45 protein-coding genes and 1 pseudogene (1 of these 46 cut by a window edge) are annotated in these 57,671 nt (G+C 56.2%); 3 read left to right on the forward strand and 43 right to left on the reverse strand.

The genetic code is table 11. The features are described 5' to 3' along the window. Positions 1-117 precede the first annotated feature (117 nt). The 21 genes from ACFSKT_RS14615 to ACFSKT_RS14715 all read right to left on the reverse strand — a co-directional run bounded on the left by ACFSKT_RS14615 (position 118) and on the right by ACFSKT_RS14715 (position 28,802). On the reverse strand, positions 118-267 hold the full coding sequence (locus ACFSKT_RS14615; protein ID WP_377721717.1) for a hypothetical protein: 150 nt from the start codon (positions 265-267) through the stop codon (positions 118-120). 102 nt (positions 268-369) lie between these two features. Further along, positions 370-1,797 (reverse strand): cardiolipin synthase, encoded by a 1,428-nt coding sequence (gene cls, locus ACFSKT_RS14620; RefSeq protein ID WP_377721718.1) that lies wholly within the window; start codon positions 1,795-1,797, stop codon positions 370-372. Between the two features lie 300 nt (positions 1,798-2,097). After that, positions 2,098-2,904, reverse strand: coding sequence for an ABC transporter permease (locus tag ACFSKT_RS14625; RefSeq protein WP_377721719.1), 807 nt, complete (start codon positions 2,902-2,904; stop codon positions 2,098-2,100). Next, entirely contained in the window at positions 2,897-3,832 is a 936-nt protein-coding gene (locus ACFSKT_RS14630) for an ABC transporter ATP-binding protein (RefSeq protein WP_377721720.1), read from the reverse strand. Before ACFSKT_RS14630 ends, ACFSKT_RS14625 begins: the two co-directional genes overlap by 8 nt. A gap of 189 nt (positions 3,833-4,021) precedes the next feature. Further along, complete coding sequence (locus ACFSKT_RS14635; RefSeq protein ID WP_377721721.1) at positions 4,022-4,300, reverse strand: hypothetical protein; 279 nt, start codon at positions 4,298-4,300, stop codon at positions 4,022-4,024. A gap of 328 nt (positions 4,301-4,628) precedes the next feature. Then, positions 4,629-5,612, reverse strand: a complete 984-nt coding sequence (rfbB, locus tag ACFSKT_RS14640; RefSeq protein WP_377721986.1) for a dTDP-glucose 4,6-dehydratase — start codon at positions 5,610-5,612, stop codon at positions 4,629-4,631. 110 nt (positions 5,613-5,722) lie between these two features. Next, positions 5,723-6,175, reverse strand: a complete 453-nt coding sequence (locus ACFSKT_RS14645; RefSeq protein ID WP_377721722.1) for a PilZ domain-containing protein — start codon at positions 6,173-6,175, stop codon at positions 5,723-5,725. Between the two features lie 186 nt (positions 6,176-6,361). Continuing rightward, on the reverse strand, positions 6,362-8,161 hold the full coding sequence (locus ACFSKT_RS14650) for an ABC transporter ATP-binding protein (protein WP_377721723.1): 1,800 nt from the start codon (positions 8,159-8,161) through the stop codon (positions 6,362-6,364). Between the two features lie 80 nt (positions 8,162-8,241). Further along, complete coding sequence (locus tag ACFSKT_RS14655) at positions 8,242-8,727, reverse strand: lasso peptide biosynthesis B2 protein (RefSeq protein ID WP_377721724.1); 486 nt, start codon at positions 8,725-8,727, stop codon at positions 8,242-8,244. Positions 8,728-8,758: 31 nt separating this feature from the next. Then, a complete protein-coding gene (locus ACFSKT_RS14660; protein ID WP_377721725.1) occupies positions 8,759-9,043 on the reverse strand; it encodes a lasso peptide biosynthesis PqqD family chaperone in 285 nt (94 codons plus the stop codon). Next, positions 9,040-9,969 carry a phosphoenolpyruvate carboxykinase (ATP) gene (locus tag ACFSKT_RS14665; RefSeq protein WP_377721726.1) on the reverse strand — a complete coding sequence of 310 codons (930 nt, stop codon included), beginning with the start codon at positions 9,967-9,969 and terminating at the stop codon, positions 9,040-9,042. Before ACFSKT_RS14665 ends, ACFSKT_RS14660 begins: the two co-directional genes overlap by 4 nt. 102 nt (positions 9,970-10,071) lie before the next feature. Further along, a complete protein-coding gene (locus ACFSKT_RS14670; protein WP_377721727.1) occupies positions 10,072-10,203 on the reverse strand; it encodes a paeninodin family lasso peptide in 132 nt (43 codons plus the stop codon). Positions 10,204-10,233: 30 nt separating this feature from the next. Further along, the gene (locus tag ACFSKT_RS14675; protein ID WP_377721728.1) at positions 10,234-12,159 is read right to left on the reverse strand and encodes an asparagine synthase-related protein; all 1,926 of its coding nucleotides are present in this window, start codon (positions 12,157-12,159) and stop codon (positions 10,234-10,236) included. Between the two features lie 91 nt (positions 12,160-12,250). Then, positions 12,251-13,198, reverse strand: a complete 948-nt coding sequence (locus tag ACFSKT_RS14680; RefSeq protein ID WP_377721729.1) for an LCP family glycopolymer transferase — start codon at positions 13,196-13,198, stop codon at positions 12,251-12,253. Positions 13,199-13,380: 182 nt separating this feature from the next. After that, on the reverse strand, positions 13,381-19,857 hold the full coding sequence (locus ACFSKT_RS14685; RefSeq protein WP_377721730.1) for a beta-galactosidase: 6,477 nt from the start codon (positions 19,855-19,857) through the stop codon (positions 13,381-13,383). Between the two features lie 24 nt (positions 19,858-19,881). Continuing rightward, entirely contained in the window at positions 19,882-20,922 is a 1,041-nt protein-coding gene (locus ACFSKT_RS14690; protein ID WP_377721731.1) for a glycoside hydrolase family 88/105 protein, read from the reverse strand. 9 nt (positions 20,923-20,931) lie between these two features. Then, the gene (locus ACFSKT_RS14695) at positions 20,932-22,614 is read right to left on the reverse strand and encodes a hypothetical protein (RefSeq protein WP_377721732.1); all 1,683 of its coding nucleotides are present in this window, start codon (positions 22,612-22,614) and stop codon (positions 20,932-20,934) included. Positions 22,615-22,647: 33 nt separating this feature from the next. After that, entirely contained in the window at positions 22,648-24,282 is a 1,635-nt protein-coding gene (locus ACFSKT_RS14700) for an extracellular solute-binding protein (RefSeq protein ID WP_377721733.1), read from the reverse strand. Positions 24,283-24,340: 58 nt separating this feature from the next. Continuing rightward, a complete protein-coding gene (locus tag ACFSKT_RS14705; RefSeq protein WP_377721734.1) occupies positions 24,341-25,198 on the reverse strand; it encodes a carbohydrate ABC transporter permease in 858 nt (285 codons plus the stop codon). Continuing rightward, positions 25,192-26,088, reverse strand: a complete 897-nt coding sequence (locus tag ACFSKT_RS14710; RefSeq protein ID WP_377721987.1) for an ABC transporter permease — start codon at positions 26,086-26,088, stop codon at positions 25,192-25,194. The genes ACFSKT_RS14705 and ACFSKT_RS14710 overlap by 7 nt, the downstream gene beginning before the upstream one ends. Positions 26,089-26,504: 416 nt before the next feature. After that, on the reverse strand, positions 26,505-28,802 hold the full coding sequence (locus tag ACFSKT_RS14715) for a helix-turn-helix domain-containing protein (protein ID WP_377721735.1): 2,298 nt from the start codon (positions 28,800-28,802) through the stop codon (positions 26,505-26,507). A 363-nt stretch (positions 28,803-29,165) separates the two neighbouring features. Between ACFSKT_RS14715 and ACFSKT_RS14720 the strand changes: the two are divergent. After that, positions 29,166-29,243: pseudogene (locus ACFSKT_RS14720) on the forward strand (twin-arginine translocation signal domain-containing protein); the annotation flags it as partial. An 88-nt stretch (positions 29,244-29,331) separates the two neighbouring features. Further along, a complete protein-coding gene (locus tag ACFSKT_RS14725; protein ID WP_377776322.1) occupies positions 29,332-30,459 on the forward strand; it encodes a right-handed parallel beta-helix repeat-containing protein in 1,128 nt (375 codons plus the stop codon). 54 nt (positions 30,460-30,513) lie between these two features. On the opposite strand, the gene ACFSKT_RS14730 is transcribed toward ACFSKT_RS14725, so the two are convergent. The 19 genes from ACFSKT_RS14730 to ACFSKT_RS14820 all read right to left on the reverse strand — a co-directional run bounded on the left by ACFSKT_RS14730 (position 30,514) and on the right by ACFSKT_RS14820 (position 54,224). After that, positions 30,514-33,282 (reverse strand): fibronectin type III domain-containing protein, encoded by a 2,769-nt coding sequence (locus tag ACFSKT_RS14730; protein WP_377721736.1) that lies wholly within the window; start codon positions 33,280-33,282, stop codon positions 30,514-30,516. 227 nt (positions 33,283-33,509) lie between these two features. Beyond that, positions 33,510-35,759 carry a fibronectin type III domain-containing protein gene (locus ACFSKT_RS14735; protein ID WP_377721737.1) on the reverse strand — a complete coding sequence of 750 codons (2,250 nt, stop codon included), beginning with the start codon at positions 35,757-35,759 and terminating at the stop codon, positions 33,510-33,512. Between the two features lie 158 nt (positions 35,760-35,917). Then, entirely contained in the window at positions 35,918-37,210 is a 1,293-nt protein-coding gene (locus tag ACFSKT_RS14740) for a right-handed parallel beta-helix repeat-containing protein (RefSeq protein ID WP_377721738.1), read from the reverse strand. A gap of 219 nt (positions 37,211-37,429) precedes the next feature. Then, the gene (locus ACFSKT_RS14745; RefSeq protein WP_377721739.1) at positions 37,430-38,626 is read right to left on the reverse strand and encodes a nucleotidyltransferase domain-containing protein; all 1,197 of its coding nucleotides are present in this window, start codon (positions 38,624-38,626) and stop codon (positions 37,430-37,432) included. Between the two features lie 114 nt (positions 38,627-38,740). Continuing rightward, entirely contained in the window at positions 38,741-40,072 is a 1,332-nt protein-coding gene (locus ACFSKT_RS14750) for a UDP-glucose dehydrogenase family protein (RefSeq protein ID WP_377721740.1), read from the reverse strand. Between the two features lie 16 nt (positions 40,073-40,088). Beyond that, positions 40,089-41,459, reverse strand: a complete 1,371-nt coding sequence (locus ACFSKT_RS14755; RefSeq protein WP_377721741.1) for a sugar phosphate nucleotidyltransferase — start codon at positions 41,457-41,459, stop codon at positions 40,089-40,091. Positions 41,460-41,492: 33 nt separating this feature from the next. Beyond that, positions 41,493-42,344, reverse strand: a complete 852-nt coding sequence (gene rfbD, locus ACFSKT_RS14760; protein WP_377721742.1) for a dTDP-4-dehydrorhamnose reductase — start codon at positions 42,342-42,344, stop codon at positions 41,493-41,495. Next, complete coding sequence (gene rfbB, locus ACFSKT_RS14765; protein WP_377721743.1) at positions 42,337-43,356, reverse strand: dTDP-glucose 4,6-dehydratase; 1,020 nt, start codon at positions 43,354-43,356, stop codon at positions 42,337-42,339. Before rfbB (ACFSKT_RS14765) ends, rfbD begins: the two co-directional genes overlap by 8 nt. Positions 43,357-43,368: 12 nt before the next feature. Further along, on the reverse strand, positions 43,369-43,920 hold the full coding sequence (rfbC, locus tag ACFSKT_RS14770) for a dTDP-4-dehydrorhamnose 3,5-epimerase (protein ID WP_377721744.1): 552 nt from the start codon (positions 43,918-43,920) through the stop codon (positions 43,369-43,371). Positions 43,921-43,943: 23 nt separating this feature from the next. Then, the gene (locus tag ACFSKT_RS14775; RefSeq protein ID WP_377721745.1) at positions 43,944-44,696 is read right to left on the reverse strand and encodes a sugar phosphate nucleotidyltransferase; all 753 of its coding nucleotides are present in this window, start codon (positions 44,694-44,696) and stop codon (positions 43,944-43,946) included. Next, the gene (locus ACFSKT_RS14780; RefSeq protein ID WP_377721746.1) at positions 44,693-46,237 is read right to left on the reverse strand and encodes a lipopolysaccharide biosynthesis protein; all 1,545 of its coding nucleotides are present in this window, start codon (positions 46,235-46,237) and stop codon (positions 44,693-44,695) included. The genes ACFSKT_RS14775 and ACFSKT_RS14780 overlap by 4 nt, the downstream gene beginning before the upstream one ends. Next, positions 46,234-47,238, reverse strand: a complete 1,005-nt coding sequence (locus tag ACFSKT_RS14785; RefSeq protein WP_377721747.1) for a glycosyltransferase — start codon at positions 47,236-47,238, stop codon at positions 46,234-46,236. The genes ACFSKT_RS14780 and ACFSKT_RS14785 overlap by 4 nt, the downstream gene beginning before the upstream one ends. A gap of 74 nt (positions 47,239-47,312) precedes the next feature. Then, entirely contained in the window at positions 47,313-48,692 is a 1,380-nt protein-coding gene (locus ACFSKT_RS14790; RefSeq protein WP_377721748.1) for an O-antigen ligase family protein, read from the reverse strand. Beyond that, positions 48,682-49,845 carry a glycosyltransferase family 4 protein gene (locus ACFSKT_RS14795; protein WP_377721749.1) on the reverse strand — a complete coding sequence of 388 codons (1,164 nt, stop codon included), beginning with the start codon at positions 49,843-49,845 and terminating at the stop codon, positions 48,682-48,684. The genes ACFSKT_RS14790 and ACFSKT_RS14795 overlap by 11 nt, the downstream gene beginning before the upstream one ends. Then, positions 49,842-50,993: a glycosyltransferase family 4 protein gene (locus tag ACFSKT_RS14800; protein WP_377721750.1), complete on the reverse strand. Its 1,152-nt coding sequence runs from the start codon at positions 50,991-50,993 to the stop codon at positions 49,842-49,844. Before ACFSKT_RS14800 ends, ACFSKT_RS14795 begins: the two co-directional genes overlap by 4 nt. 22 nt (positions 50,994-51,015) lie before the next feature. After that, the gene (locus ACFSKT_RS14805; RefSeq protein WP_377721751.1) at positions 51,016-51,684 is read right to left on the reverse strand and encodes a sugar transferase; all 669 of its coding nucleotides are present in this window, start codon (positions 51,682-51,684) and stop codon (positions 51,016-51,018) included. Next, entirely contained in the window at positions 51,681-52,589 is a 909-nt protein-coding gene (galU, locus tag ACFSKT_RS14810; RefSeq protein WP_377721752.1) for a UTP--glucose-1-phosphate uridylyltransferase GalU, read from the reverse strand. Before galU ends, ACFSKT_RS14805 begins: the two co-directional genes overlap by 4 nt. A 233-nt stretch (positions 52,590-52,822) precedes the next feature. After that, the gene (locus ACFSKT_RS14815; RefSeq protein ID WP_377721753.1) at positions 52,823-53,494 is read right to left on the reverse strand and encodes a CpsD/CapB family tyrosine-protein kinase; all 672 of its coding nucleotides are present in this window, start codon (positions 53,492-53,494) and stop codon (positions 52,823-52,825) included. Next, the gene (locus tag ACFSKT_RS14820) at positions 53,475-54,224 is read right to left on the reverse strand and encodes a YveK family protein (protein WP_377721754.1); all 750 of its coding nucleotides are present in this window, start codon (positions 54,222-54,224) and stop codon (positions 53,475-53,477) included. The genes ACFSKT_RS14815 and ACFSKT_RS14820 overlap by 20 nt, the downstream gene beginning before the upstream one ends. 297 nt (positions 54,225-54,521) lie before the next feature. On the opposite strand from ACFSKT_RS14820, the gene ACFSKT_RS14825 reads away from it, so the two are divergent. After that, positions 54,522-54,893 (forward strand): helix-turn-helix domain-containing protein, encoded by a 372-nt coding sequence (locus tag ACFSKT_RS14825; protein ID WP_377721755.1) that lies wholly within the window; start codon positions 54,522-54,524, stop codon positions 54,891-54,893. 54 nt (positions 54,894-54,947) lie between these two features. Here the strand turns inward: ACFSKT_RS14825 and ACFSKT_RS14830 are convergent, their stop codons facing one another. From ACFSKT_RS14830 to gltB, 3 genes are all read right to left on the reverse strand, one after another. Next, positions 54,948-55,109 carry a hypothetical protein gene (locus ACFSKT_RS14830; RefSeq protein WP_377721756.1) on the reverse strand — a complete coding sequence of 54 codons (162 nt, stop codon included), beginning with the start codon at positions 55,107-55,109 and terminating at the stop codon, positions 54,948-54,950. Between the two features lie 205 nt (positions 55,110-55,314). Then, positions 55,315-55,455, reverse strand: coding sequence for a hypothetical protein (locus ACFSKT_RS14835; RefSeq protein WP_377721757.1), 141 nt, complete (start codon positions 55,453-55,455; stop codon positions 55,315-55,317). A gap of 198 nt (positions 55,456-55,653) precedes the next feature. Next, on the reverse strand, positions 55,654-57,671 hold the 3' portion of the coding sequence (gene gltB, locus ACFSKT_RS14840; RefSeq protein ID WP_377721758.1) for a glutamate synthase large subunit. It continues 2,587 nt past the right edge of the window; only the last 2,018 of its 4,605 coding nucleotides appear in the window; its start codon lies beyond the right edge, outside the window; its stop codon occupies positions 55,654-55,656.

Raw genomic sequence — 57,671 nt, forward strand, 5'->3', positions numbered from 1 at the left:
CAGCTTTGCTCTAGCTGGATGCTGCATTCCCAATCTCCCGATTGGGAACGCAAACCAATCAGCTTTGCTCTAGCTGAATGCTGCATTCCCAATCTCCCGATTGGGAACGCAAACCAATCAGCTTAGTTCTTCGGTTTCCGCAACCGAGTGCCCCTCGGGTCCATTATCCTGCAGAATGCGTTCGATGCGTTCGATCTGCTCCTCCACGCTTACGCTCATCGTAAGCAAATCGGCCTGTATTTGCTGCAGAGCTTCTTTTGTCGTCATGGGCTGCACTCCATTGATAAGTTTATTGCTTTTATCCTACCACAATATAGATACATTTTGTATCATGAATTTACGTTATGTACGCTGCTCTCACACAGGATGCTACAACAGCGGAGACAACATGCGCGCCAATACCTCGCCCGCCTTCGCCCTGCGCGGTCTTCGCTCGAATACGGACAAGCTTAGTTCTTCGCACACGCTTAGATCGTCCTGAAAGTCTTCCTCCAGCCGCTTGATCGCCTTCTGGCTAAACAGCAGCGCGTTCAACTCGAAGTTGCTGAAGAAGCTGCGCATGTCCATATTGGCCGTGCCGACGGAAGCCATGATGTCGTCGATGATGATCACTTTCGCGTGCACGAATCCCTTGCGATACCGGTAGATTCGAACCCCGACTGCAAGCAAGTCCTCGACATACGACAGCGATGCCCGCAGCACCAGCTTCGAATCCGCCACATAAGGGATGATCAAGCGCACGTCGACCCCGCTGAGCGCCGCCGTCCGCAGCGCCATGAGGATACTCCCGTCCGGGATGAAGTACGGCGTCGTGATCCAGATTCGGCGCTTCGCCACTGACACGGCCGCGAATACGCATTCGAGAATGGCATCCGCCAGCGAGTCCGGGCCGCTCGAAATAATCTGCACCTGCTCATCCCCCGCGCAATTGTGCTCGGGCAAATAAGCCGGATCGCTCAATCGTTCCTTGGCGGTAAACCACCAATCTTTCAGAAAGACGTCCTGCAAGAAATAGACCGCATCCCCTTCGATTCGCAAATGCGTATCGCGCCAGAACCCGAGCTTCGGATTGCCGCCCAAATATTCGTCGCCGATATTAATCCCCCCGACGAACCCGATGCGGCCGTCGACGACGACGATTTTGCGGTGATCCCGGTAATTGATCCGTTTGTCGAACAGCGCTAATCTCGGCGCCAGGAAACACTGCGTCTGGATGCCGGCTTCCCGAAGCTCACGCACGTAGCTGCCATGCAGCTCATACGAGCCGACTCCGTCGTAAATGACGCGCACCTCCACCCCCTGCTTCGCCTTCCGGATGAGCGCGTCCTTCAGCTTGTTGCCGATTCGATCGTTGCGGATCGTGTAATATTCGACGTGAACATGGTGCTTGGCCCCTTCGATCGCCTCCAGGATGGACGCGTAGGTCGCTTCCCCGTTCGTGAGCACCTCCGTTTGGTTGCAGGCGGTGATCGGCGAGGTCGACATGCCGGAGAGCAGCCGGAACAGCCGTTCCTGGTGGCTGAATTCGCCGGTGCCAAGCTCTGCCGGACGGTGCACCATTTTGCATCTGCGCAGCGCCTGCAGCCGCATTTCTTCGGCGACGACGTTGCGTCTTCGGACGGTTTTGCGGTGACGGTATTCTTGCGCCAGAAAGTAGTACATGATGAAGCCGACGATGGGGAAAATGAATAAAATCAGCAGCCACGCAACTGTTTTCGAGGGCTTGCGGAACTCCAGGATCAGGATGGTCCCGATCTGAAAAATAAACACAAGCAGCGCCAGCAAGATCCAGATCATCGTTGCGCTCCCCCTGTTATGGAAATAAGGTTATCATTCGCGACGCCCAACTCAGCTATACCGTTTGTTGGCATCTTGTCTAAAATCCGCCTACTACCATTTAAAACCGATTCGCGCCGCCTTAAACGCTTCACCCGCAAAAAACGACAATATTGGCGACCCGGGCTCATGAAATGGGCTGCGAGATTCCCCCTGCCTGTTAACCGCGCGTTGATCCCGGCGAGCATAAATAACCTGCCTCTCCGCTTTGGCAGAGGGGCAGGTTATTGGCAGCGGCGACGGCGTGCATAAGCTCGCCTTCTATGTCGCCACGTCTCGTTTGTTGAACACCAGCCACGTGACCGCAATGATAAGCACGTAATACACGGCCAGCACGCCCAATGAGAATCCGAGCGTGACGCCGTCGCGCAGCTCGAAGCCAGGCTCGATCAAATAGTTCGTCAAATCCAAATGAATGAGCAGCAAGTAATCGACCCAGGCGTAATCGAGCTGCATCAGCAGCATCGTGACCACGCTGCCGCCCATCAGGAAAAACAGCGACAGCCCGATCGCCAATCCCCCGCTGCGGAAGACCGTCGAAATCATGAAGGATACCGTGACGATCATGATGAGACTAATAAATTCGAAGCCGTAATAGGCCAGCATATAGGAGAACGGCGCAATATCCCGGCTCGTGCCGAGGCCGGCGAGAATGTCTCCCCGCGCTCCCCCTACGCCGAACAGGAGCGCGTTCACGCCGAAGCTCAGCACGAACAGCGTCGCGGCGAGCGCAAAGGCGAAGAGCATGACCGAGATGTACTTCGATAACAAAATCTTGGATCGGCTCCATGGTCGGATCAGCAGCAGCTTGATCGTGCCCGACGTGAATTCGCCTGCGACCGTCTCGGCCGACACGACCACCGTGAAAATGGTAACCAGGATGAATAGCAGGTACGTCTCGGTCATCATCATGCTCCAGCCGCTGCCATCGCCCCCGCCCGGCATATACCTGGCAATGAGCGAAATCGCCAGCACTAGAATAACCAGGATGCCGAACATGATCCACGTCCGCGCCCTGCGGTAAATTTTCAAATTCTCGTTCGCTACCAGCTGCAGAAAATCAAACAATCCGCTCGCCTCCCGTCATCTCCAGGAACTGGTCCTCGAGCGATTTGTTCTGCATGCGAATGCCGTAGACGCGAAGCCCGCCCTGAACCAGCAGCGCATTCACGTCGGCCGCCGCATCCCGGCCGCCTACGATGGCGAGCCCGCCCTCGGCAGCCTGCGCGCCATGCGCGCCCGCAAGCAGCGCAAGCGCGTCATCCGGCTTATCCACGTCGAAGAAGAAGGTAGCCGCTTCCGTCCCGTCCGCGTCGGCCGCCTGTCCGATGTCGCGCACGTCGATCAGCTTGCCCGCCTGAATGATGGCCACCCGGTCGCACATCAGCTCCATCTCCGACAGCAAATGGCTGGAGACGAATACGGTAATGCCCTCTTCCTTCGCCAGCTTGCGCAAATAATCGCGAAGCTCGCGGATGCCCGCCGGATCGAGTCCGTTCGTCGGCTCGTCCAGAATGAGCAGCGTCGGCTTATGCATGATCGCCTGCGCGACGCCAAGCCGCTGGCGCATGCCGAGGGAGTACGTCCGCACTTTATCGTGAATGCGTCCCTTCAGTCCGACCAGCTCGACGACCTCATCGATCCGCTGACGCGTAATGCCGGGGATCATGCGGGAGAACAGCAGCAAATTATCGTAGCCGGACAAATATTTATACATCTCCGGGTTCTCGACGATGGCGCCGACGTGGCGTACGGCCTTCTCGAATTCATGGCGGACGCTATGTCCGCGAATAATGACGTCTCCCTCGGTCATCGCCATCAGGCCGACCATCATCCGGATCGTCGTCGTCTTGCCGGAGCCGTTCGGTCCGAGAAACCCGAATACTTGCGCTTCGGGCAAATCCAACGACAAATTGTCGATGATAGTGCGGCGTCCGATTCGTTTGGTTACGTTCTTCAGCTGCACGATCGAACCGTTGGGTGCGAGCTTCTCCATGGTTCCCCCCCTATCCGTGTCTGTCCTCTATTAGCGCGAGTTCAACGCCCTCTAGTAGACAGTTATCGCTTCTCAACCTAATTATTATACGCCAATAAGGAAGGAGTTGGAAGTTTCTTGAACAAAACTTAAGACCCGCCGCGGAGGAGGAGTCTCCGCGAACGGGTCTTATGTTCTCTCTCTATGAACTTACAGGGACGCTACCATCGGGATAGGCACGGCAAAAGCTGCCGCCGGTATCGATTCGTTGTAGGCGCCGCCCGCTTTGGCTTGCGGCATATGTACGATGCTGCCCTCAACCGGCGCTTCTGCGACCGCGGACGCCGCGACGGATTCGCGGTCCATGCAGTCTTTGCAGCAGCCGAGCGGTTGAATCGTCCGGAAGAACCCGGTTCGGAATACGAGATGGGCTTGTTCGTGCTGTACCATCTCCCCGCAGCTTACGCAACAAAAACGATCTTTCAACATTCGATCCTCTCCTTTGACCCCATTGTCCCTAATACTATATGTATCAATGTCTCGAATTATGTTACATTACGTATCCAGCACTTTTAGATTATGACAGATATCGAGAAATGTCAATACGGATCACCGAAAGATCGCGCATTTTGTCAAAATACAGGTAAAAAGTTTCACGTATCTCAATGGTGGACCAAAACCTTCCGTCTTTCCGGAACGAACCGAGCCTCGCCGCAAAAGACGCCGACAGCCGTTTCACTATTGTATGCGTTTACATTATATGTTATAAAAAGAGGCCGTATGCAGCTCACCGGCCTCCCTTCCCCTCAATTCGACCTTATGTCCGATATGCGCCGGATTGGACGCGGCGCCACCAGGTCTCGTTGTCGACATACCACCGCACCGTCTCCGCGATCCCGCGATCGAACGTATACGCCGGCTGCCAGCCCAGCTCGGCTTGGATTTTGGCCGGGTCGATCGCGTATCTACGGTCATGGCCCAGCCGGTCCGGCACATGGCGAATGAGCGATTCCGATTTGCCGAGCAGCTTCAGCACGTGCTTCACGATCTCGAGGTTGCGCCGCTCGTTGTGACCGCCGATGTTGTACACCTCGCCCGGCTTGCCTTGATGCAGCACGAGGTCGATCGCCACCGCATGGTCGCGGACGTGAAGCCAGTCCCTCACCTGCAAGCCATCCCCGTAGACGGGAAGCGGCAGATCGTCCAAGGCGTTCGTGATCATGAGCGGAATGAGCTTCTCCGGAAAATGATACGGACCGTAATTGTTCGAGCAGCGGGTGATGTTGACGTCCATGCCGTACGTCTCGTAGTACGCGCGGACCAGCAAGTCCCCGCCGGCCTTGCTCGCCGAATACGGACTGTTCGGGGCAAGCGGCGTCTGTTCCGTGAAATAGCCGGTCTCGCCCAGCGTCCCGTACACCTCGTCGGTCGAAATTTGGACGTATTTGCGAATGCCGCGCCGCCGCGCCGCTTCCAGCAGCGTCTGCGTACCGAGCACGTTCGCCCGCACGAACGCGCCCGGGTCGGCGATGCTCCGGTCCACATGCGACTCCGCCGCGAAATTGACGACCGCCTCGATCGCGTACGCGTCCATCGCGCGCCCGACCGCTTCCGCGTCGACGATGTCGCCCCGTACGAAAATATGGTTCGGGTTCGATGCGACCGGCTTCACATTGTCCAAGTTGCCGGCATAAGTCAGCGCATCGTAATTCACAATCACATAATCCGGGTACTTCTCCAGCATATAGCGGACAAACTGGCTCCCGATAAAACCGGCTCCGCCGGTGACCAGCACGCGCACGCCTTTCACTCCTCGCCTCTTGTTGGTAGTCTGGCTAATGCCTCTTAAAGGTAAGTATATGCGAGAGACAGAGATGGCGTATGGATGAAACGGCAATGCGCGGCATGGTATTATCCTCGGGCGTCCAAGCGAATCCGGACGAACGGATCCTTGTCCGTCATCCGCTGGTACAGATCATGGATGCGGGACTGCTGCGGGTTCTGGGTCCGCAGCTTCTCGTTCAGCGCGCGCACGATGGCGAGCCTGACCTTCTGGTCCGGCAAATACGCGCAGCCGTACAAATACTGATTCTCTTCTTTGCGCCGCCATAAAATATGACCGATCAGCGCGAACTCCCAATCGCCGAGCTTCACTTTGATCCGGATCGCGAAATCGTCGCTGACGGGAAAGCGCAGATGGGTCGCGAACATCATCCCCGTCGGGCTCATATTGTGGACGGACACCGGAATTTCACCCGACTGCACGTCGTTGCCGAATACGCGGTAAATCGAAATCATCGCTTTCGTGCCGTCCGTCAAGCGAATGCGCATGTTATTGCGGACAGCGGGATTGTTCATGGTCATAGGTTATGGGCTCCTCCGACGAGTAGTGGGCTGCACCTGTCACGGCGCTTTAGATACATTTCGTATCACAACGGCCGCAGAAAAAGAAAACGCTCACATATCCAGCGCGCAAAAGGCAAGCCTCCTCCTCCGTGAAGGACTTCGCCTTCGGAAACGGGCTTGCTCTCCTGCCGGACCGGTACCGGTCTATAATGCGGAACCCGATTGGTAAGCCAACAGCTGGCTGAAGGTTCCTTTGGTTTCTTTCGAAAGCTGATTGTATCCGCCTTGCTGGATGATGCGGCCGTTCTCCATCACAATGACTTGATCCGCGTTGCGAATCGTCGACAGCCGGTGCGCGATGACGATGACGGTCAGCGAACCCTTCAGCCGGTCAAGCGACTCCTTGATATGCGCCTCGTTCTCGTTATCGAGCGCCGAGGTCGCCTCGTCCAGCACGAGCACGGCCGGCTTGCGCAGCACCGCCCGCGCCAGCACGATCCGCTGCCGCTCGCCGCCGGATAACCGGATGCCCCGGTCGCCGATCAGCGTGTCCAGCCCTTGCGGCAGCTTGCGGACGAAGTCGGCGGACGCCGAGAATTCGAGCGCCTCCCACAATTCCGCTTCCGTCGCGTCCGGCTTCACCTGCAGCATGTTCTCTCTAATGCTCGCGTGGAACAGGAATGGATCCTGCGGCACGTAGCTGACAGAGCTGCGGAAGGCGGCGAGGTTGGCCGGTCCGAGCGGCAAGCCGTCGACCAGCAGCTCGCCCCGCTCCGGCTTCAGCATGCCGATCAGGATATCGATCAGCGTGCTCTTGCCGGCGCCCGACTTGCCGACGATCGCCATCATGCTGTTGGCGGGGATGTGGAGGTTGATGCCGCTTAGCGCATAATCGCCCTCGCCGCTCTCGTAGCGGAAGGCGATATCGCGGCATTCGATCCCCTCGCTGATGCGAATGCGATCCGAGCCGGCCGCGGCCACATTCTCCCGCGCCGCTTCGCAATCGCGCATCAGCTCGTCAATCGCCTTGAAGGCGGGAATCGTCGAGACGAGCTGCTCCCAATTGGCCTGCAGCGAGGAGAAGCGCGGCCATAGCCGCATGAAGATGAGGACGATCAGCAGCAAATACTCGCCTTGTACCTGGAACACCCGGTACGACAGGAAGACGAAGCCGGCGATCAGCAAGGCGGCCGCGATTTTGTAGAACAATTGGGTCGTTGCCTGCAGCCTCGTGAACTGCACCATATTCGTCTCCATCCGGTCGCTCAATGAACGGAACCAGTCGAGGTGCTGGGCTTCCAGACGGTTGCTCTTAATGTCCTTGATTCCGTTGAAATGCTCGGTCAACCCGCGCATGTACGATTGCGACAGCTCCGAAATGCGCGCGCCGTACTTCTTCGCGCCGCGCAGGAATTTCCGGGAGAACAACGCAAGTCCAAGACCGAAAGCAAGGACGAACAACGTCAACTGGTAGGACAACGCGAACGCGAAGACGATCTGAATGCCCGTGAACACGAGCGACGTCGTCATCGACAGGATCAGGTAGACGCCCTGGTTCACCCGGGCCAGCTCCTGGGTCATCATATGATTAAAATCAGCCTTCCTCTTGCGGAGGAAGAACGACCAGCCTGCCCGCATGATCGCCTGATAAATTTCCAATCTCAAGTACCCGCTGAATCCTTGCTGGATGCGCATGTTCTGCACCGTCTGGAAACGCTGCAGCAGCGATTGACCCATGATCAGCGCAACGTATAACGCGAGAATGACGGTAAGCTGGTAGTTAGCCGGAACCGCGTTAACCGCCCGTTCCAAATCGGCGATGAACGGCATGCTGCCGTACGAGGAACCGGCGCTCAGCAAACCGATGAACCCGAGCATCGGAATCAGGATGTAAAGGCTCACGCTCTCGAGCAAACTGATGACGACCATGCCGAGCAAGTTTAAGTAAAGCTTGATGCCTGCGAAGGCCTGAAGTTTTTTGAGATAGATGATTACGTGAGGCATGATATCCTCTCCTATAAACACTGCATATGGAAATAGGCTTTCGTTCCGGCCACGTTCCTCTTTGATCTGCTCCGGGGCGGTTAAGAGCGCTCCTGCGCTACGCTCCTTGGCGCGTGCGTCTTGGCCAGCGGGCGGGCAAATTTGCTGACGACCGTGAATGCCGGCGCTTCTTCGCCGCCTGTGATGATGAACGGCCCTGTGCGAAGCCAGGCATGGGCGATCATTTTGCCCTCTTTATCGCGGGAAGTTCCCATATACAACGTACTTTCCAGCTTTCTTCGCTCTAACATTTTCATGCCAGCCATGGCCTTGACCATGCACATGCTTTCCCATGGCGTATGGGGACTCACGCGCTTGATGGCCCGGGAAACGCTGCGAATGACCGCCTCGTCCTCCGTGCGGTGGTTGCGGGATGTCTCCTCCATGTGAATGCCAAGCTTAGGCGCGAGCTTATGGAACGGCCGGCTCTTCATGATGCGGGCCCATCCCAAAAAAACGAATGCCTCCAGCACGAGCAGCTGCTCGCGCGGACGCATGGATAGTAAACGACGCGCTAATCTCCACATTGCCGCTCAACCTCTTTCCATCCGATCCGGCTTACACCGCTTTAACCAAACCTTCCTGAAGCAGGCTTTCAATGAAACGGATAACTTGGCTTTCGCAGGTGTCGCGGTCGATCTCGTATTCATTCGTTAGTTGGTCCACCACGGATGCGAGCGTAGCCGGCGCTTGCAGAAGTTCCCAAATCGCGCCGCCGACCTGACCCAAATTGTAATACTTCCCTGATGCGATACTCAGCATGACTTTCTCGCCGTTCATGTCGCTGACGAGATTACCTTCTACTTGTTGATAAGATTGTTCCAGTGCAACGGAACCGCTCATTGTAACTCCTCCTTATGGGCTAGTCTGACGATTTCCTCGACCAGCATTGGCGCAGTAAATGTATGTACCGACCGTTCGACTCGATAAACGTGGGCATGATTCAACAGTCGGGTAATGACCTCGAAATGCCACCCGATCAATCGCATGGCGCCGATCAAAAAACCGCGGTACGTATGATGGGACAGCAAAGGCAGGCACTGCAGGCCTTGCAGCGGCCGTATGGACCAAGCTTCCTTCTCCGTCTTCACCAGTTCGAAAATGCCTTTCAACGGAACCGCTCCGTTGTGAAATTTGGCGCTTACCGGGACGGCGAATTTCGTAACCTCTTGATACAGCGGTTCGTACTCGCTCGCGTCCATCTTCATGTGATCCAAACTTTCCTGCCACAATTTCTGCTGGGGGTAGGCCGGCACAACCACGGGCTCGCCCGTCGCACTTGTGCGGACGGCGATCACATCGTCGGTCAACAATTCGTATCCCGCGTCCAAAAAAGCCGCGGCCAGCGTCGACTTTCCCGCACCCGAGTCGCCAACGAACGCATATGCACCGCCATTAATGACGACCGCACTGCCGTGCAGCGGCAGAATGCCCCGCTGGAGCAGTACTGTGCCCATGACCGTACCGAGCAGGTAGAGGCGGATCTTCTCTTTCTCTGCGTGCTCAAGCGGAGACACGTACACGCGCGCTCCATCTTGTACTTGGAAAATGGCAACACCCGCGATACGGTAGAACACGCCCATATCCGTAATCACATAATCGCTGTCGGGACAACCCAGCTGTTCCCACGCAGCGGCCAGATCCGCATAAGCGATGACCAAGTCCGCCTGCTCATGGGATGTCCGGGACGAAGCCAGTTCCGTAAACGGAATTTCGCTGCTGATCGTCAGCCCGAATGCGTCGTAAGCTGTTCGGTTAATGGTAAGCATCGGTAACACCTCTTCACCTTCAACATCGGGGTCTGCAAAACGAAAGCAGCCCTTATACAACAATCTATTGTATAAGGGCGCTTGCGTCATGCTTCATAAAACTTAGGAATAGATGTCCGCGTCAACGATTTTGCCGTTAACGAATGTGTAGTCGATTTTCGTCAAGCCGAAGCCGGCTTGCGTTTCGCTTACGTTAAGTACTTCCAACTCTGGCGTTTCCCAGTTCTTTTTCATTTGGTTTCACCTCCTTTCAAGTGCGATGGATTAATGGAACTGTTTCATGAAGCGATAGAAAATGACGCTTCGCATGAGCAGCTTCATATCGTCGTCGCCGGCGAGCTCCGGTCGGGGCGATGCGCCTACGTTCGTCAGCGACGTCCGAATCTGCTGCTGATTCAGCAGACCGGCGACCGCCGAGTCGGCGCAGATTCGTTTCACTTCATCGGTGAACTCCGTCCAGTGCGGGGTCAGCCGGTAGACCCAATCCACGCCCTGGGCCCCTCGGATGCGCTGGTTAAGGCGCACTTGATCCGGCAGACGGCCGTTCATCGCCCGGCGAATCATCGAACGTCCGATGCCTCCGGTTACGTATTGCTCGAACGGGACGCTCAGGCAGAAGCGGACGAGCCGCGAATCCGCCGTCGGATCCCGCTCCCATACCCGATACTTCGCCGATAGTTTGCTGCCGACCGCTCCCTGCAAGTTCAGCACCGCCAAATTGGTGAAGTAATTCTGGCGCTCCTGCAGGACATCGTTCTTGGATGTGCCAAGACCCGCCTCTTCCGGCCGCAATGACTCCCACACGCCGGTGCGTCTGGCGAAGTCGGGATGGATCAGGCGCGGCGGCTCCGGCTCCGGATCGTTCCTTTGCAAGAACGGGAAGGCTTGGCGGCCGATGACGGGCATAATCCGATTGATTCCGACGCGAGTCTGCTTGCGGAACATCGTCAGTTCCCGATAGAAGCGAAGCCATTGCCATCGCTTCAGCAGAAGCGCGTAATAATCGATCGCAGATCCCCAGGAAATGGTGTAGTTTCCCCTCGCGCCCGTCAGCAGGACTCCGACGCCATCGTTCGAAGCTTGGCTGTAGATGTCCTTGATCCGGAAGGTCCCCTCGAAGTTCTTGTAGGGCGCTTCGAAAATCCCGAGCAGCTCGTCGATCTCCGTGAAGGGACTTTTGTCTGCGGCGTTCAAATACTTCCCTTCAATATTGCCGACATGCTCGATCGTAGCTTGAACGAACGGCGTCTCGTCGGCCATCTCGTTGGCGGACGTCCAATCCGCGAAGCCCGGGGCCGGGATCATGCTATAGCCTCGTAGGCTCCGGCCCTGGCCGCGCAGATACTCGGCAGCCACGCTTGCGACAGCCGTCGAATCCAATCCTCCGCTGAGCGCTACCCCGACACCCTTGTCCGTCCTCGCCCGCGACTCTACCGCTTGCCGAAACAAGTCGGAGAATGCCTCCAGATACTCGGATTCGCCGTTCAATCGCAGCATATCTTGCGGGACTAGCGAACCATAGCTCCTTACTTCGACGTTGCCCTCTCGAACGCGTATGCAATGTCCGGGCTGGAGTTGGAAAATATCCGAGTAAACGGTGGCGGAAGGGTCTGTCGATTCCACCATGGAAGGGATGGCCAAGAAGTGGGAGAGCCACGTATCGGAAAGCCGGCGTTGGAAGTCGGGAAGGCTCGAGAGCGGGTTCAGGAAGGAGCAGAACGCGAAGCGGCCGAAGCGTCGCTGGTAATACAGCGTCCGGCTTCCCAGCAAGTCGCGCGCTCCGAACAGCGTCCGCTTCCCGGCATCCCAGATCACAAAAACGAAATCGCCCGCTAAATATCGTGGACACTCTTCGCCCCATTTCAGGTAGGCCAGTCGGATCAGCTCGCCGTCGCTTAGGCGCGCTTCGTCGGCGTGACTAAGACCCAGCATGCCGCAGAGCTCGCCGCGGTTATCGATGACGGCATCGGCCGTGATCGCGATGCGGGAAGGCTCGTCGCAGCTTGGCAGCTGCTCATGGGGCGAAGAGGAGGTTGGCGTTTGATTGCGGCAGGCCAGGAACACGCCGTCCTGCTGCCAGGTGCCGACGGCATCAGCCGTAAGCTCGGATAGCGCCCGCAAGATATGGTGTTTGATGTCGTCGGATACCGAAACGTGATCGTAATTGTAAACACCGGCTACAATGCTCATAGCGCCCTCCGTGTAAGTCCTTGATACTATTTGTATCATATATTTTCCGTTGATACAATATGTAACTGTAAAATCATGAAAAAAATTTGTTTTAGCCTGCCTGATGATTTTTCAGCGCGTCGTGCAATCTTGTCCGTTCGGCTTCATTGACCTGAAAGTACCAAATGCCTCCCGCGATCTCGCCTCTGCCCTTGATCTCCTCGGTGTCTAGCCGTTCAAGGCTAGGCCGATAGTCTCTCAAGAGGGTCTTCATCTCGCCGAACGTCAAATTCGTCTTCACGTGATCGCCGGCGGCGGCCAACAGCTCATCGATTTTGGCGATGGAAGAAAGGCTTGCGCCGTTCTTCATCAAGTCTTTGAGAATCTGCCTCTGCCGCGCGTTTCTCCCCCTGTCCCCTTGCGGGTCGTCGAACCGCATGCGGGAATACAGCAAGGCATGCTCGCCGTCCAGGTGAAGCTCGCCCTGGCGGAACTCTGCCCCTTGGTAATGGAACGCGAACGGATTGTCGACGTCCACGCCGCCCATCAGGTCGATAATGCGGGAGAAGCCTTCCATATTGACCTTCAAATAATAATTGATCGGGTAATCCAAAAAATTTTCCACGGTCTGAAGCGACATCTCAATGCCGCCGAACGCGTAGGCGTGATTGATCTTATCGCTTGTCCCTCTGCCGATAATGGCGGTTTTGGTATCACGAGGAATATTGAACATGAGCGTGGACTTCTTGACCGGATTCACGCTCAACACGATGATCGTATCCGATCGGCCTCGGTCGTTCTTCCGTTCGTCGACGCCCATGACCAAGATGGTGAACGGGCTTGGCTGTTCGGTTTCCGCCGCGGCAGGCTTCGCCAAAGGCCTCACTTCGGGATCTTTGCTATGGTACAACGGCTTCGCCGGTTCCTCATACATGATGGCAGCCGTCTCCTCGATGGAGTTGTACACGCGGTACGCATAGCCGGCCAGCGCAATGGCGGCGACGCCCAGCACGATTGCCGATCCGAATAGGATCCTTTTCGTGGTTTTCTTCGTTCTCATCTTCTTACGCATCCGTCCTTCGCTTAGATTAAGAGAACGTATGACTTTGTGCCTAGGCTATATACCCGACCCAGACCTTTGTTACGTATTGTATCATCTATTTTCTGGGAGCTCAACTGTTTTTGTCAAAACGAAATCGGCAGACAACCGCGGCTTGCGCCACGGTGTCTGCCTGACCCGATTTATTTCATGACGATGGCTCCGGTGAACGGCAACGAAACGTATCGAATAAACATATCGCTCGGCCCGCCGTCCGCCTTCCAGACGAGCACCGTCACCAGCGGATTGCGCAGCCCGCCCGCTTGCGCGTCAGGCGCCTCCGGCGTTTCTGGCGCAGCCGGCGGCTTCTGTCCGCCTGACGAATCCTCCTCGCCGGCTGGCGGCGTGACTGGCGGCTCTGCTCCGTCCGACGGCTCCGTCGTGCCCTGCTCCTCCTCTCCGTCCGATGGCTCCGTCGTGGCCGGCGGCGATTCTTCCTCCGGCGAGGACACCTCGCCGGCTTCGATGGAGGAGACGCCGGAGCGCCCTACCGGAATGCCGCTCCGGGCAAGATCATCGACAGCTCCCGCTTCCTGCGTCTGCGGAGATGGCGAAATCGGCAGCGGCGCGACTGGCGTTTCCGCCTTGCCCGCACGCAGCTTGGCGACGAATAGCATGACATAGTCGGTAACGGCCGGGTCGACGACGCGCGCCTTGACGAACACCTCGTCGCCTTTGCGGATCGCCCACTCCACGTTCGTTCCTTGGAGATCCGCCCCGTTCGGCGTTTCTTTCAGCTTGACTTCGCCTGTAATCTTACCGCCTGCGGAGATGACCGTAACTTTTAAATACGTCTTACGGTTCACGCCTTTAGCCTCCGCGTCGTTCGCTGCGGACGGCGTATCGAAGAATCCCCCCGCAGCCACGTTCACCTGGTCCGAACCGCGAACGCCCACGATCGCCGTCGTTCCCGAACCGCTGAATCGGCCGTTGGCGCCGATGTCTGCCTTCACTTCATACACGCCGACGGGCAGACTCACCTCGACGGAGGCCTCGCCGCCGGCGCTCGTGCGGTAGACCGTCTCCGTCTCGGGAAGCTGTACCGGGACGATCGTACCGTCCCCGCGCAGCTCGCCGACCGTAAACTTGACGGGTATCCCCTCCGTCGATCCCGGCGAATCATCCTGCTCATCCGTAACCACGGCAGCGAGCGTGACTTTCTCTCCCTGCGCGGCGACAAGCTCACCCGTGTAACGAAGCTGCGCCTTCTCGCGTTTAATCACCAAGTTGGCCGACGCTTCGCCTCCGCGGTAGAACGTCGCGGCATCCTGATCCATACGCGCCGCGACGACGTATTCCTGCTGCTCGGCGGTCTCCCCGATATCCACCTCGACCTTGTAAGGGACGACCGCCTTACCATCCTCGCCCGTCGTGGCCATGATATCCGCCCCGCCGTTCACGCTCATTTTGACCGTCCTGCCGGCTGCCGGCGTTCCTTCCGCGGTTCTCGCCTCCAGCGCAAGCGGGACGGTGTCGCTATATTCGCCTTCCCCGGCCACGACCGAGATGTTCGTGCTGTGATAGATCGTGAACGATACCGATTTCTTAACGTTTTTGCCCTTGCTGTCCACGGCACGCGCTTCCAGCGTATGCTTCCCTTTGGCGGTTATCGGCGTCCCTGACAGGAATGCCTCCCCGTCCAGCAGCAGCTCCACATTCTGCAGCCCGTCTTCGGGATTCGTGCGCAGCAGCGGCGTTACCGTATCGGTATAGTCGCCACCCTCGACGACGCCTTCAATCTCGAGCTGAATCGGCGGCCCCGCTTGGAGCCGGAACAAGTAAGGCGTAAGCGGCTTCAGTTCGACGGCGTCGGCGGCGAACTGTTCGCCCGTGATCAAATCGACGGCGCCCAGTGTGACGCCATCCTCGAGCTCGATGCGCACCGTCTTCGGCAAATTGCCATAGTTGACGACGTTCAGCAGCCTGCCGCCATGGCCGTTCGCGCTTCTCCATTCCACGCTCTCCACCGGTTCGCCGCTCTCCGCGTCGACCAGCGTCGCTTCGATGAGTTCTTGCCCGCGCAGCAATGGGTAGAGCTCATCGCGAAGCTGCATCGCCGTCACGTCGGTCGACGGTATGACCGTCGCTTGACCGAAGATCGCGCCGCGTTCAGTCTCGGACAACGGCTGGAGCCGTTCATCGAACCGCAGCGATTCCGATCCGAGGATGACGACGCTTCCGTCCTCGTCGGCGAATTGCTTGATCGCCGTCAAGGTCGCCGGCGCGACGTGCGTCGCTTCCGGTACGATCAGCAGCTCGTAATCGGACAGTTTGCCGGCCGCAGCCTGTTTCTCCGACACGAATCCGACCTTCATCCCCGTCGCGCTGAGCGCTTCATACCCCTTAAGCAAGACGTTCTCATACATTTCCGAGTAGACCAACGACGGCTCCGAATAGAGCAAGGCGACGCGCGCCTGTTGTTTCTGCAGCGTCGTTACCTCCTTGGCCAGACGATTCAGGTCCAAGTTCGTCTTGCCGACCGCGGCCACCGCGTCCGGACGGTGAAGGATGCTGCCCTCCGCGGAGTTCGTCTCCTGGTACGTCCGCTCCCAAATCCAGATCGTCGACGCGCTCTTGCCGTGGATGGCCCCCTGCCACAGGACCGAACGCACATGGTCCGCCTGCTTGGCGACATACCGGCTGTCGCCGTCGGCGATCACATGATGCTCGGAGTTGAACACCGGCGCCTCCTTGAACGATTGCTGCAAATCGTAGTAGCTCAGCTCGTCGCGGAAGCCGCCCGCGCCTTCGCCCAGGTAGTTCCAGTTATCGTTGCCGTTCACTTGGCTCATCTCCGAGAGCGCTTCCGCGTCGATGCCGCGGGAGAGACTCGCGCGCATCTCCGCCATGACTTTCGCATGAACCGGAATGTCCGGGGCCACCTCGTGGATCGTATCGGCCAGGAACTGATGCCACTCCGTGAACACCTTCTGGTTGAAACGCACCCAGTCGTAGCCGCGAACCGTCGGCTCCAGGCCGAAAGGCATCGTCACGTCCGTGAACGATTGATGATCGGTGCCATATACGGCGTTCAGCGACGCGATATCGCCGTACTGCTCCTGCAGGTATTGGTGCCAGTCACCCAGGAATGTCGTGCCTTGGTTCGTCTGGAAGACCGGTTCGTTCGATATCGTGATGCTATGAAGCGCAGGGTAATCTTTCAGTTCGTTGGCGACGAGCCGCAAGTAATCCCGCATCATGGCGCGCGCCATCGGATGGTTAATGTTGTACTGGATGAATCCATTATTGCCGTACTGCAGGTCCGGCCACTTCTTGATCGCCCAATCGGGGAAGTAATGCGGCGAAACGAGAAGGTTGACGGAAATGTCATTCGCGGCCGCATTCTCCAGCACGGCTTTAATATCGCTGTTAAGCTGGGCCGGGGAGACAAGATAATCCTGGCCTGGCACGTCGAGCCCGCGATCGTCGAAGCCCGGGTTCGCCAGCAGGTTCGTATCGCTGCCCTGCTCCTTCATCGACAGGTCGTCGATCCAGATCGTCCCCGCGTTCTCCGACAGAATCATGAATTGGAAAGACGTCTCGGTCGGTCCCGTCGTATATTCGCCGCTGACTTCCTGCCAATCGTACGTGCCGTTCGGGAACTTGACCCGAAGCTTCCAGCCCGCGCCGCCCGGGAACCAGACGTCCTTGGCGTTCGACCCTTTCGCCCAGGCTTTGACCGTATAGGTCGTATTCGGTTTGACCGGCACCGTTTGCCATAGATTCAGGAAGGTGTTCGCCGCACGCGGCGAGGCATTCGTAATTTTGAGCGAATAGGGGCCCGTGTGGGTGGTGGAATCGTCCAGCGCGGCTTCGGCGTTAACGCCCCCGGACTTGTTAATGCGGTACTGGTTCAAGTAGTTGTCTTTGGAGAGAATGACGTTGCGCGGTCCGATTTCGATCTGAATGATATTCGTGCCCAGGTCTTGAAACTTGGCGATATCTTTGCGCACCTGCACAAAATGGCCGTAGCCGTTAAAGAACACCGGTCTTGTTTCTTCTGCTCCGGTATTTCGTACTTTCGTATCCGCAATGAAAGAGGTGCCGTCGATGGTCGGCTTGCCCGTCGTATACCTCGGCGCGGCGAATGCCTGGCGTTCCCCGGCCAAATACGCTTGCAAGTTCGATTCCGCTTCTTGATAAAGCGCTTCCAATGTTCGGATGACATATCCGGCCCGGCTCAAGCGCCCATTCTCCACGTCGCCTCGGCCGTAGACGAGAAAATCCTTCAGAATCGTCACGTTGATCTGTTCGTAATCCGTCGAAATTCCCTGCGCCTTCACTTGCGCGAGCAGGCTCTCCAAGGCCGGCATGCGCGCTTGCAGCGCGTCGTACTGCGCCAATGTCTCCGTTGGACCCAAATATACGTTGACGCTCACGTTTCTTTCTTTGATCTTGCCGCTTGCGTCCTGCAATTTGAAATCCGCCGTCTGCACGCCCGCCTCGCCGAACGACATCGTCCCCTTCTTCTCCATGACGGAATGGGGCGGAATCGTCAACGTATCCTGCAGGCCGAGCTTCGCCGACGTTAAATTCAAGACGACCGGGTCGTCGCTGTAATTCGGAATATAGATCGCATATTCGACAGACTCGTCGACTTGAGCGCCTTTCGCAGACTCCAGCCAGAAGTTCCAGTCATCCAGCTCGCCGACCTTTTCAAGAATCCCGAACTGCGTCGGATCCTTGGCTTTGCCGATGCCCGGCGTCCATTCGATCCAGCCGCGCCTTGCGCTGCCGTCGTTATCGTTAATCAAAATGGAGAACGGGATATCATTCGTCGTCGGCGCTACCGAGTAAATCGTCTCCCACGGCATGCGAACCTCGTACACCGTGTCGCCTTCCGGCGTCGTACTGGCTTTAAAATCGATATGATCCTTGCCGTACTCCGCATCGCCGGGATTCCAGCTCCAGATTTGCGTCGCGCCGTCCATGAAATTGAAGCCGTAGTCCGGTCCGTAGACGTCGTTCAGCCCGAAAGCCAGCTGCACGCTGTCGCCGCGCCACATGATACTGTCCTTCACCGGGAAATGGACGTTATCGGTTACTTTCGCCGCCCAGTAGAAATAGTTCTCGTCGTACGCCACATGCACGTTCGCGGACAAATCCGATGCCCCCTCCCAGCCGGAGAGAACAACCTGCTCATCGTTGGAGGGAAGCGACATACTCGTGTATGGTCCCCATTCGTCCAGAAGGCCATCGATGACGATGCCATCGGCTTTGATCAGCGGAATTTCCTTGCGAGCGCCAAGCGAGTCCTTGAACGAGGCCCAATCCAGAATCGTCTCGCCCTCTCCGGGACCGTCGTCTTCGACCACGTAGGCGAATTCGGATACCACGCTCGACTGCCAGCCGGTCTTGCGGGCGAAAGCCTTGAGCGTCGACGAGCTCAGCATCGAGAGCGGTCCCCCGTAAACGGCGGCTGATCCCGACTGATTCGGGTCGCTGCCGTCCATCGTGTAGACGATCTCGGCGTCCGTCGTTCCCGTGGCGAGCGTGATCGACGTATTCGGCGGAATCGTGCCCGGGGCCGGACTTGCCGTGACCGGCTCGACCGTGTTGACCTGTTGGTCGTTAACAGGCGTGACAATGCGCAAATTATCGAACCGGTATTCCACCTGCGTCCGGCCTTCCATCTCGGCGGAGCCCGCGTTGACGTTCAGGCTCGCCTGAATGACTTGGTCACGCGGCGCCGAAGCCGGGAGATTGACCCGGATCGTGTTCCATTGGCCCGCAATCAGCCGGTTCAGCCGTTGATCGACCACGGTGCTGCCTTGCGCGATCAGCTTGAGACCGAGCGGCTCCCGCACGGAGGCGGTTTGCGACAGCGGATAGACGTCCAACAGCAAGGCGGTCGCCGCGCTCATGTTCGCCGGCGGATCGATCGACCGCTTGTAGCTGAGCCAGTCCCCGCGGTCCGGGGCCTTCTGATACTTCACCTGCGCGGAGGACTGTCCCTCCGTGTGCTCTGGCGATGAAACGGCCGTTACGGCGCCTGCCGGCCCGACTGTGCCGCTCCAGGCCGCGAGCGACTCGAAGCCATCCAACAGCGAGAGGCCTGCTCGCGCGTCGAATCCGGCGTTCTTGAGCAGATTCGTCCCCGTTCCCGTCTCCTTCAGGCTCAACGTATCCAGCCAGACCGCTTCCGCCGTATTCTCGATCAGGAACCGGAACGTGAAGGACGTCTCCTCGGCGCCGGTCGTGAACGTCTTCTCGAGCAGCTGCCAGTCGAACGTCCCGCTCGGCAGCGCCTGACGGACGCCCCAGCCCGCTCCGCCTCCGAACCACATGCCGGATGCCACATTGCTGCCTTTCACCCAAGCGCTGACCGTATACGAGGTAGCCGGCTTGACGGCGACCGTCTGGAAGCCGGTCAGATAGACGTTCGGCGCCCTGCTCGAAGCGCTTGTCAGCTTGAGCGAGCCGGCGCCGTCATGGACAGTCGCCGTATCAAGCGAGTATACCGTTTGGGGGGCCCCGCTCGCATAGAAACTCCAGTCGGGCAAATAACCCGAGTCGGTCTCTTCCGCTTGTGCAGGGGGCACGCCCATAAAACCGAAAGATAGTGACAACAGCAACAGTGACAGGAATAGAATCGATGTCCGTCTGATCGGTCCGCGCATAAAGATTCCTCCTTGTTATGTTGGCTAGAATTCGCATTCGCTGCAAAATGCCATCATGGCAAGTCCTTGGGTAAAATAAGAAAAGCTGAGCGGAATCGCATTATAATCCTCGCCTTGCGCCATGACGCACGTGCCGCCCGAACCGCCCAGCACCTGCCCGCGCTCATCGACGCAGGCCGCCAGCCGTGCGATTGCCCGCGAGGCGAGAGCCCGGTCGCCGGCTTCGAGCCAGCCGCGATGCACGCCGCGGTTGAGCGCGAAAGCGAAAGCCGCCGTGCACGACGTCTCCAAATACGTGCTCGAGTCGTCCATGACCGTATGCCACGCGCCCGATTCGTGCTGCGTACGTTTGACACCTTCCAGATGAGCGATGTAGTTACGTTTGACGATCTCATGGGCGTTCAGCCCCGCAAGCAGCGGGAGCACGTCGGCCGATGCAGCCGCGAACCATCCGTTGCCTCGTCCCCACAGCGCGCCTTTGCGCGCGCGCTCCTTGCCGTAATAGCCATGGTGGATGAGCCCGGTCTCCGGATCGGCAAGATAACGGTAGTGAAGCACGAACTGCCGCGCGGCTTCCTTCACGTAGGCAGGGCGCTTGCGCAGCGTGCCCCATTGCGCGAGAAAGATGCCGCCCATGAACAGCGTGTCGGCCCAAATCTCCTGCGGGTACACGTTCTCCGTGCACGAGTGCTCGAAAGCGCCTTCGTCCGCGCGCGGCGCTTCCGCCAGGCACCAGTCGGCGAACGCGTCGCAGACCTCGGCGTAGCGGGCGTCTCCCGTCAGCTCCCACAGCTTGACGGCGGCTAGCAGGGGCGCGGTCGTGTTGATGCTTTTCCCAATGCCGCCCCGCTCCAAGTGCCCGTCGATCCATTGCCCGATAAAATCGAGAATGGCATCGTCCTTCAACGTCTCGTATGACTGGACCAGACCGTACAGCGCAACGCCCTGCCCCCATTGCCAAGTGTGAAACTGGCTCGTCGCCCAGCCTTGCTCCAGAGCGGTCTCATCTGCGTTCATCGTATGCGCCGCCACCCGGCGCAGCAATTCTCTCGTCTTCGCGCTCATCTACCCTACTCACTCCTTGGTCGTCTGTTCCGTGCAACGAATCGTAATCCGGCGGTTCAGCGGGGTCACGAAATTGCTGATGACATGCTGCGCATCGGCTGGCAGATGATCGTTGCGCAGCGTAATAAAATCGTGCTCACCAGCTCCCGGCGTGATCTCCACGATATCCCTGCCTTGCCGCAGGCGGGCAACACCTCCTTTAAAAAGTTGCGCGTTCGGCGCGACGGCAACCATATCTCCCGCGACCTCCGCCTGCCGGTCGCAGGCAAAAATCAGCTGCGCGAACAGATGGGGCACCGCGTCGACGCGCACGTCCACATGCACCTCTTGGCCCGACCATTCGACGCCGACCACGACGGGCAGCGCGGTCACGTGAGTCTTCTCGCGCTGTTCGTTGGGCATATCGGCGAATACCCCGCCCGCCGGGGCGGCGAGCCGCCCGTCGAGCGGCCCCCTGTAAGCGCCTTCAAGATATAGACTGAGCTCATACCGCGATTCGGCGATTCGCCTAAGATCGGAGAATGGCACCCCGGCAATACCGAACCAGCCAAGCGACAGCTTCACCCCGACGATACGGGCGCGGCCATACTGCAGGTATAAGAAGTTCTCCTGCCCGGTCATGAGGGTGAGGCTTAATTTGCCGTCGCGATGACGCACGATCGGCGCCCCCGAATGCGGCGCATGGCGCACATGGGGGATGACGCCCGATACGCGCGCACGCGCCCCTTCGTTCAACATAACGGTATACCGCTCCGGCAGCTCGCCCGCGATCGTCTCGCCCTCCATCCCATCGGGGAACACGAGCGCGTATAACACGGATTTGCCGGTTCCGTCGATGCTGTCCTTCGCCAGCCCGGCCAGCGCGGCGAACTGGGAATCCCCGTCCTTGCGCGCCATTAACGTGCACACGATATAGTAATCCTCGTTCAGCATCAGGATCTCGCCGCGATCCTGCCGGCTCGAATATTCCGTTACGACGGCACCGTCCGGATGCAGCATGTAGCGCATCATGCCCAGATTCTGCCGGATGGGCTCGAACGCGTCTTCATAATGGAACACCCTCCCCGCATGGTAGAGGAACAGATCGCAGATCGGGTTATAAATAGCGTTGCTGCGTTCGGTCCACTCGCCGGACTCGTTCATGTCGAAGCCTTCGCTGAAATACTTGAACGCCCGTTTCTTGAGCGCCTCGTCGCCGAAAATTTCGTACAACAGCGCGAGCGCTCCGCAAATGACCCACCGGTGGTTAGGCGTATGGATGCCGCCGGTCAGCAGGCAAGGCAGCGCTCCCTGCAAAAACTGCCGCAAGCCTTGGACGACGCTCCCCAGCTCCGGGAATGAGGCATTCGCGGCCGCCTGGTAACAGAGCGCGGCGGAATGGACCGCGAACGCCGTATCCGGCGGAGAATCGATGTTGCAGTTAATCAAGGAGATGCAGCCGCTCGGCTGCTGCAGCCGAAGCAGGTAAGCGATCTGCTCCTGAATGCGTTCGAGCAGCTCCGCATTCCGGTGCAGGCCGGAATGCGGATGGATGTACAGCGGAACCGAGACATGCAGGAAGTTCGCGATATCGAAGGAGACGGCGGGATTGAAACTTCCGAACCAATAGCTCTCCGCATCGGCATAGCGGATCGTGCTCAGGCGCGCCCATTCTTCTTCCAGGGCCTTGATGGCCGGATCGGTATTCTTCATGAAGTTTCAATCCTCCCTTGGTTTGGTTGACGCCTATTCGAAATTCGCTTTATTCTTCTCGTACCATTCCATCGCCTTCTTGTTCACTTCCTCGCCGCCGAGACGGTTCCACTCCTTGAGCAGCTCCGCCGCTCCCCACTCCGGCGTATGCTTCGCCCCGCCGATGACGACCGTGGCGATAATCTCGTCGCGCTTCTTCATGAACTGCGCTTCCATGTCGATCAGCTCTTTGAAATCCGGACGGTACGGCAAGTCTTTGCGGTACTTCGTACCTTCCGCCACCTTCAACGCGTCCCCTTTGATTTGGGCGTATTCCTTGGCGATCGGATCTTCGCCGGCGGCCGCGGCAATCGATTCCGCCGTCAGCTTATCTTGGTGGAGCAGCCGGTATTCGGAGGCGTAGGCCACTTCCTTGTTGAACTTGTCGGTATCCGAGACGACCGGAATGCCGTTCACCTTCTGGTAGTGGACGCCTTCCTGGCCGCTCGTGATGTCGTCCCAACCGTCCGCCAGCATCCAGTCGAGGAATTTGAACGCGGCTTCCGGGCTTTTCATGTTTTTGTTGAAGACGGTCAGCAGGTAGTTCGGCACTTCCTCCTGGTAACCGTTCGTACCGTATTTCGTGGCCACCGGCGGAATCGGCACGACTTTGGCGTTCGGGTTGTTCTTCTTGAAGTCCGGGAAGGACGCCATCGTGACGTATTCGAAATAGATGCCCGCTTTGCCCGTGACCCACAGCTGCTGCTGGCGGGCAAAGTTCTTGTCGGTTAAGTACTCCTTGTCGACGAGCCCTTCGTCATACACTTGCTTCTGGAACGCGAGCACATCCTTGTAGCGGTCCAACAGGTTGCCGTACACCAGCTTGCCGTCCTCCATGAACCAATCCCATCCCCGGGCGAAGAAGAGATCCTCGATGATCGGCGTGTAGGCGAGCGAACCCGCGATCGGGACCGTGTCTTTCTGGCCGTTGCCGTCCGGGTCCTTGTCGCGGAACGCCCGGGCGACGTCGACAAGCTCTTCAATCGTCGTCGGCACCTTCAACTGCAGCTTGTCGAGCCAATCCTGACGGACCCAGACCGTCGTGAGCGCCCGTGTGTTGCGAAGGCTGGCGACCGCGTAGATCTTGCCATTGAACGTCACGTACGGCTTCAGCTCCGGATGCTCTTCCAAGTACTTTTTGTACACCGTGCTGTACTGGTTCAAATACTCGTCGATCGGCTGCACGGCGCCTTGATCGACGAACCGGGCGAGCAAGTTGCGGTCGTACGAGGTGATCAGATCGGGCGCTTGGCCGGAGGCGACGAGCACGTTGAATTTGTCGGCCTCCTGATTGCGGGTGATTGGCACCCACTCGACGTCCACGCCGGACTGTTCATCCATCCATTTGGTCCAGCGATTGTCCTCGTAGCTGCCCTCCTCGGCGGCGACTTTGCCGCGGTCGTAGATGGACGCGCTAATTTTGAGCGGAGCGCCTTCGTTCTGCGGCTTGTTCCCGCCTTCCTGCGGCTTGCCGTTCTGCCCGTTGCCGACCGCCGCGTTCTTCCCCGGATCGCTCGGCTTCGGTTCGTTGTTGCCTCCGTTGCCGCTGCAGGCGGTTACCGCGAGCAGCGTACACAGCACGACCGACCATACCCGAACGACTTTCCCCATGCCTCTCTTTTTTTCCATGACCTTCCTCCTCCGAGATGAACTCTATATCAATAGGCGATACGCCTAACGATATCCGTCAGCCTTTGACTGAACCGATTAGCATGCCTTTTATGAAATGCCGCTGCACGAAGGGATAGACGCATAAAATCGGGACCGTTGCGATCATGATCGCCGCCGCCTTCAGCGCCTCCGGCTGAATGACGCCGGTATCGGAGCTATCGACCACCAGCAGCGACTCGGCAGGCGATTGAATCATTTGGTACAGCTTGATGACAAGCGGCATTTTGTCGGAGCTCGTAAGGAAGAACAACGCCGCCGAATACGTATTCCACAAGCCGACCGCGTAAAACAGCGACAGCGCGGCGATGATCGCCTTGGACACCGGCAGCACGATCCGCAGAAGAATCGTCAGATCGCTGGCGCCGTCCATGGAAGCCGATTCTTCCAGCTCGACCGGCAAATCCTCGAAAAACGTTTTGATGACGAATAAATTGTAGGTGCTAATCAAGCCAGGCAGCCAAATCGCCCAATACGTATCCAGCACGTGAAGCGTTTTCAACACCAGGAACAAAGGAATGAGTCCTCCGCCGAACAACATCGTGAACAAAATTAGACCGAGCATGATGCCCCTGCCTTGCAGCCGCCGCTTCGAGAGCGGGTAAGCTGCCAACGTCGTAGCCGTCATCTGCAGGACGACGCCGATCACGGTGATGATGACTGTATTTTTCATGGCCTTGAGCAGCTGGCCGTCCTGCAGCAAATTCGCGTAAGCGTCCCAGTTGAAATCGACCGGGAAGATCGTGACCTCGCCGGAGAGAATCGCGCGGCTGCTGCTCAGCGAGGAGGCAAGCACGTTCAGGAACGGAAAGAGCGTCGTGAAGGCGCAAAGCGCCAGGAACAAATACAGCATTAAACGTCCGAAACGAATTACCATAGCCCCTTCTCCCCCATCGCCTTAATGACGCGGTTGACGATCAATACCAGGATCAGGCCGACTACCCCTTGGAACAAACCGAGCGCCGTCGTATAGCTGTACTGCGCGCTCTGCAGGCCGATCCGGTACACGTACGTGCTGATGACGTCCGACACGCCGAGTACGGCATTGTTCTGCAAGTTATAAATATGCTCAAAGCCGACATCCATCATTTGACCGATCCGCAAAATGAGCAAAATGGCGATCGTGCTCCGGATGCCGGGAAGCGTCACGTGCCAAATCCGGCGAAGCTTGCTGGCGCCGTCGATCTTCGCCGCCTCATAGAGCTGCGGGTCGATGCCGGCCATTGCGGCCAAGTACAAAATCGTGCCCCATCCTGCGCTCTGCCAAATGCCCGACAGCGTAAACATGACCGGCCACCACTTGGGATCGGCCATGAAATAGATCGGTTCGATGCCGAACAAGCGTTCAAGCAGGAAGTTGATCACGCCCGTGCTTGGCGATAAGATCGCGATGACGATGCCGCCGAGCACGACCCAGGAGATGAAATGAGGCAAATAGAGCAGATTCTGCACCGTCTTCTTAAACCAGCTCGACTTGACTTCGTTAATAAGAAGCGCCAACACGATCGGAGCCGGGAAAGCGAAAACCAGACTGTATAGGTTGAGCAGCAGCGTATTGCGCAAGATGAGATAGAAATCGTCGCTCGTAAAGAGAAGGCGGAAATGCTTGAAGCCCACCCATGGGCTATCCCAAATTCCCTTCATAATCTGGAAATCCTTGAAGGCGATGATCTCTCCGTATAAGGGGAAGTACTTCATCGTGACGTAAAAGCCGATAGCCGGCAGCAGCATGAGGTACAAATAACGATCGCGTACGAATGCCTTCATCCGTCCGCGCTTTCGGGCCGCCTTAGCTGAGGCGTGTGGTGTTCGGGCGGATTGGGCGATGGATTTGTTCAAGCGAAATTCCCTCCTTGTCTTCGCGTATGCGGATTCGGGCCGGCCGCGTTGCTTGGGTTGTTCCGGCTGCACCATTACCATAGCGAAGGCGGGGCACGCCCAACAAGTTACACTTTTTGGTGCCCATTGCACCATTTCGTTTCCGCCCTTTCTGCCGCTTTCTGCCCGCTTGCGTTTTTTTACCGAATCGCGTATCGCCTTTTATGTAAGCGTTACCTTTTATGATGAATGCGCTTTCCTTTTTTGTTTTTCCGGGCGTTTGGCCCCTAAAACGCAAAAAAAGATGCCATCCTCGCCCCATTCAGGCTTGGACGGCACCCGCGCCGCGTCTGTCCGATTCCGCGTCAATCCGTCTTCGAAGCGGCGTTGCGCAGCTCCGAAGGGGTCATGCCATAGTATTTTTTGAATATCCGCAAGAAGCTGGACAAATTCGTATACCCGACGCGCAGCGCGATATCCTGCACATGAAGCTGGGATTGCAGCAGCAGCGTCTTGGCTTCTTTCATTCGGACGTCGATCAAGTAGTTCAGGAAGTTGATCGACGTATGCTCTTTGAACATGCGACTTAGGTAACTCGGGGAAATATCGAAAATATGCGCCAACTGGTTTTGCGATAGATCGCTGGAGCTGTAATGCTCCGCAATGTAGGCCAGCACGTTATCGATGAGTTCGTTTTTGTCCTTATTGCTTCTTTTGACCGCGAGCCTCGCGATGATGTCCTCGATCCGCTGCCGCAGCATGTGCCGGATTTCTTCCATCGTCTCGAACGTATCGAACTCGCCGAGCGTGAAATCCCCGTGCTCCTGATCATCCGTCTCCGCGCCGGCATTCATGTAGATCTGCGAGGCTTTGAACAGGATCTGCTGGCAAATATGCCGGATTTTATCCTCGTTCAAATTCAGCTTGACCATCCCGGCGAACATCTGGTCTAACAGCTGAACCGCAGCTTCCCGGTCGGTCGTTCGGACCGCTTCGGTCAGCTTGTCGATCATGCCGTAAATTTTCATGTATTGCGCCCCGGAGTACTCTTGAATCTCTTCCCAGGTGATTACCGTGTTGGTTCCCGCTACCCACTTATACTTGAGCAGCTCCACCGCCTCCCGGTACGAAATCCGAATGGAGCCGAAATCCGGATAATGCCTGCCGATGGCGATCGTGACCGTTTGCTTGAAATGCTCGTCGATATATTTCCGAATGGACTCCGCCAACGTCATCGCCGACAGCTGATTGGCGAGGGAGTCCGAATCGGGGAAGCTTAAGATCGCGGCGGATTGGGTCGCGCTGACCTGTACGGCCGTTCCCTGGCACCCGCCCGGATCCGCGTTCACCAGCTCTTCGGCGACGTTGCACAGTCCGAACGAATAGAGATTCCATTCCTCCAAATTGCCGATGCGCCTGCGGTGATCGAATTCGATCAGCATGACGGTATAATTCGCTTCGTACAGCTTGACGCCCACCCGCTCGAAATACGGCAGCGACTGCGCGTAAACCGTCTTGCTTCCGGTCAACACGTCGAGCAGCGTGCGCAGCTTCATGGCCGGAACCGTTTCCCGCAGCTTCTGCTCCACCGCCGAGTAATTGGAGACGAACGCCTCGAATTTGGACTCCAGCTGCGAGATATCCGTGCCCGCTTCCTTCGAGACCGCGCCGCCCATCCGGGAATCGACCTTGCGGATAAACGCTTCGAGCGGCCCATAGGATAATCGGTTCGCCAACACGAGCCCCGCGGCGGCCACGGCCGACATGACGGCGGCGATCAGCAGCAGGATATTGCGAATGGCCGTGAACGTCTCGCCCACCTTGCTCTCCGGCACGACATAGTACCACTTCCAGCCGGTGTAATCTAACGCGCAATAGAACACCCAGCTTTTGGCCCCCTGGAACGTCCCTTTCCAAAAACCGGAGGACACGCCGTCCGTCTCCTTAAGCAAGCGGACGATTTCGGCTTCCGGGTACGCTTCGTCGCCCTTGATGCCGGTCAGCGGATTCCCTTTCCCGTCTACGATGTAAGCCTTGCCGTCTTCAAGCTTCAAATCGGCCATGATCTCGTTGATCATCGAAGCCTTCAAATTGACCGCTACCAGCCCGACGCGATCCTCCGGCTTGGTCGTCAACGGGAAAGAACGGATCAACGTGATGACTTCCTTCGTAATTCCCGGTTGTTCGGTGATCGGTCTCAAGTTCGTCCACGCATAATACTCATCGTCCGCTCCCCACATCGGAATCCAGTCCAGGTCGTAAAATTGGTCGGCATCCGTATAAACCGTATCGCTCAATATCTTATTGCCGCGCTTCGAGTACAGGTAGATCGATTGCAAATTCGAGTACGAATTGACCATGTTGATGAGCTGGGTTTGCAGCTGCAGCGTTTGCCTCGGGGTATCGGGATCTTCATAGAAAAAACCGCGGGCGTCCACCGAACGCAAAAGCGTAATCACCGTCTTGTCAATCTCCATGAGCGTCAATTCCAATCTGCGGTTCAACTGGCTCAGCAGTTCGCTATTGGACGCCTCGACCATCCGTTCCATCTGCCGGATCGAGCTATAATACGCGATCGCGCTGGTAACAATGATGATGGCCAGGAAAAGAAGCCCAAATAACGTAACGAAGCGATTCGGAAACTTATCGGTCAGCTTTACCACCGTCTTGCTTCTCCCTTCAAACCTTGAATATCTCATTAAGCATAGGCCAAGCCCGAATGATTGCAAGGTTACCTTTTTTGCCGTATCGCCTTTCTTGCCCTATCGCCTTTCTTGCCGCCCGCTTTCTCAACATACGCCATTCGTCCCTCTGGTAGGACTTTATATTGTTTTTTACCCCCGGCCACCTTTCGGACTAGCGTCTTTGGAAAAATAAGCATATTTGCTTATTCAGCTTGAGCTCGATTTTGCCGAAAATATAGACATGTCGAAAAAGAACACATTCGGACGTTTCTTGTCGCAAAGTATGAGGTTGCTTGATTTTCACTTCTAACTATAGGTGGTAATGAGATGAACCAGTCAAAAATGAATCGTCGCGCCTTCCTCAAAAGGATCGGAATCGGAAGTGCTGCATATGTTATAGCAAGCCAATTTATGCCATCCAGCGTATCTGCCAGCACTGGGGAAGGAGGTACTGCGATTAATATCACGGATTTCCTTAATAACGGCCAGACCATCCAAGATGCGATCAATGCCGTACAGAATGCCGGCGGTGGAGAACTGTTTTTTCCCGCCTGGCGTCTATCGGACGGACCGTACGCTTCAAATTACCGGAGACAATGTTATCTTGCGAGGGGCGAATCGGGATTCGAGCATCATCGCGCCCAGCGGCTCGCTCACCAATCAAAATCTGCTGCTCATTCGCAAATCCGGCGGGCGCATCCTGAACACGAAGTTGGTTGACTTGACGTTGACCTCGGACGTTCGCTACGTGTTCGGCAATACGGCTGGATCGGCCACGACGGGTCCGGACATTTCGACGTTGAACCATGCCGTCGTCCTGGACGGCAGCCACAACGTGATCCTGGACAACATGCGCATCCATCATTTCAATGGCGACGGCATCAGCTTTCAGGATACCGTCAGCGCGGGGGGACCGGATCAAACGATAATTAATAACTGCGTGCTCTCCCTTTGCCGTGACGGGGTGAGCATGAACAACACCGGCCATTCGACTCATATTTACGGCGGCTCCTACGAATTCAATACGCGCTACGGTATCAATACGGGCGGACGGAATAGCGTTTTCATTAAAGATGCGGACATCGAGCAGAACTTGAACGTCGGCATCCGCATCTCCCATCAGAGCAACATCGTCATTCGCGACTGTACGTTTGAGAACAACGCCCGCGGTTACGCCAACGATAGCACGCAGCGAACTCACATTTGGGTCGGCGATTACGATGTCGCCCGCAGCATCGTCATCGATGGGTGTTTTTTCCACGGCCGATCGATGCGGTCCTTGATCCGCGTAGATAAGGCAGACGGAGTATCCATCACCAACAATTACGTCGATTTCGCCAATCAGTTCGGAACGGCCAACGGCGCCTTCGTTCAGACGTCAGCGACATGCCGGAATGTTTTCGTAGATGACTTCTCGTACAACGTAACGCCCAACGTCCGCCGCATCAGCAACCCGCAATACGCGCTGTCGGACATCAAGCCGTCCAGCGTGACGGCGCTGCCCGCTCCGAACGAAGCGATTCGCGGCTTCATGGTCCGGGTGGAAGCCTCGGCGGGCCAAGCCGACGCCTTGTACATGTGCGTCAAAGACGCCGACGGCAGCTACAAGTGGGGACGCATCAACATGACCTTCTAAAAACAAAACACCGCTGCGACGGAGTGGCTATCCGTTTGCAGCGGTGTTTTGCGTTCAGCTCTGCTTCAAGGTTCTCACGGTGACCGAAGGGCCGTCGGACGACCAATTGCCCGCGGCATCTCTCGCCTCCACCTTCAATACGTACGTCGTGTCCGGCGAAAGACCTTCAATGCCTTTCTTGCGCGTATTCCCGTCCACCTCCGCCAAGATTTGCGTTCCGCTCATGATCCGGTAGCCGGTCACGCCCACGTCGTCTTTGGCAGGCGTCCAATTGATGAGCGCGATACGCGTCGTCGTCCCTCCCGAGACCGCCGCGCTGCCGGTCGGCCATGTCGGAGCCAGCGTATCGGCGGCGCCTGTCTGCACGGCAATCGTCGGTCCATTCGTCGACCAATGGCCGGCGGCATCGCCGGCTTCGATCTTGAACGTATACATCGTTTGGGGCGCCAAATCGTCTATAGCGGCGCTGAGCGCGCCACCTTCCGTCTGCTGAACGACTACGCCGTCTTGCAAAATCCGATAGGCGGTGACGTCTTTATCGTCGGAGGCCGCCGTCCAGACCAAGTCGACCGTTTGCGTACCGATCTTGCTCGCGCTCACCGAACTTCCGGCCGGCCACCCGGGAACGCTGTAATCCGACGTTGCGCGAGCCGTCGTCTCCGCGGGCCAGCCGAAAGCGAAATTCTTGTCGATCGAGATGACTCGGAAGTCAAAGTCGGTTTCTTCCGGCAAGCCGCTAAACGTAAAGCCGCTCTCGCTCGCCGGCACGATCGCGACGAAGAACTCGTCCCGGAAGAGACCGAACGATTGAATGGAATCGTCCCCTACCGGCTTGGACCAGCTTAGGCGCACGCTGGTCGCGTCCGCTTCCGCACGAAGATTCTCCGGCGTCCGAGGTATGTTCGGCTCTTCCGGGATGTATTCCATGACGTACAGCCGTCGCTCGTTCCCCGCGGCATCCACCGCCGCGAGCTGTACTGCGCCGCTGCCGTATCGCACCCATTCCGCCTCGTTCACCGTTGCATGCAAGGTATCGCCGGGAAGCTCGAGCGCAGGCTGCCCCGCTACGTAAATCCGGTAGCTGGCGATGCCGACATTATCCTGCGCCGCCGGCCAGCTCCACTCCGCCCCCTCGCGGGACACGCTGCTGCCGGCCGACCACGAAGGCGCGAGACCGTCCGCCGGCACGGGAAGTTCCACGAGCGTATTGCCGATGCGTCCGTACCAAACGCCCTGCGCCTGGAATGGTTCCGTGTTCGTCGTGGCCATCTTCGTTACTTTGCGTCCGCCCGCGCTCATCGTGCTGATATACAGATCATGGACAGGCCAGCCGGGATAACCCGCCGAGAACGCAACGTCGCCGTTATCCCCCAATCCTTCGAGCTCCTGCTGGCTGGATGGCGCCGTCAGCGTCTTCTGTTGGCCGCTTGGCGAGACGATGCGCAGCGAATATTCACTCACGCCCGTCATCGTCCGGTAAGCAATCCACCCGCTGCGGATCATATACTGATTCGCGAACGCGTTCAACTCGGTTTGTCCCCCGTCCGGCTTCACCACAATGAGCGCGCCGCTCACGGCCTCGTACGAATTGCGAATGAACAGCACCGATTCGCCGTCCGTGACGGGATACGTATTGTATGCTCTCGTATCGTGCGTGATTTGCTTCAAGCTGCCGTCGCGGTACAGCATAATGTTGCGGCTGTTGGATTGTCGCTGGCTGTACACGACCGTCCCGTTCTCGGCGAGATCGAGCTGCGACGGCGAGACGTCGGAAGCGGGGGCGATCGTCCGATTCGTTCCAGCCGCCAGGTCGCGCAGCACCAGCTGCTCGCCGAGAGCGTCATCGCCCGGTTGGATGAAGACCGCGTAATTCCCCTTCGCCTTCAGCGACTGCGCTTGGATCGGCCCGAGGTCTTCCAGCCTTCCGTCCCGCCATTCCGCCAGGCGGCGGTCGTCTTCGCCGGCTGGCGAGTATTCGAATATGGCGCCGCCAGGCATCAAGAAAGCACGAGGAAGGTCTGACATGACGGGCGGAATGAGCGTCGCGGCTCCTCGATGATGCAGTTCTAGCTGGTTCGATAGCGTGTTGTAGCTGATTACCTGCTCATGAGCGGGCTGCGCATCCAGCACAACGCCTCCCCGATAGGTCGCCAAGACGCGAACATGCGAATCCGGTACCTCCGGATAGACGGGCACATAGCGAATCGTCTTTCGTCCAATGGAATCTAGCGCCGTAAACTTCAGGTACTGAATACCCAATGCATTCAGCGTGACCGGCTCGTCCACGGACAGCTTGTACGGGATACGCATGCGCGTTAGTAGACTATAAGTCCCCGCCAGATCTGTTTCCTCGACCATGACGCGGCAGACGTAACCAAGATCATCCGTGCAGCTGGCTTTGGCCTGCACATCCGGAAGCGCGGCCGAATAAGCGAGCGGCTCCTCGATCTGCAGAATCGGGGCTTCGTGGTAGAGGACGGGGAAGGCCTGCTCCGTGACCTTGCCGCTTGTCTCGATCGCGCGGACAATAAGGTTCTGCTCTCCTTTGGGCACGCCGTTCAAATCGATATCGCCTACGAACAGGTTGCATTCCACCCGGCAAAACCGGCTGTCGCCGACGCCTCTATCCGTTAATGCGGTTACCTTGCCGGCGACGTCGACCTCGACGCGAGCAAACTCGGGAGGGATGTTACCGCTCCACCATATGTAGCCTTCCAGGTGAAATAGAGAACCTACCGCCAAGTGATTCTCCAGTTGCTCCACGTCGCCGCTCAGATGCATGTCGATCGTACTCACCTCGCCGGCCGGTTCTTCCGCTGCCACCCCCCTCTGAGACAGCGTGACTATAAGCAATAGAGCAAGCGCTCCCGCCAAAATTCTGGATTGAAACGATGACATTTGTTGCTACCCCCATTTTTCTTTCGTTCCTGTGACCAACAAGCATTCTTGCCCGCGCAGTCCGCTCTTCCGGCGCCGCCCGCGCGGTAACGCGAACAGACACTTCTGCCCAACTAGCGGATTGGACTAGAAGTGTCTGCGTAAGATTTTCGTTATAGATTCAACATGGCCGATAGGTGATCCGCAGACCGATTGCCTGCCCCGTCCACGGCTTCTACTCGAAACGTATAGGAGCGCCCCGTAGGGAGCGGGTCAAGCTGATACGTCAACTGCCCGCCCGCTAATTCAGCCAGCAAATAATCGTCCCGATAGATGCGGTAAGCCGCAATGCCCGTGTCATCCGTGGCAGGAGCCCAGCTCAGACGGACCGTGCCGTCGCCCCCATGCGCGGCAAGCTCCGACCCGAGCGGCCAGAAAGGCGAGCTGCCGCCGTCGTCGGGCTCGATAAACTCGCTGCTAACAGGGTGGTCTAGGCTCTCATTGCCTGCGGCGTCGACCGCTCTTATGTGGATATCCCCTCCCGATCGAACCGCTGCCGGATCAATCACGAAAGTCAACGTATTGCCCGGCACCTCGCCGAGGAATTCGTCGCCAGCGTATACGCGATAACGGGCGACACCTACGTTATCGGTCGCGGCCGACCAGGTCAACGTGTTCCCGTTTCGCTGCAGCGTGCTCGCGGGCGGCCATTGCGGCGCCGCGTCCTCCTCCGGCATGCGGATTCCTACAAGATGATCGCCGAGTTTGCCATACCATGCCGCATCCCTCCAGAACGGCTTGACATGGTAGGAGGACACGCGCGCGTAACTGCGATGATCGCCATAGACTCGGCTAATATACAACTCTTGATCAAAGGTGGAGAACGCCACGTCGCCGTTGCTCCCAAGCGCTTCGAGCTTGGCCGTCTGCGATAGGCTGGACGCCGGCTTTTTGTCTCCGACCGGCGACCATACCCATAATCGCCGCTTGCCGTCCGCTTCCGCGGCGCGGTACGCAGCCCAACCATTGTTCAGCTTGAGCGGAGGATCGATATATTTGTCGGCTTCCAAGACGGTCGTGCTTCCATCGCCCTTCAGCAGCATAAGTTTGCGCTGTGTTCCGTCCGGATTCATCTGCATGAACATCACGCCGCCGCCGTCCGTGACGGGCTGGCTGCTGATCTTATACGAATCACGGGTGACGGGAATCGGTTGTGCGCCGTTGTATTTGTATACGTTCTGGTTGCCCGGTTCCGACAAGGCATACACGACGGTGCCGTTCTCCGCTAAATCCGTTTGTCGGCTGGAGACGTACTGTGCGCTCCCGATGACTTGATTGATGCCCGATACGAGATTGCGGCGAATAAACTGCTGGCCCTTGCCTGCTGCATATTGCGTAAAAATCGCATAACCGCCCTTGGCTTTCAGAGACGTCGGGTTGACACCGCCCAGCTGCACGATTTTGCCGTCCCGCCATTCCACCAACTGATTGGAGCCATTGGTTTGCTTCCACTCGAAGATAGCGCCCTTCGGGGTCAAATACGCATAGGCCGGCTTATCGGAAAACACGGTAGGAATCGTCTGCGCTTCGTTCGTAAACGCCTGTTTAATTTCGAGCTGCTTTAGTGCCGCATTGTACGACAGAACACGCTGGCTGGATGGCTGATAATCGATGACGGCGCCGCTGGTCGCCAGCGCCTCCAGCTTCGCATGCTCCGCCTCCGCATAGATCATTCGCTCTTCCGTTACCGTCTGACCGACGGAATCCCGGGCGGTGAACACGAGATAGGCATTCTCGCGAGCGTTCAATCCGGCAGCCGCTTCGTTGAGATGGAAGGTGCCGTCGATTTCGCGGCGATAGCCTGCAATAGGCAGCCTGGTATCCGACGGGTCGTCGCCAATTCGCACCTCGACCTTCACCTGACAGACGTAGCCGAGGTCGTCCGCGCAGGAAGCTTTGATCGGGAGCGAGGGTAACGATGCGGCGTAAGGCGCAGGCTGTTCGATCTGCAGACGAGGGGGATTATGATACAGCAATGGGTATAATTTCACGCCGGAGTGGCCGGCTTCATCGGTCGCTTGCACTATGGCCTCTTTGGGACCTTTAGTCAAAGAACCTATTTGGAGCTTGCCCTCCCACACCGCGCAGCCGTCGTACATCCCGCAGCGCGGGTCGGTACCGACACGGGTAAGCTCGGCGGCGACCGATTCAATCTGGACGTTAACGCGCGAGACCGCCTCGAGTGATGAAGTTTTTAACCGGATGTTAATAAGATCATGGACGTAGACGAGCGAATCGGTGTCACTGGTTGGCTGAAACTCTTCGATTGTTATGTATTCCGGAGCAGCTTGGACGGACAGGGGAATGAGCAGAAGGGACGACAGCAATACAGATGCGATCACGGAGCGACGATTCAACAACATGAATCTTGTACACCTCTCCTTCATTGCTGAGATACATATCGTATCGTAACAACTATATTACACCGTCAGGTTCGGAGAATCTACACCTCTCAAAAAATTTATAAATTGACAATTAGGAGGAAACAAAAAAAGAGTGTCTCGGCAGACACTCTTCGTCGTCATAGATCGGTCAAATTGATGCGGGCCCACTTGTAGCCCCCGTTCTCGGTTTTGATACACACATAAAATGCATCGCGCTTACCCGAACCGCCTTCCACCCTAGTGATAAACCCCCTCAGCGACTCGTTGGGCACCGGCAGGGAGGGAATCGCGGATGGCTTCAAATCGGAGACGGCATATTGATGATTGCTCAGCCGTTTCACTTTCGGTTTTTGGCGGTAAGAAAAATCATCGCAGAAAATATTCCGGCACCCTTGTCCGACTTGAACGAACGCTCCCGCCGTCGTGCCGAACTGATCGGCGTAGTCGACGAAATTGTTCGCGATCGAAATATGATTACCCCGCTCTACGCTGATCAAATAGCGCATTTTCCTGGCGTGAAAATAACAGCTATCGATGACGATATTTTGCGCGACCGCCGTATCCCCGACCACGATATGCGCATGCTTCTTGTCGCTTAACGACACTTTACGGGCGTTGTTCTCGAACGTGCAATCGCGCACCACGATATTCGAGGAGTGCGAAATACGCAATCCGGCCATATGATTTTGCTCCAGATCCGCATCCTTGATGAAGACGCTGTTTCGTCCGCCCGTGTTAATGCCATGCTTGGCGTTGAATTCAAAGGTACCGCCGTAGATATGCGTCGAATGTCCCGTGTCGTTCGTATTCAGACCATTCATGCACGCGACGAACGTACTGTTGGTAATAATGACCTGATCCGGGCCGCCTTCCGCGTTGCGATCTTCGAAACGCAGACCGTCGCCGTTGAAATGATCCACGCGGATATTTTGAAATTCGACGTTATGCGAAGCGTCCAGCACGATGCCGTGATTGTAGAAGGACGTATCATTGTTGCGCGCGCTCGCTTTACGGGCATCCGAAGTGAGGGTGAGATCTTGAATTTTGACGTTCGCGATCCGGCCGCTCGACTTGCGAATTTCGAGCAGATTTTTCGATATGTCGAAACTTCTTGCCGCGATGATCGAGGACGTCTTGTTGGCGCCCTTCAAAATGACGTTATCGCCCTTGATCACCAGAGTATCGTCCGTATAATAAAGGCCAGGCGGAAAATAAAGCTCCCCGCCGCCAGCGGCTTGCACGTCATCTATCGCATTCTGGATGCTTCGGTTGCTGTTCAAGTAATCCACAATATTCAAACTTCTGGCAGTTTGCGCGGTAGCAGCCGTTACTTGCGCTGGAGCCCTGAAGTGCGAGCCGATCAAATAAGCCAAGCCGCCCAATCCCATCCCCTTAAGAAACGTCCTTCGATCTATGCCAGCCTTTTTCATCAGGAACTATCCAGCCTCCTTTTATTCTACATTATTCTCCAAAAAACAGCCGGATTCCTGCTTTGCCGGAGGAAAAATTTAGAAGCGATAAACACAAAAGGCCGCTTCGTTCAACCGGAAGACTATGCACCTTCCCGGCCAAACGAAGCGGTATTTCATCTTGATGACGGCTTTCGCGTTCCTTGAGGCCGGCACGGCAAAGCCTCGCGAAGCAGCGCTTTAACCCGTTTGGGTCTGGCCGCCCGCTTGCTGCTTCCTTTTTCTCCAATACCACAAAAACGGCCGCAGCGGAAAATATAAAAAGTGCAGCGATTTGGGCAGAGGCAGCGCTTGCGCGTCCCAGCTGCTCGGATAGATTTGACTCATGACGTATAATCCTCGTTCCCGATTGGACATCATGGCGAAAAGATAGCGACGGTATTTCGCGGCCATCTCCTTCGTCTCCGGTTTCGGACTCAGGTTGACGATGTCGCGGACGAAGGCCAGCACGTCGTTAGCCAGCCGCAACGCAAGCGGATGGGTCGTTAACCCGCGCAGCCCCTTCGGAATCGGAGCGCCCAATAGCCCGTTGGCTAGGATAACCGCCTGGCCGCCTAAGTGTGCCGCGTCATATTGGCGGAACATGCGAGCCGTCAGCTCCCAGTTCGCCTCTCGCTGAAGCAGCGATTGAATATCGCATAACCAGCGCAAGCGGAACCAACCGTGCCGTGCTCCGTGAGAGATGAGATATTGGAACAGATCCGCATCGCCCAAGTAATGAAGCGGTGTGCTGACGAGCGTGCTCGTGTTGCTTCGCTCCCACAATTCATCGAAGGTCGGTTCCTTGACGGTGTTGGGATTCAGGCGCCAATGGACCTCGATTTGGATACCGCTTTCCTTGTGCGAGTAGGCCAGATGATGCGTCTTCCATTTCTTCGTGTTCAGTACTTGAGGCGCGTCATGCGTCGGATCGTATCCCTGTTCCCGGAGGATTTCTTCCATCCGCTCCACATCCGAGGCGGGAATCAGCATATCCAAATCTTTCGACGTTCGCATCGAAATATTGCCGTATAAGGCGTTGGCTAGAATGGGGCCTTTTAGGACGATCGTTCGGATGCCGTTCGTTTGCAGCGTCTTGTATATTCTTTCCATTTCCGCGGTCAACCGCATCATTTGAAAGATATTCCGACAGTAATCCTCGTAAAGCGACTGCATGACGAACTCGGGGACGGCCTCCGCTCCCGATTTCTTCAAATTCGTATACACCAAAGGATATACGCGGTGGTGCTTCACCATCCGTAGAAACTGTGCCCAATCGATACCGGATAGACATTCATCGGGCAGGGCGCTCGTTTCCCCTCCGCCTCCGAGAATCGCAAGCATGAGGCGGATTTCGTTCGAGAAATTATGGGTAGCGAGCGCGATTTGCTTATCCATGACACCATACTCCTTCTTTATCTGTCGATTGGGCCGCAGCCTGCCGGATGTTTGGCTTCCGTGCATGAGACTGGCCGGCCCATAGCAGCAGGCCGGCCGCTTGATGGCTTTGAATTAAAGCGCGAACGCGTGGCGATTCTCCCCGCGATTCATGTTCGGACGCCCGATCGAGCTGTAGACGAAGCCGGTCTCGGCGATCCGCTCTTCGGAATACACGTTGCGGCCGTCGATCAGAATCGGCTTCCGCAATGTCTCCTGCAGCGTCTTCAGGTCAACTTGCTCGAATTCCTGCCATTCGGTCAGCAGACACAACGCGTCCGCGCCCGACGCCGCTTCCAGCGCGCTGGTGCACCACGTGATCGAATCATGATCGACCCATTGGCGGAAGTTCGCCGTCGCGATCGGGTCGTAGGCGCGGATGGATGCGCCAGCCTTCAGCAATTCCTGGATAATCTCGATCGCCGGCGCGTCGCGAACGTCATCGGTGTTCGGCTTGAAGGCCAAGCCCCAGATGGTGATGACCTTCCCATTCAGATCGCCGAGCATCGTCTCCAGCTTGCGCAGAATGTTATACCGTTGGTCACGGTTGACGTCGACGACCGATTTTAATAGCTTGAACTCGTAATCCACGTTACCCGCGATCTGGATAAGCGCCTGCGTGTCTTTCGGGAAGCAAGAACCTCCATACCCGATACCCGCCTTCAAGAAAGAAGGTCCAATCCGATTGTCGTAGCCCATGCCTTCGGCCACGCTCGTGACGTCGGCGCCGACTTTCTCGCAGATATTCGCGATCTCGTTAATGAAGGATATTTTCGTCGCCAGGAACGCATTAGACGCATATTTAATCATTTCCGCGCTGCGGATATCGGTCACGATTATGTTGTCCGTAAGCGGACGATGGAGTTCCATGATGCGTCCTGCTGCCGCATCGTTCTCCGCGCCGATCACGATCCGGTCCGGATTAAACGTATCTCGCACGGCCGAGCCTTCCCGAAGGAACTCGGGAACGGATACGACATCGAACGGATGCGCGCTAAGTCCCGCGATGATCTCTTTGATCTTGCCGTTCGTGCCGACCGGTACCGTGCTTTTCGTGACGACGATTTTGTAATCGTCCATCGACAGCGCGATGTCCCGGGCCGCTTGCTCGATGAAGCCCAGATTCGCTTCGCCGCTAGGCAGCGACGGCGTACCGACCGCGATGATGATGATGTCGGATTTCCGAACGGCTTCTCCTAGGTCTGTCGTGAAAGAAAGACGACCGGCTTCCGCGTTTTTCACCATGATCTCCTGGAGGCCAGGCTCATAGATCGGTACCTGACCGTTGTTCAACATTTGAACTTTGGCCTCCACTTTATCTACGCAAATGACCTCGTTGCCCATCTCCGAGAAGCAAACTCCCGAGACTAACCCAACATAACCCGTGCCAATAACCGCAATTTTCATCGTTTATCCACTCCCGCTACACGCATTTCTCTATGATTTCGTTCCACCTGACGCTAAGGCGGATAATATCTTCTTCCACCAGCTCCGAACCGGTCTGCACTTCGATGATCTCCAGATCTTCCGACGCGAGAATGCTATGACAAGAACCCCGGGCGATCTTGACCACGTCGCCTGCCGCGATGTCGCTGCGGACCCCGTCCAGGATCATTTCGCCTTTGCCGGAAATGATCGTCCATACTTCGTCGCGCTTCTCGTGATACTGATAGCTTAAATTCCGCCCGGCTTTAATGCAGATCCGCTTGGTCAGCACCTCGTTGCCGTCGGCGTACTTCAAGAAATCGATAACCCGGTAATGACCCCAACGGCGCTCCTCGAACATCGGACGGCTGTCGATGCCGTTCAGCACTTCCTTAATTCTCGGGCTAGCCGCCTTCTCGCTAACGAGAATCCCATCCGGACTCGTCGCCACGACGACGTTCGACAAACCGAGAATGGTGACCGGAATGTCCAGCTCGTTGATCAGATGCGTATTCTCGCAATCCTCGCTAACGATGCCGCGGCCGAGCACCTTATGCTCCATCTCGTCGGTCAGCGTGTTCCAGGTGCCGAGATCGCGCCATTCGCCGTCATATTGGGATACCGCAATATGGCCCGCTTTCTCCACGACTTGATAATCGAAGCTGATTTTCGGCAGCTTCATGTATTGCTTCGCCATCTCGTCATATTGAATGGGCAGCTCGAGCGCGATCAGCATGTTGATGATGTAGTCGAGCTTGAATGCGAACACGCCGCAATTCCACAACGCGCCTTGTTCGATCAGCCGTACCGCGTCTGCCTCGCTCGGCTTCTCGGTGAAGCGGCTGACCCGACGATAGCCGGTCGCGCCGGAAGCGTCTTCGACCGTCGGAATGATATAGCCGTACTTTTCCGAAGGATAGGTCGGCGTGACACCGATCAGCGCCAGGTCGGCCCCCGACTCATTCAGCACGTCGTCCAATTGTTTGACTTTGTGGAAAAACGCCTCTTCTACGTACGGGTCGACCGGAAGCACCGCGATCGTCTCCTGAAGGCCGACCCCTTGAACGGAGTAGAGATAGGTGGCGGCCAAGGCAATGGCCGGGAACGTATCCCGACGTTCCGGCTCCACGATGAGCGGCGTCTCATAGCCGAGCTGGCTCTGCATCACTTCGACTTGAGCCTTGCTAGTCGCGATATGACTGTCGCGGCCCAACCCGGCCGCGCCGATCTGGCGCCAAACGCGCTGTACCATGGATTCGGCCGTCCCTTGCGGATCGGTCAACACCTTCAAAAATTGTTTGGATCGCGAATCGTTGGACAACGGCCACAGCCGCTTGCCCGATCCGCCCGAGAGAAGTACGAGTTTCATGACGTCTCTCCTTTCATCATCGTTGTTGGCGTTCTATGCGTAATTCCGAATGAACTCGGCGAGCGCATCCTTCCAGTGACGCATCGGGGGGAAGCCATTATACGCCAGCGCCTTGTGGTCAAAGACCGAGTAGGACGGCCGCTTCGCAGGCCGCGGGAACTGGTCCGTGCCTACAGGCTCTACGGTAACCGGCTTGCCGGCAAGTTCGAATATGGCTTGCGCGAATTCGTACCAAGAGCAGTGGCCGGCATTGGAAACGTGATACAAACCGTATTTTTCAGTTTCAACAAGGTTACATATCGTATCTACAAGGTCGTGCGTAAACGTCGGACAGCCGACTTGGTCGCTCACGACGCTGATCGTGTCCCGCTCGTCGGCGAGCTTCAACATCGTCTTTACGAAGTTGGCGCCGTTCGGTCCGTATACCCACGAGGTGCGCACGATGAAATGCTTCGAGCAGAATTGTTGAGCGAATTGTTCGCCGGCCAACTTCGTGCGCCCGTATACATTGATCGGCATCGTCGGTTGAAATTCGTCATACGGTTCGGTCCCTTGACCGTTGAATACATAATCGGTGCTGACGTAGACCAGTTTCGCGCCGGCATTCTCCGCAACCACTGCCAGGTTGCGCGAACCGTATGCATTCACTTGGTAAGCCGTCTCTTGATCGGTTTCGGCCTGATCGACTTTGGTATACGCCGCTGCGTGCACGATGACGTCGGGACGGAAGCCGTATATGATCGCTTTCGTCTCCTCGTAGTTCGTAATGTCCAGCTCGGCTCTGCCGCAGCCTTTGACTTCATAACCAAGCTTGGTTAAGGCGGCGACAAGATCCTGGCCGAGCTGGCCCTGCGCGCCGGTTACGAGCGCCTTCCCCTTAGCCATGGAGCTTCGCGCCGTACTGCTGCTCGTAATAGTTCATGTAATCGCCGTTCTTGATGCGCGACCACCAGTATTTATTGTCCAGGTACCATTGCACCGTTTCTTTGATGCCGGTCTCGAACGTGTACTTCGGCACCCAGCCGAGCTCGTTGGTCAGTTTCGTCGGGTCGATCGCGTAACGGCGGTCGTGGCCCTTGCGATCCTCGACGAACCGGATTTGCTCCTCCGACTTGCCCAGCAGCTCGAGAATGAGCTTGACGATCGTAATGTTCGTCCGTTCGTTATGTCCGCCGATGTTGTACACTTCGCCGGGTCTGCCGTTATGGATGACCAGATCGATCGCGGACGCGTGGTCCATGACGTGCAGCCAGTCGCGCACGTTCAAGCCGTCGCCGTACACCGGCAGGTCTTTGCCTTCGAGCGCGTTCGTCACCATGAGCGGAATCAGCTTCTCCGGGAAATGGAACGGTCCATAGTTGTTCGAGCAGCGCGTAATGTTGACGTTCATTCCGAATGTCTCGTGGTACGCGCGGACGAGCAGATCGCCGCCCGCCTTGCTGGCCGAATACGGACTATTCGGCGCCAGCGGCGTCTCTTCCGTGAAGTAGCCCGTCTCGCCGAGCGAGCCGTATACCTCGTCAGTGGAAATTTGCACGTATTTGCGCAAGTTGTGATCCTTCGCCGCATCGAGCAGCACTTGCGTGCCAAGCACGTTGGATTTGATGAAAATGTCGGGCTCGGTAATGCTGCGATCCACGTGGGACTCCGCCGCGAAGTTGACGATGATATCGATGGCGTAATTCTTCACCGTATCGTTGACGAGCGTCTTGTCGCAAATATCGCCCTTAATGAAATGATAATTCGGATGCTTCTCGACGGATGCCAGATTCTCCAGATTGCCTGCATACGTCAGCGCATCGTAGTTCACGATCGTGTAATGTGGGTATTTATCGATCATAAAGCGGATAAAGTTGCTTCCGATGAATCCTGCTCCACCCGTTACCAATAGGTTCATGTCTCTTGTCTCCTATATCGTAAAGTTGATTTCCGCGTCTTTCAGTCCCGGATGAACCGTATCCTTGTCGGATAGGACAACCTTGGACGTCGGCCAGTCGATGCCGAGATCTGGATCGGACCACAGAATGCCGCGGTCGTGTTCCTTCGAATACAGCTCGTCGACTTTATACATCACCTGCGTATGCGGCGTCAGCGTGCAGAAGCCGTGCGCGAAGCCTTTGGGCACGAGAATCTGGCGTTTGTTGCTCTCGCTGATGATCACGCCCACCCATTGGCCGAACGTTTCCGAACCTTCGCGGATATCGACCACGACGTCATAGATCGCGCCTGCCGCCACGCGTACCAGCTTGGTCTGCGCCTTCGGCGCGAGTTGGTAGTGCAGTCCGCGCAGCGTGCCGGCCTCCGCCGAGTAAGAATGATTATCCTGAATGAAGTCGTGGGTGATCCCCGCTTCGTGGAAGGTCTTTTTATTGTAGCTTTCGGTGAAGAAGCCGCGATGGTCGCCGAACACGTCGGTTTCGATCACGAGCACGCCGCTCAGCTTCGTCTCTATGATTTTCAAGCTTCATGTCTCCTTCGGTCGGATTACTTTGCCGCGACGGCTTCTTTTCCGAAATTCAAGTCGAATTGATGGTTACGGACGAGCTCATTGGCATGTGCCCACGATTCGTGCGTGCCGGCATCCGTCCACCAGCCGTTCATCAGATCATAGGTCAACGTGCCGGATTGGATGTAGGCGTTATTCACGTCCGTGATCTCCAGCTCGCCGCGGCCCGACGGCTTCAGCGTCCGGATGACGTTGAACACGTTGGCGTCGTACATGTAGATGCCGGTGACCGCATAGGAGCTCTTCGGCTGCTTCGGTTTCTCCTCAATGTCCACGATGAGGTTGCCATTCAGCTCGGCTACGCCGTAACGCTCGGGATCATGCACTTCTTTGAGCAAAATTTTCGCCCCGGTGCCTTGACGCTTGAAGTTCTCCACGTACGTCGTCAGGTCGTCGGAGAAAATGTTGTCGCCCAGGATGACCACCATCGGTTCGTCCTTGACGAAGCTCTGAGCAAGTCCAAGCGCCTGGGCGATGCCGCCGGCCTGGTCCTGCACCTTGTAGGAGAACGTCGCGCCGAATTCGTAGCCGCTGCCAAGCAGGTTGACCACGTCGCCCATATGATCCCGTCCGGTCACGATCAGAATATCTTGAATGCCCGCCGCGATCAGCTTATGGATCGAGTGATAGATCATCGGGTATTTGCCAACCGGCAGCAAGTGCTTGTTCGTTACTTTCGTCAATGGATACAACCGGGAACCGGTACCGCCTGCAAGAATAATGCCTTTCATTCCAATCCACGCTCCAATACTTTTTTATTCGCCCGTTTTTTCGCGAGCGGTGCGATTCGTTTGAGGTCGATCTCTTTCGTTACGATCAGTCCGGCGGCATAGATCGGGGCTGCTAGCAACCCGCCGACGATCAGCTGCGCCCATATGCCGCCGTCGAAAAACTCTTTCACCAGGAGGAGCAGTGCGGCCATGACCGCGGTCGTGCCCGCTGCCTTGGCTATCGAGACCCAAGGTAAGCGCCAAGCGATGAACCGCTTGGAATTGATATGCACCAGGAAGCAGTACGTGAAGGTTCCGCCGATCGCCGCGATCGCGGCGCCAAGGTATCCAAGCGGCGGCACGAGGATGAAGTTCAGTACCGTGTTCACGACCGCCGACGTCAGGACGAAGACGAGCATCCAACGCGTTTTCTCCCGTACTTCATAGCCTTTGTGTCCATACATGGACAAGTTCCACAGCAGCACGCTGACCAGTGCCAGCGGAATGAGCAGCGCGCCCTCCGTGTACGCTTCGCCGAGCAGAATCCGGCAAATTTCGTAGCGGTAGACAGTCACGAAGCCGACGATCGGAATCGTGAAGAGCAGCAGCACCTTGGAGAACATCGTAATCAGCTTCTCGAATTGCTTCGTCGTCACGCCGCTTTGGCTCGCGGCGTTCATGAACAGCGGATGCGCCGCCGTCAACAGCGGACTGCAAATCAAACCGATGCTGGACGTGACAATGGAGTAATTCGCGATATAAATGCCGACCTCGCGGCTGCTGTAGAAGAAGCCGATGATATAGCGGTCGCATAGGTTCAGCAGCGAATTGCCCAGAAACCAGCCGACCATCGGGAAACCGTAAAACGCGAATTGCTTGGCAAACGCAAGCGTGCCGCCAAGGCTCGCCCGCTCCGTCGCTTTCTCCTTCCGGCTGAGCACCGTAAGCCGGAGCATCGGGATCAGCACGATCAGGTTCGTCGCGATGAGCGCGATAAAGATACTGAGCGTATTCTTGTAAAGCGCATAGATGAAGAGCAGGGCCAAACCGAGTTTGAGCACGGCGCCGGCGATATTCACCTTGCGATAGGTCTTGGAATTCAAGTCCGACTGCAGCACCGCGCTGCACACCAGATACAGCGTCTGCGTGGCGATGAGCAGCAGGATGCACACATAGACGGCGGTCGTCAAATTCGAGTACGCCTTGACTAACGGGTAGGCGGCCGCGCCGATCGCGAGCACCAGCAGCATAATTGCGACCAGCACATTGCGCAGCTTCGCGTTGAAATCGCCCAATTCGTCCCGGCTCTTGTACAGCGGTCTATAGCGCTGGACCGACTGCTGCATCCATTGCGAGACCAACGTCGTCATTAGCAGCGCCGTGCTGAGAAGCAGCGCGTAGTCGCCGTAGCTGTCCGGGGAGAAAATCCGGGTGTACACCGACGTGGAGAACAAGTTCAGCAGCGCCGGGATCAGCAGCGCCGGACCATACACGAATATATCTTTCTTGATTCGATTAATGGTCTTAGAGAGAACGTCTCCGGCTTCGACCTCCGCGTTCATCGGCGCGCACCTTCGAGTCCCGCTACCGCCTGCTCAAAGCTAGCCTGCAGCTGCGGATGCGACAACCGCTGCTCCATTAAGGTGGATGCCGCCTCGCCAATCGATTTCGTCGCGGCCATGTTTTGCTTCAAGCGCATGATTTGCTTCGCGATGCCCTGCGCATTGTTCTCCTGCGTGGGTACGAGCACGATGTCCCGATCCGCGCTGAATACTTCCCGAATGCCCGGCGTATCGAGCGTTATGACCGCTTTGCCGCAGCTGGCCATCTGGTACACTTTGTTCGGCACGACGCGGAACGCTTTGCCGGTCTCGCCGAAAATGCCAAGACCCGCGTCGAACGAATTAATGAACGCCGGCAGCTGCTCGTAAGGCACGAAGTCGATGAATTCCACGTTGGTGAGCTGCAGTCGGTCCGCCAGCTGGAGCATTTCGTCCTTCGTTTGCCCGCCGCCCACGATGACGAAATGGACGTTCTCCTTGCCGTCGAGCTCTTTAGCCGCCATGAGGATTTTGTCGATACCGTGCATCGGAGAGAAACCGCCGTAGAACAGCACGTTAAAGCTGTCTTCCCGGTACGGTTTGACGGGAATCGGTTTGAAGATGTCTTCGGAGCCGACCGGAATGACCAGCACCTTATCTTCGCTGCACTTGTAATGCTCGACGAAATACTCTTTGTGCTTTTCCGTATCGCAGATGATTTTGTCGGACAGTTTCACGCATACGTAATCCGCCACGTACGCTTTCAGCGCCCGCAAGGAACGTTTCTTCGCGATCTTCCGGTCGTCGGTCACCGTGTCGAAGGAAGAAATGAGCATATCCGTGATGACCTTTCTGCCCATCAGTTTTGAGAGCAAAATGGAGATCGGCGCGCTTCCCTGGTTCAACGCCGGTATATAGACGACTTTTGTTTTAAACAGCAGTCCCGACAGCTTCTTGACGACGGTCCAGTAGTTAACGAACAAGTTGCCCTTCTTGTTTAGACTGACTTCTCGAAAGGCCATGCTCGAATTCCTCGTCAAGATGCGCGTTCGGGAGTAATTCAGCTCCCATCCAACCACTACGAAATTAAGACTTGTCATAACGAGACTTCCTTTTTAAATGGTTTGTATGACAACATGATCCCTATGAAAACGAACAGTATGGTTAGCGATCTCCAAAACGTAAAGGCATCCAGCACGAACATTTGGATCAGCGTTGAAACCCAGACGGAGAGCAAAATCGTTTGCATCGTCGCATGTACCCGATTTTTTCGTTGCGCGAGCTGGAAGACCATGCTCACGACCAAGTAAAGAAATGCGGCTAACCCCGTAATCCCGAGTTCAAGCAGGATCGTGATGTAGTTGTTATCTCCTGCCCTTGCTTCGCCATAATACAGCAAGAAGTACTCGACCGTATTCTTATACCCAATGCCGGTAAGCAAGTTCTGTCCGATGACGTCGAACGCCATGGACCACGAATCCACCCGGCCGCCGCTGACCGAATCGAAATCGGTAAACATGTTGGCAACCGTCATCGTAATACGACCCGCAAGCAGCTGGTACACTTCCTGGTTGAGGAGGAAGAGACCCGCGAGCGGCACGCTGACCGTGAAGGCCAGCTTGATTAGCACGCTCCCTCTTCGCGTAATCAAGGCGTAAAAGATGATGCCGACCAGGTAAATCAACATGGCGCCTCTGGAGAACGTAAGCAGGCAAGCGAGTATGCTGATAATGAGTCCGGTCGGAATCAGCCAGCCTTTCATCGCTTGAACCGCGGGAAGTCTGCTTTTCTCGAAAAGCAGGACGCTCAGCGCAATGGAAATCGCGGCCGTGAAATGCCCAAAGCTGTTCGATTCCATGAAAATACTGGACGCTCGATAAAACTTCTTGCTGCCGATCCATACCGTCTTGGAGTCTAGCGGAAGCTGAATGAGAAATTGAATGATACCGAACAAATTGGTCAGTACCGCCAAACTCAACACCCATTTTACGATGCGATCGTACCGGATCCTGTCGTACGTCGACAGGAGAAATACCGGGAAGACGACTTCGATAATTCGGCCCGCATTCAGGAAGCTCGTGAACGCCATGCCGGGGTTATACCGAAACACGCCGAGCACCGACACAATAACCGCCACGACGAACAAGAACGCCGCCGTCAGGATCACGCTGCCTTTCAAATGCTTCAGCCGGTACATGAAAATCAGCAAGCCGATCAGGAACAGGAGATCCCCGAATTGGACGGGCATACCGGCGACATTGACTTGCGGTAGTATCGTCAATGCGATCGCGTAACTAACGAGCCATACCTCGATGTTGACTAGGCATGCCGCAAACAACGCGACGAACAGGACGGTTCCTGCCACAAGCCCGAGCAGCATCATGTTGTTGCTGCTCACGCCAAGTACCGCGCCGCCGAGCACGGCGGTTAACAACGTTAGGATCAGCGTTCGATTGTGCCGAATGCTAGCTACCATAATGAAGTTCCTCGTAGACGCGTTTGATCCGCGCGGAATGAATATCGATATTGAAGTTTTCGTGCGCGGACGCATAGCCTTTATCCCGAATCCGCAGCGCCCACTCCGGATCGCGGAGGATGCGTTGCAGCTTCTCCGTCAATTCGCTGGAATCGCCCGGCCGGAACAGCAAGCCGGTTTCGTTGTCGACGATCAGCTCCGGTATGCCGCCTATGCGGCTGGCCACCACGATGACGTTGCTCATTTGTCCTTCGATGATCACGCGCCCGAACGCTTCCTCTTCGATCGAGGGGACGACCAACACGTTCAATTGGCTCATCAAGTTTTGCACGTCGGTGCGATAGCCGGTGAAGATGAAGTTTTCCTTAAAGCCCGAGTTGTCGATCAATTGCTTGATTTCATTCTCGTAGCCCTCCGACGCTTCGATCTCGGCCGAACCGATGATGATGAATTTGAACTTCTGCGAGGACCCCTTCATGAGGTTGATGGCCGCTTCGATGAACGTCCGGTGCCCCTTCCACGGTACAATGCGGCCTACGACGCCGATCAGCACCTCGTCGCCACCGATGCCATACGCCTCGCGGAGCTGAAATTCGTCTTTGCCCAGCTGCTTGTTCTTGACGCCGTTGTAGACACGGACGATCTTGGATTTATCCAAGCCTTCGTACTTGCTGCGGACAAAGTCCGAGATCGCGATGATTTTCTCCGCTCTGCGGTAGATCATTCGGTTAGCCACATTGTACGTATGCGTCCGGTCATGATAGATGTGTTTCGTCTTCCCCATGAACGTCGCCATCGTCGCGATGACTGCCGCCTTCAACGTATTCGTGTGCAAAATGTCCGGCTTCTCCTGCTTCAGAATGCTGCGCAGCTGCAGCGCGGTTTTGACCAAATGAACGACGCTGTACGCTTTCTTGGCGATGCCGCCCGATTCGTACGACTGCGCCGTTCCTTTCACGAATTCATCGGGCAAATGGAGCTCGTGCTTCTTCAGTTCCCTCCGCTTCTCCAGTTCGTTTTTGAACCGGCCCGGACCAGGGATAATAATCTCGGGTTTGACGGCAGTTTTGTCGATGCTGTCAATGAGCTGCAGAAGGCTGATTTCGCCTCCGGCCATATCGGTTTGATGACCGAAATACATGACTTTAATCAAACGAATACACCCTCAGCCGGTAATTTTGCGACGCGGACACCCAATTTCTCGTCAACGAAAGACTTGAATTCATCCCTGAACCTTTCGGTCGAGAAACGAGCTGCATTCTCTCTGCATGCATAATAATCAATGGCATCTTCTTGCTTCTCAAATCTCTCGACCGCGTCAACGATCGAGGGTACGGTCTGTTCATCGAAGAAAATGCCCGTCGGACGTTCGGTATCCATGCCCCGAACGATTTCGAGCGCGCCGCCTCTGCCGTAAGCAATGACCGGCGTGCCAGCCGATTGGGCTTCTACGATGCTGATGCCGAAGTCTTCCTCGGCCGCGAATACGTACGCCCGGGCGTTTTTCACGTATTCGATCACCTCGCTCGTAGGACGGAATCCGAGCAGCTGCACGTTGGCGCCGGCTTTGGCTTTTACTTTGTTAAAGTCGGGACCGTCGCCAATGACGATTAATTTCTTATCCGGCATGGCCGAGAACGCTTCGACGATCAGGTCGATTTTTTTGTAGGGCACCATGCGCGAGAAGGTCAGATAATAATCTTGTTTGGCAGCGCCGAATTGGAAGCGATCCACCTCGACGGGCGGATAAATCACATGCGCATCGCGGTGGTACGTTTTGTAAATACGTTTGGCGATAAAGCCCGAATTGGAGATGAAGTGGTCGACGCCGTTCGCCGTTCTCGCATCCCATAGCCGCATCTTATGCAGCATCCATTTTGCGACAAGGCCTTTGGCTCCTTTGTCCAACCCGGATTCTTTCAAATATTGGTGCTGTAAATCCCATGCATACCGGATCGGCGAATGGACGTACGAGATGTGAAGCTGCGTCGGACCCGTGATCACGCCTTTCGCCACGGCATGCGAGCTGGAGATAATTAAGTCGTAGGACGAAAGATCGAACTGTTCGACGGCAAGCGGCATGAATGGCAAATACGTGCGATATTTCTTCTTGCTCATCGGGAGTTTCTGAATAAACGACGTCGTGACCGGTTTGTTTTTAATAAACCCGCGTTCGCCGGGCGGCAGATGATCGACGGTTGAGAATATATCCGCATCCGGATACAACTGGAGCAGTTGTTCAAGCACTTTCTCGGAACCGGCATATGTAACGAGCCAGTCATGTACGATTGCGATTTTCATCTAGTACCTCACAGAACGAATATTAGTAGGCGCCTCTTTTGAGCAATACGGTCCATACGGTTTTGAACAGGATCTTAATGTCGAAGAAGACCGATTGATGGTAGACGTAATGCAGCTCCAAATCGACGCGTTCCGGATAACCGACGTCGCTCCGGCCGCATACCTGCCAATATCCGGTTACGCCAGGTTTAACGGACAAAAACTCGGATACACGGTTGCCGTACTCGATCAGTTCGTCCTTGACTACCGGACGCGGGCCGACTAAGCTCATCTCGCCCTTGAGCACGTTCACGAGCTGCGGTAGTTCGTCCAAACTCGTCTTGCGCAAAAAACGGCCAATGTTCGTGATTCGCGGATCTTCGTCTTGATCCAGCTTATAGTTATTGGCGATGTATTTGGCGTAAAGTTCCGGATCCTGCTTCAGCCGCTCCTCCGCATTGCTTACCATCGAACGGAATTTATAAATGCCGAACACGTTGCCGTGCTGACCGATACGTTTTTGCTTGAAGAATACGCTGCCTTTGGGATCATTGGTTTTGATCAAGATGGCAATCAGAATCATGACGGGCAGCAGGAAGATAAGACCAAAGAACGCGCCCGTGACATCTAGAGTCCGTTTCACCGCGTTGTTCAACGTGAGCGATCGCGGCGCTGCCTTTACATCGGCATTCGTATGATTCCTCAAGCTCATACGCGTTCACCTCGGCTTAACAGAAGTTCATCCCGTTTTTGCTTTTGCACGATCTCTTCCAACGCGTCCAGCAGTGGCGCTCGGAGGTCTTCGTTACGAAGCGCGAAGTCGACGCTTGTCAGAATGAAGCCCAGCTTCTCGCCTACGTCGTAACGCACCCCTTCGAAATCATACGCATATACGCCCTGCTTCTCATTCAGCTTCTGGATCGCGTCGGTCAGCTGAATCTCTCCGCCTGCACCAACCTCTTGCTCCTCCAAAAACTCGAAAATTTCGGGAGTCAGAACATAACGGCCCATGATGGCAAGATTCGACGGCGCGTTTCCTTTTTTAGGTTTTTCGACAAAGCGATTAACCTGATAGAGTCTACCAATGGCTTCCAACGGATCGACGATACCGTAACGATCGGTGTGCTCGGGGCGAACAGTCTGCACGCCGATAACCGACTTGCCTGTGCGCTCATATTGCTCCGCGAGCTGTCTGACGCATGGCGTCTCCGCTTGCACGATATCATCCCCAAGCAGGACGGCGAACGGTTCGTCACCGATAAAGTTGCGCGCGCACCATACGGCGTGTCCAAGTCCTTTCGCTTCTTTCTGACGAATGTAGTGGATATCAACATTGGAAGAACGCCGAACCTCGTCCAGCAGCTCGAATTTACCTTTGCTGAACAAGTTGTTTTCCAGCTCGAACGCATGGTCGAAATGATCTTCGATCGCGCGCTTGCCTTTACCGGTGACAATAATGATGTCTTCAATCCCGGAAGCGATGGCCTCTTCGACGATGTACTGAATAGTAGGTTTATCTACGATTGGGAGCATTTCTTTTGGCATAGCTTTTGTTGCGGGGAGAAATCTGGTGCCAAGCCCTGCTGCGGGAATGATCGCTTTTCTTACTTTTCTCATTACCATCACCCTATCTTGTTTATTTCCATAAAAAAACATAAATCATGCCCTTGGATAAAAGGGCATAATTTATCTTCTTTTATCCTATTAAAGGGCATTTAACCCATCCTCACATTACACCATTGACTATGGAAGTCTAAGGTTTGCCACCCACAGCGTAATCGAGTGCCTACAATGATAAAGGTATAGTAGACATTACCTGAAGCTATGCAGTTCGGAAGCATGCGTCATCACTACTTCGCCTGCTTGGTCATCCCGGAATCCTTACGGCTGCTTTTAATCAGCACCAGGCCCAGAATTCTTGCATTCACGTGCTCCAGGTTGGCTTTGGCTTTCTTTACGAAGTCTTTCTCGACCTTGCCAGCCGCCACAACCAGGACGACGCCATCGCATAACGGACTCAACACAAGACTATCCGTAACGGCAAGTACCGATGTCGTATCGGCGATAATAATATCGTAGCGATCCTTTAGGTCATCCATTAACCCTTGCATGCGGCTGGATCCGAGCAGCTCGGACGGATTAGGCGGGATCGGACCGGATGTTAGGATGGAGAGATTCTCAACTCCCGTGTCCCGAATAACCTCCTGCCAACCAGCCTGATTGGCCAGCACGCTCGAAAGTCCTGCGCGGTTCGTAAGCGAGAATACATGGTGCAAGGAAGGATTGCGGAGATCTGTATCGACAAGCAACACCCGCTTGCCGTCCTGTGCGTACGCGACGGCCAAATTACTAGCCGTCATCGTTTTGCCTTCTCCCTTCTGGGAGGAAGTGACCATGATGACCTTGGTTGGAATATTAACGGAGGAGAACTGTATGTTCGTTCTTAGCGTCCGGTAAGATTCATAGTTTGGAGAACTCGGATTGATGAGCGCAATATGTCGGTTACTGGTTGATCGTGGCATATTTACCTTCCTCCATTAAAGAAGTTTTCGCGTCCTTCTTATATTTGCGATCTTCCTTGTCGTTCTTCGTGATGAGAGCCAAGACCGGCAAGCCCAACTCTTCTTCGAGCTCTTCTTCCGTTTTAAACGTATTATCCAGGTAGTCAATGAAGAATACGAGTGTAACGGATGCAATTAATGCGACGATAAAGCTCAGGAGAACGCTCATGACCGGGTTGTAGTTGATCGGCGCTGCTGGCTCATCGGCAGAGGCTTCGTTCAGAATCGTCACGTTGTCAATTTTCATAATGGAAGGAATTTGTTCTTTAAACACCTTCGCGATACCATTGACACCTCTAACCGCGTTCTCATAGGAAGTATCGCGGTAAGTCAAACGCATGACTTGCGACTCTGCTGCGGCGCTGACCGTCGTGCGCGTCGAAATTTCCCGAGCGCTTGCTTTCAATTGCGGATATTGATCTGAAACTTTGCCCATGATGGCGGACGTGAGAAGGATCTCCTTATATGTATTGATCAGCATAATATTCGTTTGGACAGAGTTGATCGTCGGTTCCTCTTCTTGACCTTCGGTTTGCGTCGTTTGGTTAACGATCAACTTCGCCTCAGCCTCATAGACCGGAGTCGAGAAGAAGACCGACTTCACAACCGACAAAACTACCGCGCAACAGACAATTAATGCGATCAGCCATAATTTTTTCTGAATCACTTGCAGGTATCGCTTAAGTTCCACGTCCCAAGCCTCCAATTAAAAATTGTTTTTCAAACTTCTCTTTGTCTTTTTAGCCAAACATAATGAATTTTCGGATTGTAAGTTTTAAAATAAATGAATGTATAAATAAGAATCAGGCAGGAAATGATTACTGATACATTACGTATCCTTTGCAAGGTTTACTTTACGATACAGAACGTAACAAGTCAATACGTTTTTCATAGTTTTTGCAAGTTTGCGACATTTCGTCGCATTCAATGCAATTGTAAGCGTTTCGTATTAATATGAAAGAACGAGCAGTAATTTAGGAGGCGTTTTATGAATATTGGCAGCCGAATTGCGAAATTGAGGGAGGATCGGGGGTGGACGCAGGAACAGACATCCGCGTCTCTGGGGATCTCGCGGGCAGCTCTTTCGCACTATGAGAAGAACCGCAGGGAACCCGATAGCGAAACGTTATTGAAGTTCGCCAATCTGTTCCATGTGTCTGTTGATTACCTTGTAGGCCGAACGAACTCGACACAAATGACCCTGGATGAACCGATTAAGGATTTCGTCGATAAGCTTGAACTATCCGACGAGGAACTTCTCGATAAATTTGATCTTACGATTGACGGCAAGAAACTTTCCGCCGAGGAAGCTCGTCGTTTCATCGCGTTTGTCCGCGCGGAACGCATGATGAATTCCTAAGCTTACGCATCCTATATTCAGGAATAAAACCACAGCCAGGGCACGGTTGCCAGGCTATGGTTTTATTCCTGCTTCTTCTTTATTTATCGGCACTCGCGAGAGTTCGGCCGGCAACTTCAATCTGTCGATGCCCAGCTGTTCGATAATGACTTCAACACTGATTTCTGTTTTTATCCGCGTGTTTTCCGCTTCAGATATCCGTTTTACATTATCCATCGCTAGATCCTGCCTTTTCCGTTTCGGTATATTGCCGCGCTTTGCCCGACTTATCAAGTATAGTCAAACCGTTTTTCAAAGGCTGTCGGAACCTTGGGGCTATTTTCCTCTCTTTTTGTCGAAGATCTATTTCCCTCAAAGAAGAAACGGCTCCCTAGGAATGAAGTCTTCCTTTGAAGCCGCTCTCGGTTCTGCATCTATGCGATTATTCAGCTCTTCCCGCCGATTTGAGTTCCTCTTCCCATTTCTCTTTTAATCCTAGCTGCGCGAGTATCATTTGGATGTCGAGCGTGATCCGTTTCTTTTCTTCATGCTTCCCGCTAATAGCCCTTGAATGCTCCGCCATCAGTATGTACCGCCTCTCCATCTCTCCAATATGTAACATTCTCTCTCTAGATTACCTCTTCTTATTTTATCGCGTTATCGCTACAATGTGTGTCGAAGCCTGGATCAGTTTCCCATATTTTTTCATCGCCTTTTGTCGGATACTGGCGAGTCAATAAAAAAAGAGAGCCCTTTAGAGGCTCTCTCTTCGTTTCTCGTATTAATTCCCGCCAACCCGCGCCAGTTCCTTCATGTTGGCTTCGAAAGCCGCCAGAAGGGCTGCGTCGCCGGTAAGGCCGGTAGCTTCTACTTTCTCGATCTGCTCGAGCATCCGCTTGTAATCCTTCGGAATAACGCGGACGAACTTCGGCAGGTAGGTGGCCCAGTCGCTCAGGACGCGGTCGCCGACTGCGGAGCCCGTGTTCTGCACGTGGCGCTCGATCATGCCGCGCAGCTCGGCTATTTCGGCTTCGGACTCGACGCGCTCGAGCAAGACCATCTCGAGGTTGCAGTTCTGGTAGAACGTGCCGGCTTCATCCAGGACGTATGCGACGCCGCCGGACATACCTGCCGCGAAGTTGCGGCCCGTGCCGCCGAGGACGACGACGCGTCCGCCGGTCATGTACTCGCAGCCATGGTCGCCTACGCCTTCGACGACGACGCGAACGCCGGAGTTACGGACCGCGAAGCGCTCGCCCGCGATGCCGCGAATATACGCATCGCCGTTCGTGGCGCCGTAGAACGCGGTGTTGCCGATAATGACGTTCTCCTCCGACTTAAAGGTCGCTTTCGGCGACGGCGCGACGATAATCTTGCCGCCCGAGAGACCTTTGCCGACGTAGTCGTTGGAATCGCCCTCAATGGAGAGCGTGATGCCCTTCGGCACGAACGCGCCGAAGCTCTGGCCGGCCGAGCCGACGAAGTGGAATGAGATCGTATCTTCCGGCAAGCCTTTCGCCCCATAACGGCGCGTGACTTCGCTGCCCACGATCGTGCCGACGACGCGGTTCGTGTTCGCGATCGGGAACGTCGCGCGTACTTGCTCGCCGCTCTCCAGCGCAGGCTGCGCCGCTGGCAGCAGCTTCTGCATGTCGAGCGATTCGTGCAGCAGGTGGTTCTGCTCCTGCACTTGGTAACGCGCGGAGCCTTCCGGCAGCTCCACTTGGTACAGCAGCGGCGTCAAGTCGATGCCTTTGAGCTTGTAATGATCGATCAGGTCTTTCGTCTTCAGACGATCGACGCGGCCGACCATTTCGTTCACCGTGCGGAAGCCCAATTGCGCCATGATCTCGCGGAACTCCTGTGCGACGAAGAGCATGTAGTTGACCATGTGGCTCGGGTCGCCCATGAACTTCTTGCGCAGCTCCGGGTTCTGCGTCGCGACGCCGACCGGACAGGTATCCAGCTGGCACACGCGCATCATGATACAGCCGAGCACGACGAGCGGTGCCGTCGAGAAGCCGTATTCTTCAGCGCCGAGCAGCGTTGCGATCGCGAGATCGCGGCCGTTCATGATTTTGCCGTCCGTCTCCACCACGACGCGGTCGCGGAGGTTGTTCAGGATCAGCGTCTGGTGCGTCTCGGCAAGGCCAAGCTCCCACGGCAAGCCCGCATGGCGGATCGACGCCAGCGGCGATGCGCCCGTGCCGCCGTCGTAACCCGAGACGAGAATGACGTCCGCGCGGCCTTTGGCAACGCCCGCCGCGATCGTGCCTACGCCGACCTCGGATACGAGCTTCACGTTGATGCGCGCGCGAGGGTTCGCGTTCTTCAAGTCATGGATCAGTTCTGCCAAATCCTCGATCGAATAGATGTCATGGTGCGGCGGCGGGGAGATAAGTCCTACGCCCGGCGTCGAACCGCGGACTTCGGCTACCCAAGGGTAGACCTTGCGTCCTGGCAGCTGACCGCCTTCGCCCGGCTTCGCGCCTTGCGCCATCTTGATCTGGATCTCGTCGGCATTGACCAGGTAGTTGCTCGTCACGCCGAAGCGGCCGGATGCAACCTGCTTGATCGCGCTGCGGCGGGAATCGCCGTTCGCATCCGGGATGAAGCGCGCCGGATCTTCGCCGCCTTCGCCCGTATTGGACTTGCCGCCGATGCGGTTCATCGCGATCGCAAGCGCCTCGTGCGCTTCCTTGCTGATGGAGCCGAACGACATGGCGCCCGTCTTGAACCGCTTCACGATCGATTCCACGGACTCGACTTCGTCGAGCGGAATCGGCTGCGCGTCGAAGT

Source organism: Paenibacillus xanthanilyticus, assembly GCF_042682185.1.
Classification (GTDB): Bacteria; Bacillota; Bacilli; order Paenibacillales; family Paenibacillaceae; genus Paenibacillus_Z; species Paenibacillus_Z xanthanilyticus.

Coding starts and splice junctions, on each gene's coding strand:
- ACFSKT_RS14690 (WP_377721731.1), bottom strand. CDS start 20,922: ATGAGCGCGAAGACGAGAGAATTGCTGCGCCGGGTGGCGGCGCATACG.
- ACFSKT_RS14635 (WP_377721721.1), bottom strand. CDS start 4,300: ATGTTGAAAGATCGTTTTTGTTGCGTAAGCTGCGGGGAGATGGTACAG.
- ACFSKT_RS14650 (WP_377721723.1), bottom strand. CDS start 8,161: ATGCCTCACGTAATCATCTATCTCAAAAAACTTCAGGCCTTCGCAGGC.
- ACFSKT_RS14800 (WP_377721750.1), bottom strand. CDS start 50,993: ATGAAAATCGCAATCGTACATGACTGGCTCGTTACATATGCCGGTTCC.
- ACFSKT_RS14805 (WP_377721751.1), bottom strand. CDS start 51,684: ATGAGCTTGAGGAATCATACGAATGCCGATGTAAAGGCAGCGCCGCGA.
- ACFSKT_RS14785 (WP_377721747.1), bottom strand. CDS start 47,238: ATGGCCTTTCGAGAAGTCAGTCTAAACAAGAAGGGCAACTTGTTCGTT.
- ACFSKT_RS14755 (WP_377721741.1), bottom strand. CDS start 41,459: ATGAAACTCGTACTTCTCTCGGGCGGATCGGGCAAGCGGCTGTGGCCG.
- ACFSKT_RS14675 (WP_377721728.1), bottom strand. CDS start 12,159: ATGAGCATTGTAGCCGGTGTTTACAATTACGATCACGTTTCGGTATCC.
- ACFSKT_RS14665 (WP_377721726.1), bottom strand. CDS start 9,969: ATGCTTACCATTAACCGAACAGCTTACGACGCATTCGGGCTGACGATC.
- ACFSKT_RS14815 (WP_377721753.1), bottom strand. CDS start 53,494: ATGCCACGATCAACCAGTAACCGACATATTGCGCTCATCAATCCGAGT.
- rfbD (WP_377721742.1), bottom strand. CDS start 42,344: ATGGCTAAGGGGAAGGCGCTCGTAACCGGCGCGCAGGGCCAGCTCGGC.
- ACFSKT_RS14750 (WP_377721740.1), bottom strand. CDS start 40,072: ATGAAAATTGCGGTTATTGGCACGGGTTATGTTGGGTTAGTCTCGGGA.
- ACFSKT_RS14660 (WP_377721725.1), bottom strand. CDS start 9,043: ATGAGCGGTTCCGTTGCACTGGAACAATCTTATCAACAAGTAGAAGGT.
- ACFSKT_RS14780 (WP_377721746.1), bottom strand. CDS start 46,237: ATGAACGCGGAGGTCGAAGCCGGAGACGTTCTCTCTAAGACCATTAAT.
- ACFSKT_RS14740 (WP_377721738.1), bottom strand. CDS start 37,210: ATGAAAAAGGCTGGCATAGATCGAAGGACGTTTCTTAAGGGGATGGGA.
- galU (WP_377721752.1), bottom strand. CDS start 52,589: ATGAGAAAAGTAAGAAAAGCGATCATTCCCGCAGCAGGGCTTGGCACC.
- ACFSKT_RS14695 (WP_377721732.1), bottom strand. CDS start 22,614: ATGAAGAATACCGATCCGGCCATCAAGGCCCTGGAAGAAGAATGGGCG.
- ACFSKT_RS14745 (WP_377721739.1), bottom strand. CDS start 38,626: ATGGATAAGCAAATCGCGCTCGCTACCCATAATTTCTCGAACGAAATC.
- rfbB (WP_377721743.1), bottom strand. CDS start 43,356: ATGAACCTATTGGTAACGGGTGGAGCAGGATTCATCGGAAGCAACTTT.
- ACFSKT_RS14790 (WP_377721748.1), bottom strand. CDS start 48,692: ATGGTAGCTAGCATTCGGCACAATCGAACGCTGATCCTAACGTTGTTA.
- ACFSKT_RS14775 (WP_377721745.1), bottom strand. CDS start 44,696: ATGAAAGGCATTATTCTTGCAGGCGGTACCGGTTCCCGGTTGTATCCA.
- ACFSKT_RS14735 (WP_377721737.1), bottom strand. CDS start 35,759: ATGTTGTTGAATCGTCGCTCCGTGATCGCATCTGTATTGCTGTCGTCC.
- ACFSKT_RS14830 (WP_377721756.1), bottom strand. CDS start 55,109: ATGGATAATGTAAAACGGATATCTGAAGCGGAAAACACGCGGATAAAA.
- ACFSKT_RS14700 (WP_377721733.1), bottom strand. CDS start 24,282: ATGGAAAAAAAGAGAGGCATGGGGAAAGTCGTTCGGGTATGGTCGGTC.
- ACFSKT_RS14655 (WP_377721724.1), bottom strand. CDS start 8,727: ATGTGGAGATTAGCGCGTCGTTTACTATCCATGCGTCCGCGCGAGCAG.
- cls (WP_377721718.1), bottom strand. CDS start 1,797: ATGATCTGGATCTTGCTGGCGCTGCTTGTGTTTATTTTTCAGATCGGG.
- ACFSKT_RS14710 (WP_377721987.1), bottom strand. CDS start 26,088: ATGAAGGCATTCGTACGCGATCGTTATTTGTACCTCATGCTGCTGCCG.
- ACFSKT_RS14685 (WP_377721730.1), bottom strand. CDS start 19,857: ATGCGCGGACCGATCAGACGGACATCGATTCTATTCCTGTCACTGTTG.
- ACFSKT_RS14825 (WP_377721755.1), top strand. CDS start 54,522: ATGAATATTGGCAGCCGAATTGCGAAATTGAGGGAGGATCGGGGGTGG.
- ACFSKT_RS14615 (WP_377721717.1), bottom strand. CDS start 267: ATGACGACAAAAGAAGCTCTGCAGCAAATACAGGCCGATTTGCTTACG.
- ACFSKT_RS14725 (WP_377776322.1), top strand. CDS start 29,332: ATGCCGTACAGAATGCCGGCGGTGGAGAACTGTTTTTTCCCGCCTGGC.
- ACFSKT_RS14670 (WP_377721727.1), bottom strand. CDS start 10,203: ATGAAAAAGAACTGGGAAACGCCAGAGTTGGAAGTACTTAACGTAAGC.
- ACFSKT_RS14630 (WP_377721720.1), bottom strand. CDS start 3,832: ATGGAGAAGCTCGCACCCAACGGTTCGATCGTGCAGCTGAAGAACGTA.
- ACFSKT_RS14705 (WP_377721734.1), bottom strand. CDS start 25,198: ATGGTAATTCGTTTCGGACGTTTAATGCTGTATTTGTTCCTGGCGCTT.
- ACFSKT_RS14645 (WP_377721722.1), bottom strand. CDS start 6,175: ATGACCATGAACAATCCCGCTGTCCGCAATAACATGCGCATTCGCTTG.
- ACFSKT_RS14835 (WP_377721757.1), bottom strand. CDS start 55,455: ATGGCGGAGCATTCAAGGGCTATTAGCGGGAAGCATGAAGAAAAGAAA.
- ACFSKT_RS14680 (WP_377721729.1), bottom strand. CDS start 13,198: ATGAGAACGAAGAAAACCACGAAAAGGATCCTATTCGGATCGGCAATC.